48 protein-coding genes and 6 pseudogenes (1 of these 54 cut by a window edge) are annotated in these 56347 nt (G+C 70.9%); 33 read left to right on the top strand and 21 right to left on the bottom strand.

What is annotated here, in order from left to right; genetic code table 11:
* The 3 genes and pseudogenes from AB0L75_RS29605 to AB0L75_RS29595 all read left to right on the top strand — a co-directional run.
* Positions 1–457 carry the 3' portion of an amidohydrolase family protein gene (locus tag AB0L75_RS29605; RefSeq protein WP_365186825.1) on the top strand. The gene continues 335 nt to the left of window position 1, outside the view, so 457 of the gene's 792 nt are visible here — the last part of the coding sequence; its start codon lies beyond the left edge, outside the window; the stop codon is at positions 455–457.
* A gap of 53 nt (positions 458–510) precedes the next feature.
* Positions 511–899: pseudogene (locus tag AB0L75_RS29600) on the top strand (hypothetical protein); the annotation flags it as partial.
* Between the two features lie 434 nt (positions 900–1333).
* Complete coding sequence (locus AB0L75_RS29595) at positions 1334–2335, top strand: DUF2993 domain-containing protein (RefSeq protein ID WP_365186823.1); 1002 nt, start codon at positions 1334–1336, stop codon at positions 2333–2335.
* A gap of 49 nt (positions 2336–2384) precedes the next feature.
* Here AB0L75_RS29595 and AB0L75_RS29590 read toward each other — a convergent pair whose 3' ends face one another.
* A complete protein-coding gene (locus AB0L75_RS29590; RefSeq protein WP_365186820.1) occupies positions 2385–3362 on the bottom strand; it encodes an asparaginase in 978 nt (325 codons plus the stop codon).
* A 161-nt stretch (positions 3363–3523) separates the two neighbouring features.
* Here AB0L75_RS29590 and AB0L75_RS29585 point away from each other — a divergent pair, with 161 nt between their 5' ends.
* Positions 3524–3946, top strand: a complete 423-nt coding sequence (locus AB0L75_RS29585; RefSeq protein WP_365186818.1) for a hypothetical protein — start codon at positions 3524–3526, stop codon at positions 3944–3946.
* 74 nt (positions 3947–4020) lie between these two features.
* On the opposite strand, the gene AB0L75_RS29580 is transcribed toward AB0L75_RS29585, so the two are convergent.
* Both AB0L75_RS29580 and AB0L75_RS29575 read right to left on the bottom strand, forming a co-directional pair.
* Positions 4021–5223, bottom strand: a complete 1203-nt coding sequence (locus AB0L75_RS29580) for a winged helix DNA-binding domain-containing protein (protein WP_365186815.1) — start codon at positions 5221–5223, stop codon at positions 4021–4023.
* An 82-nt stretch (positions 5224–5305) separates the two neighbouring features.
* A complete protein-coding gene (locus tag AB0L75_RS29575; protein ID WP_365186812.1) occupies positions 5306–6025 on the bottom strand; it encodes an NAD(P)-binding domain-containing protein in 720 nt (239 codons plus the stop codon).
* 93 nt (positions 6026–6118) lie between these two features.
* Between AB0L75_RS29575 and AB0L75_RS29570 the strand changes: the two genes are divergently transcribed.
* Positions 6119–7081, top strand: a complete 963-nt coding sequence (locus AB0L75_RS29570) for a YafY family protein (protein ID WP_365186810.1) — start codon at positions 6119–6121, stop codon at positions 7079–7081.
* Between the two features lie 97 nt (positions 7082–7178).
* Here AB0L75_RS29570 and AB0L75_RS29565 read toward each other — a convergent pair whose 3' ends face one another.
* Positions 7179–8546 (bottom strand): C1 family peptidase, encoded by a 1368-nt coding sequence (locus AB0L75_RS29565; RefSeq protein WP_365186809.1) that lies wholly within the window; start codon positions 8544–8546, stop codon positions 7179–7181.
* Between the two features lie 217 nt (positions 8547–8763).
* On the opposite strand from AB0L75_RS29565, the gene AB0L75_RS29560 reads away from it, so the two are divergent.
* The gene (locus AB0L75_RS29560) at positions 8764–9606 is read left to right on the top strand and encodes a lipocalin-like domain-containing protein (protein WP_365186807.1); all 843 of its coding nucleotides are present in this window, start codon (positions 8764–8766) and stop codon (positions 9604–9606) included.
* Positions 9607–9742: 136 nt separating this feature from the next.
* Here the strand turns inward: AB0L75_RS29560 and AB0L75_RS29555 are convergent, their stop codons facing one another.
* Positions 9743–10912, bottom strand: coding sequence for a glutamate--cysteine ligase (locus tag AB0L75_RS29555; protein ID WP_365186804.1), 1170 nt, complete (start codon positions 10910–10912; stop codon positions 9743–9745).
* 389 nt (positions 10913–11301) lie between these two features.
* On the opposite strand from AB0L75_RS29555, the gene AB0L75_RS29550 reads away from it, so the two are divergent.
* The 4 genes from AB0L75_RS29550 to AB0L75_RS29535 all read left to right on the top strand — a co-directional run bounded on the left by AB0L75_RS29550 (position 11302) and on the right by AB0L75_RS29535 (position 17905).
* Positions 11302–12354, top strand: coding sequence for an alpha/beta hydrolase (locus AB0L75_RS29550; protein WP_365186801.1), 1053 nt, complete (start codon positions 11302–11304; stop codon positions 12352–12354).
* An 87-nt stretch (positions 12355–12441) separates the two neighbouring features.
* The gene (locus AB0L75_RS29545; protein WP_365186798.1) at positions 12442–13002 is read left to right on the top strand and encodes a CGNR zinc finger domain-containing protein; all 561 of its coding nucleotides are present in this window, start codon (positions 12442–12444) and stop codon (positions 13000–13002) included.
* A gap of 216 nt (positions 13003–13218) precedes the next feature.
* On the top strand, positions 13219–15345 hold the full coding sequence (locus AB0L75_RS29540; RefSeq protein ID WP_365186795.1) for a glycosyltransferase family 39 protein: 2127 nt from the start codon (positions 13219–13221) through the stop codon (positions 15343–15345).
* 124 nt (positions 15346–15469) lie between these two features.
* Positions 15470–17905, top strand: coding sequence for a SpoIIE family protein phosphatase (locus AB0L75_RS29535; RefSeq protein ID WP_365186792.1), 2436 nt, complete (start codon positions 15470–15472; stop codon positions 17903–17905).
* A 17-nt stretch (positions 17906–17922) separates the two neighbouring features.
* Here the strand turns inward: AB0L75_RS29535 and AB0L75_RS29530 are convergent, their stop codons facing one another.
* The 6 genes from AB0L75_RS29530 to AB0L75_RS29505 all read right to left on the bottom strand — a co-directional run bounded on the left by AB0L75_RS29530 (position 17923) and on the right by AB0L75_RS29505 (position 22416).
* Positions 17923–18270, bottom strand: coding sequence for a DUF1330 domain-containing protein (locus tag AB0L75_RS29530; protein ID WP_365186789.1), 348 nt, complete (start codon positions 18268–18270; stop codon positions 17923–17925).
* A 114-nt stretch (positions 18271–18384) separates the two neighbouring features.
* Complete coding sequence (locus AB0L75_RS29525) at positions 18385–19272, bottom strand: alpha/beta hydrolase (protein WP_365186786.1); 888 nt, start codon at positions 19270–19272, stop codon at positions 18385–18387.
* Entirely contained in the window at positions 19272–20006 is a 735-nt protein-coding gene (locus tag AB0L75_RS29520; RefSeq protein WP_365186783.1) for a TetR/AcrR family transcriptional regulator, read from the bottom strand. The genes AB0L75_RS29525 and AB0L75_RS29520 overlap by 1 nt, the downstream gene beginning before the upstream one ends.
* Before the next feature lie 210 nt (positions 20007–20216).
* Positions 20217–20837 (bottom strand): TOPRIM nucleotidyl transferase/hydrolase domain-containing protein, encoded by a 621-nt coding sequence (locus AB0L75_RS29515; RefSeq protein WP_365186781.1) that lies wholly within the window; start codon positions 20835–20837, stop codon positions 20217–20219.
* Positions 20838–20986: 149 nt separating this feature from the next.
* On the bottom strand, positions 20987–21730 hold the full coding sequence (locus AB0L75_RS29510) for an SDR family NAD(P)-dependent oxidoreductase (protein ID WP_365186778.1): 744 nt from the start codon (positions 21728–21730) through the stop codon (positions 20987–20989).
* 32 nt (positions 21731–21762) lie between these two features.
* A complete protein-coding gene (locus tag AB0L75_RS29505; RefSeq protein ID WP_365186776.1) occupies positions 21763–22416 on the bottom strand; it encodes a VC0807 family protein in 654 nt (217 codons plus the stop codon).
* 242 nt (positions 22417–22658) lie between these two features.
* On the opposite strand from AB0L75_RS29505, the gene AB0L75_RS29500 reads away from it, so the two are divergent.
* Both AB0L75_RS29500 and AB0L75_RS29495 read left to right on the top strand, forming a co-directional pair.
* Positions 22659–23975 carry a sensor histidine kinase gene (locus tag AB0L75_RS29500; RefSeq protein WP_365186773.1) on the top strand — a complete coding sequence of 439 codons (1317 nt, stop codon included), beginning with the start codon at positions 22659–22661 and terminating at the stop codon, positions 23973–23975.
* The gene (locus AB0L75_RS29495; protein ID WP_365186770.1) at positions 23915–24571 is read left to right on the top strand and encodes a response regulator transcription factor; all 657 of its coding nucleotides are present in this window, start codon (positions 23915–23917) and stop codon (positions 24569–24571) included. Before AB0L75_RS29500 ends, AB0L75_RS29495 begins: the two co-directional genes overlap by 61 nt.
* Here AB0L75_RS29495 and AB0L75_RS29490 read toward each other — a convergent pair.
* Positions 24498–25277 carry a methyltransferase domain-containing protein gene (locus tag AB0L75_RS29490; protein WP_365186768.1) on the bottom strand — a complete coding sequence of 260 codons (780 nt, stop codon included), beginning with the start codon at positions 25275–25277 and terminating at the stop codon, positions 24498–24500. The genes AB0L75_RS29495 and AB0L75_RS29490 overlap by 74 nt on opposite strands.
* A 61-nt stretch (positions 25278–25338) precedes the next feature.
* On the opposite strand from AB0L75_RS29490, the gene AB0L75_RS29485 reads away from it, so the two are divergent.
* From AB0L75_RS29485 to AB0L75_RS29460, 6 genes and pseudogenes are all read left to right on the top strand, one after another.
* Entirely contained in the window at positions 25339–25551 is a 213-nt protein-coding gene (locus tag AB0L75_RS29485; RefSeq protein ID WP_365186766.1) for a hypothetical protein, read from the top strand.
* 131 nt (positions 25552–25682) lie between these two features.
* Positions 25683–27176: a hypothetical protein gene (locus tag AB0L75_RS29480; RefSeq protein WP_365186763.1), complete on the top strand. Its 1494-nt coding sequence runs from the start codon at positions 25683–25685 to the stop codon at positions 27174–27176.
* Between the two features lie 137 nt (positions 27177–27313).
* Positions 27314–28434, top strand: a pseudogene (locus AB0L75_RS29475) (ROK family protein).
* A 383-nt stretch (positions 28435–28817) separates the two neighbouring features.
* Positions 28818–30539, top strand: a pseudogene (locus AB0L75_RS29470) (carbohydrate-binding protein).
* A 37-nt stretch (positions 30540–30576) separates the two neighbouring features.
* A pseudogene (locus tag AB0L75_RS29465) lies at positions 30577–32468 on the top strand (glycoside hydrolase N-terminal domain-containing protein).
* Positions 32469–32511: 43 nt separating this feature from the next.
* A complete protein-coding gene (locus AB0L75_RS29460) occupies positions 32512–33795 on the top strand; it encodes an SGNH/GDSL hydrolase family protein (RefSeq protein ID WP_365186760.1) in 1284 nt (427 codons plus the stop codon).
* A 254-nt stretch (positions 33796–34049) separates the two neighbouring features.
* On the opposite strand, the gene AB0L75_RS29455 is transcribed toward AB0L75_RS29460, so the two are convergent.
* Positions 34050–35291, bottom strand: coding sequence for a methyltransferase domain-containing protein (locus tag AB0L75_RS29455; RefSeq protein WP_365186758.1), 1242 nt, complete (start codon positions 35289–35291; stop codon positions 34050–34052).
* Positions 35292–35427: 136 nt separating this feature from the next.
* Positions 35428–36420, bottom strand: a complete 993-nt coding sequence (locus AB0L75_RS29450) for an XdhC family protein (protein ID WP_365186755.1) — start codon at positions 36418–36420, stop codon at positions 35428–35430.
* Positions 36421–36698: 278 nt separating this feature from the next.
* On the opposite strand from AB0L75_RS29450, the pseudogene AB0L75_RS29445 reads away from it, so the two are divergent.
* Positions 36699–36795 (top strand): annotated as a pseudogene (locus AB0L75_RS29445).
* 114 nt (positions 36796–36909) lie between these two features.
* Here AB0L75_RS29445 and AB0L75_RS29440 read toward each other — a convergent pair.
* A pseudogene (locus AB0L75_RS29440) lies at positions 36910–37083 on the bottom strand (LysR family transcriptional regulator); the annotation flags it as partial.
* 119 nt (positions 37084–37202) lie between these two features.
* Between AB0L75_RS29440 and AB0L75_RS29435 the strand changes: the two are divergent.
* The 3 genes from AB0L75_RS29435 to AB0L75_RS29425 are packed head-to-tail and all read left to right on the top strand — an operon-like array spanning position 37203 to position 41354.
* Positions 37203–38375 (top strand): FAD-binding oxidoreductase, encoded by a 1173-nt coding sequence (locus AB0L75_RS29435; protein ID WP_365186752.1) that lies wholly within the window; start codon positions 37203–37205, stop codon positions 38373–38375.
* Between the two features lie 28 nt (positions 38376–38403).
* On the top strand, positions 38404–39798 hold the full coding sequence (locus AB0L75_RS29430; RefSeq protein ID WP_365187057.1) for a VOC family protein: 1395 nt from the start codon (positions 38404–38406) through the stop codon (positions 39796–39798).
* Positions 39799–39824: 26 nt separating this feature from the next.
* On the top strand, positions 39825–41354 hold the full coding sequence (locus tag AB0L75_RS29425; protein ID WP_365186749.1) for an aldehyde dehydrogenase family protein: 1530 nt from the start codon (positions 39825–39827) through the stop codon (positions 41352–41354).
* 61 nt (positions 41355–41415) lie between these two features.
* Here the strand turns inward: AB0L75_RS29425 and AB0L75_RS29420 are convergent, their stop codons facing one another.
* A complete protein-coding gene (locus AB0L75_RS29420) occupies positions 41416–42750 on the bottom strand; it encodes an alpha/beta hydrolase (protein ID WP_365186746.1) in 1335 nt (444 codons plus the stop codon).
* A gap of 80 nt (positions 42751–42830) precedes the next feature.
* On the opposite strand from AB0L75_RS29420, the gene AB0L75_RS29415 reads away from it, so the two are divergent.
* The 3 genes from AB0L75_RS29415 to AB0L75_RS29405 all read left to right on the top strand — a co-directional run bounded on the left by AB0L75_RS29415 (position 42831) and on the right by AB0L75_RS29405 (position 47121).
* Positions 42831–43448, top strand: a complete 618-nt coding sequence (locus AB0L75_RS29415; RefSeq protein WP_365186743.1) for a TetR-like C-terminal domain-containing protein — start codon at positions 42831–42833, stop codon at positions 43446–43448.
* A gap of 434 nt (positions 43449–43882) precedes the next feature.
* Positions 43883–45649 (top strand): ABC transporter permease subunit, encoded by a 1767-nt coding sequence (locus AB0L75_RS29410; protein WP_365186740.1) that lies wholly within the window; start codon positions 43883–43885, stop codon positions 45647–45649.
* Between the two features lie 44 nt (positions 45650–45693).
* A complete protein-coding gene (locus AB0L75_RS29405; protein WP_365186737.1) occupies positions 45694–47121 on the top strand; it encodes a nitrate/sulfonate/bicarbonate ABC transporter ATP-binding protein in 1428 nt (475 codons plus the stop codon).
* Between the two features lie 10 nt (positions 47122–47131).
* On the opposite strand, the gene AB0L75_RS29400 is transcribed toward AB0L75_RS29405, so the two are convergent.
* Complete coding sequence (locus AB0L75_RS29400) at positions 47132–47545, bottom strand: metalloregulator ArsR/SmtB family transcription factor (RefSeq protein WP_365186734.1); 414 nt, start codon at positions 47543–47545, stop codon at positions 47132–47134.
* A gap of 287 nt (positions 47546–47832) precedes the next feature.
* Between AB0L75_RS29400 and AB0L75_RS29395 the strand changes: the two genes are divergently transcribed.
* Together AB0L75_RS29395 and AB0L75_RS29390 are read left to right on the top strand one after the other, a co-directional pair.
* The gene (locus tag AB0L75_RS29395; protein WP_365186732.1) at positions 47833–48561 is read left to right on the top strand and encodes an MgtC/SapB family protein; all 729 of its coding nucleotides are present in this window, start codon (positions 47833–47835) and stop codon (positions 48559–48561) included.
* The gene (locus tag AB0L75_RS29390; protein ID WP_365186730.1) at positions 48558–48836 is read left to right on the top strand and encodes a hypothetical protein; all 279 of its coding nucleotides are present in this window, start codon (positions 48558–48560) and stop codon (positions 48834–48836) included. The genes AB0L75_RS29395 and AB0L75_RS29390 overlap by 4 nt, the downstream gene beginning before the upstream one ends.
* A gap of 15 nt (positions 48837–48851) precedes the next feature.
* Here AB0L75_RS29390 and AB0L75_RS29385 read toward each other — a convergent pair whose 3' ends face one another.
* Positions 48852–49373 (bottom strand): N-acetyltransferase family protein, encoded by a 522-nt coding sequence (locus AB0L75_RS29385; protein WP_365186727.1) that lies wholly within the window; start codon positions 49371–49373, stop codon positions 48852–48854.
* Here AB0L75_RS29385 and AB0L75_RS29380 point away from each other — a divergent pair.
* From AB0L75_RS29380 to pyrF, 4 genes are all read left to right on the top strand, one after another.
* The gene (locus AB0L75_RS29380; protein WP_365186724.1) at positions 49372–49962 is read left to right on the top strand and encodes an XRE family transcriptional regulator; all 591 of its coding nucleotides are present in this window, start codon (positions 49372–49374) and stop codon (positions 49960–49962) included. The genes AB0L75_RS29385 and AB0L75_RS29380 overlap by 2 nt on opposite strands.
* Complete coding sequence (locus AB0L75_RS29375) at positions 49959–51128, top strand: MFS transporter (protein ID WP_365186721.1); 1170 nt, start codon at positions 49959–49961, stop codon at positions 51126–51128. Before AB0L75_RS29380 ends, AB0L75_RS29375 begins: the two co-directional genes overlap by 4 nt.
* A 337-nt stretch (positions 51129–51465) precedes the next feature.
* Positions 51466–51684 carry a hypothetical protein gene (locus AB0L75_RS29370; RefSeq protein ID WP_365186719.1) on the top strand — a complete coding sequence of 73 codons (219 nt, stop codon included), beginning with the start codon at positions 51466–51468 and terminating at the stop codon, positions 51682–51684.
* A gap of 108 nt (positions 51685–51792) precedes the next feature.
* The gene (gene pyrF / locus AB0L75_RS29365; RefSeq protein ID WP_365186716.1) at positions 51793–52488 is read left to right on the top strand and encodes an orotidine-5'-phosphate decarboxylase; all 696 of its coding nucleotides are present in this window, start codon (positions 51793–51795) and stop codon (positions 52486–52488) included.
* A 40-nt stretch (positions 52489–52528) separates the two neighbouring features.
* On the opposite strand, the gene AB0L75_RS29360 is transcribed toward pyrF, so the two are convergent.
* Positions 52529–53746 (bottom strand): alginate lyase family protein, encoded by a 1218-nt coding sequence (locus AB0L75_RS29360; protein ID WP_365186714.1) that lies wholly within the window; start codon positions 53744–53746, stop codon positions 52529–52531.
* A gap of 215 nt (positions 53747–53961) precedes the next feature.
* Between AB0L75_RS29360 and AB0L75_RS29355 the strand changes: the two genes are divergently transcribed.
* Positions 53962–54474, top strand: a complete 513-nt coding sequence (locus AB0L75_RS29355) for a DUF2231 domain-containing protein (RefSeq protein ID WP_365186712.1) — start codon at positions 53962–53964, stop codon at positions 54472–54474.
* A 64-nt stretch (positions 54475–54538) separates the two neighbouring features.
* Here the strand turns inward: AB0L75_RS29355 and AB0L75_RS29350 are convergent, their stop codons facing one another.
* The gene (locus tag AB0L75_RS29350) at positions 54539–54961 is read right to left on the bottom strand and encodes a CBS domain-containing protein (protein WP_365186709.1); all 423 of its coding nucleotides are present in this window, start codon (positions 54959–54961) and stop codon (positions 54539–54541) included.
* 233 nt (positions 54962–55194) lie between these two features.
* Between AB0L75_RS29350 and AB0L75_RS29345 the strand changes: the two genes are divergently transcribed.
* Positions 55195–55854 carry an alpha/beta family hydrolase gene (locus AB0L75_RS29345; RefSeq protein ID WP_365186707.1) on the top strand — a complete coding sequence of 220 codons (660 nt, stop codon included), beginning with the start codon at positions 55195–55197 and terminating at the stop codon, positions 55852–55854.
* 68 nt (positions 55855–55922) lie between these two features.
* On the opposite strand, the gene AB0L75_RS29340 is transcribed toward AB0L75_RS29345, so the two are convergent.
* Positions 55923–56240, bottom strand: a complete 318-nt coding sequence (locus AB0L75_RS29340; protein ID WP_365186704.1) for a hypothetical protein — start codon at positions 56238–56240, stop codon at positions 55923–55925.
* Positions 56241–56347 lie beyond the last annotated feature (107 nt).

Below are 56347 nucleotides of genomic sequence, written 5' to 3'. Positions count from 1 at the left end.
GTGGCAACTGCCGCCCACCGACCGGCTGTACTACCCGCTGTACGCCGCCTGCGTCGACCTCGGCATCCCCTTCTGCACCCAGGTCGGCCACACCGGCCCGCTCCGCCCCTCAGAAACCGGCCGCCCCATCCCCTATATCGACCAAGTCGCACTCGACTTTCCCGAACTGACCATCGTCTGCGGGCACATCGGCTATCCCTGGACCACCGAGATGATCGCCGTGGCCGACAAACACGCCAACGTCTACATCGACACCAGCGCCTACACCGTCCGCCGCTACCCACGAGAGCTGGTTGACTATCTGCGTGGCCGTGGCCGCAGGAAGGTGCTGTTCGGAACCAACTACCCCATGATCACCCCAGCCCAGGCACTGGAACACCTCGGCGATCTCGATCTGGACGAAGAAGCCACCGAACTCTTCCTGTCCGGGAACGCCCGCCGGATCTTCAGCCTCTGATCGCTGAGGTCGGTCGCTCCGACCGCCTCAGACTCGGAACGCCGTCGTCACCCGAGGGCATCGGCGGGCAGATCGGCGACGCCATGCTCACCATCGGGCTCGGCGCGAGGGTCGGCAGGGTGAGGGGGGATTCCGGCGCCGCCCAGCGGATCGCCAGCAGGCTGCTCGACCTGTGCGGACCGCCGTGGGTCGGGCTGCCGATGTCGATCGCCCTGTCCACCATGCACAGCTTCCTGCCGCCGCACCCCATACCCACCGGCCTGGTCAGTGACCGCGTCTTCACCGACGAGGAGAGCCGGGCATGGGCTGGTCCCTGTCGCCGATCATCCTGGCCTGGCTCACCGCCATCCTCCGCATGGCTCTCGGCTCGGCGACCGTCACCGTCGTCACCGCTTCGGGCGTGGCACTGCTCCTGCTCGCCGGCAGCGGAGTCCACCTGGAGTGCGGCCCCATGACGCCACCCAGTTGGCCATCGGCAGCAAGGTGCTCGGCTCCGACCGGTCCCCCTGGGCGACATTGCACGGTGCCGGTCTCCTTCTCCGACGCCTCGTGCCGGACGCGAAGTGACTTATTTCGCCCCTTACTTCAGGTAGGACTTGCAGACCTGGTGCGACTATGTGATGAAATCAGCCGATGCGTACCCCCCACATACAGACGCATCAAACTGCTCAGTCGGACGGGCCTCCCGCTGATCCGGTTCCACCCAGCCGTAATCCATACGACGAACTGGCGGCACTGGCAGACCATCCGCTGGACGACTTCCTGACCGAGGACGGCGCGTCGGCCCAGAAGGGCAACGAAGAGGAAGAGCCCTGGGCGCCGCCCAATCACAGGCGTGGCAGCCGCCGTCGTAATCGCGCCACCGGCCTGCCCACCATGGCCAGATTCCTCATCTGGGTGCTGACGCTCGTCTGCCTCCTCGTCCTCGCCGACCGCTGGGCGCTGCTCTACGCAGAGCACAAGGCCGCAGAACGGCTCAAGGACACGATGCATCTCGCCGCCGCCCCGGAGGTCACGATCGGCGGGTTTCCCTTCCTCACCCAGCTGGCCGCACGACGCCTGGACTCGGTCCGGGTCACCGTCCCCGACGTCCCGGCCCACCGAGTCACCCTCACCCAAGTCACCGCAACCGCCGACGACATACGCATCGACGGCGACGGACCCACCACGGTGAGCGGCGCACTCGTTCGACAGGTGCACGGCCAGGTCCTGCTGTCCTTCGCCGACATGAACCGCGAACTCGGCGCGTCGCAGGTGTCCTTCACGGCCCATGGGCCCGACAGCGTCCAAGCCCACGGCACCCTGCGCATCGCGGGCCGCGACCTGAGCGTACAGGCCGACGCCCGCATCCGGCGCGAGGGAGACCGCGGCATCGCGACCTCCGTGGACGGCATACGGCTCGACATCGACGACCTCGCGACGTACCGGCCCGGCACCGCGCCCACCGAGGGTCTCCACCTGACGCGCGCCGCCGCGAGCCGTCTCACCCGGGAGGCCGAACAGATCAAGTCCCTGCTGACCGTGCCGGAGGTCGTACACCGCCTGGGCGTCCCCGACAGTGCGGTGAGCGCCGCGCTCCACGACGAAAACAAACTCCATCAACTCACCGGCGCACCGCGCTTCCTGCACGATCTGACCACGATCAACCTCGTGGACGTGGCACTCGCCCACCCGAGCCTCCTCAAGCGGCTGGGCCTCGATCCGTCCTTGCTCACCACACTGACCAAGCTCACCCGCCCCCAGATCGCCGACCGTTTCTCCTTCGCCTTCCAGCTCCCGAAACCGCCTGGAGGGGCGCTGCACCTGCAACGCGTGGCCGTGGGCAAGGACGGCATCCACGTCGACGTGTCGGGGGCGGGGCTGCTTCTGGGCCACTGAGTCCGCCCCTCATGCCAGCCGGCACCTCATCCGCACCGGAGGACCAGGCTCAGCCCCGCAGGGCGAACGCTTCCTCGATGTCGCCGCGTCCGGCGCCTGCCGCCAGCAGCAGCCGGAGCAGCACCCTGGCCTTGTACGGATCGAGGAATCCGCCGTCGATCAGCCCGCGCTGCCTCAGGTCCTTCTCCGAGCCGGGTGCGCCGTAGGTGTGCCGCAGGACCGAACCGCTGCCGGTGCGCGAGGTCAGCACCACCGGGATGTGCTCGGCCAGGGTGCCGAGCCGTGGCGCGAGTACGCCCGGTACGTGACCGACGCCGAAGCCGGCCACGACGAGGCCCCCGTGCGTGGTCTCAAGCCCCTGAAGCTGCGCACCGTCGTCATCCAGGGTGACCACGTGCAGGGCGACGCGGGCGGTCTCCAGCCGCTCAGCGTCGAACCGGGCCGGCAACGGCTCGTGCCGGGGCGCGGCGAGGAGCATCCGTACCCGGCCCTCGACGACGTGACCGAGCGGACCGGTGCTCGGCGAGGCGAAGGTCGCGGTGCTCGTGCTGTGCGTCTTGCGCACCCATCGCGCAGCGTGCACCTCGTCGTTGAGGACGACCAGCGCACCGGCGCCGCGTGCCTCCCGCGCCATGGCGACGCGCACAGCGGCGAGCACGTTGGCCGGTCCGTCCGCCCCCGCCATGGCCGGCTGCCGCATGGCACCTGTCAGCACCAACGGCGCCTCGTGCGGCCACACCAGGTCGGCCAGGAAGGCCGTCTCCTCCAGGGTGTCGGTGCCCTGCGTGACGACGACGCCGTCCGCGCCCTCGGCCACGGCCCGCGAGGCGATCGCGACGACGTCGAGGACCTGGGCGAAGGTGAGACTTCCGCTGGGCACGGCCTGTACGTCCCGCACATCCAGGGGGATCGCCAGCTCCGCCAGGCCCGGTACCGCCGCGGTGATCTCGGCACCGCTCAGCCGCGCTCCCCGTGCGCCGCCGGGCACCGATATCGTTCCGCCCAGTGCCAACAGTACGACGCCCAACGCCCGCTCCCTCGCCTCGTGTTCCGCCGGGCGGAGACCCGCCGGGCGCCCCAACCTACAGTCCGGCCGGCGGGGGATATCGGGGCGGGCCATCGCCCGTGGACCGTACGGCGTCAGCGGCCGGTGCCGCCGGATTCCCGGCGCCGTCTATGATCAAGGGCATGTCAGCCCTCCGCGAACGCTCCGCCCACAATCAACTGGCTCCTGGCGAGCAACTCTTGGGGTACGCCTCCGTCGTGCCCGCGAAGAGTGCCAAGGGCGTAGGTGTCGGCGCGTCCATCGGGAACTACCTGGTGAACACCGTCGGTGCCGAGTCCGCCGGAGCCGGCAGCATCGCCGCGGGGATGCCGAGCACCTCTGGCGCGCTGCTGCTGCGCGTGACCGACCAGCGCGTCGGACTGGTCAAGCCGCTGGACGGGACCCCGGTGTGGGAGGTGCCGCGAACCTGGGTCGTCCGGGTCGAACGCCGGCCCCGCACGCAGTTGATGGCCCGCTTCCGGCTGCACTTCTCCGACGGCTCCTGGCTCGCCTTCCTGACCATGCGGCGCCGTACGATCGAGCAGTTCCACTCGCTCATCGGCTGACCCCGGCCCCGGGCCTGCCCTGTTCTGCGGACCCGTCAGGTCCCGTCCCGGCGTCGCCGGGCGACTTGTGGGTGTCAGGCGGCGAGGCGGCGTTCGAGAGGGGTGCGGTAGCAGGGGGTGACGCGGGTGCCGTCGAGGAACGCGAGGGTGCGTCGGATCTCGGCTTCGACGGCGGTGCGGGCTTCGCTGCCGGGGTCGGTCAGCAGGCGGTGGTTGATGTGCCCGTCCTTGTGCTGGGCCCAGGTGCCGATGATGCGGCCGTTCCACCAGATGGTGGGCCCGATGTTGCCGTTGCGGTCGAAGAGGGCCTTGGTGTGTTCCGGGTCGAGGTACCAGTGGCGGTGGCGCCAGCCCATGGGGGTGGGGTCCAGGCTGGGCAGCAGGACTGCTGCGGGCTCATGGTCCTCAGCGCGTTCGAGGTCCTGGAGGCTTTGCAGGTGCGGGAGGTCCTCGGGCAGGACGTACCCGGTTCCTTCGTCGAGTTCCACGGCTTGGGGGCCCGTGGCGGCGAGGGCTCTGCGGGTGTCGGTGACGGTCCATCCCGTCCACCACTTCAGGTCATCGAGTGTCACCGGGCCGAACGCTGCGAGGTAGTGACGGGCGAGCGCGGTCTTCGCCTCCGTTTCGGGGATACGCGGCAGGGGGTGGGCGAGGGTCCACCGGAACTGGGCGGAGGTCCATGATCCGGTCGGCCGGGCCCGGCGGATACGTCCCTCCGCCGCCAGCAGACCGAGCAGGGGTGCGCTGGCCCGCTGCCGGGACTCGTACGGCTTTCCGGGGGACATGACGATCTGCTCGCGCAAGTCGGGTATGTCGCCTGCGAGTTGGGCGGCAGTGGCTCCGCCGCGCACGACCAGGGCCTCCAGCACAGCCTGCTCCACCCGGGCACAGCGGCGCTCGGACCAGCCGAGGGCCTCGCGCAACCGGGCTGTGGCGTGGGTGCGGTGATGGCCGGCGTCGCGTGTGGTGGCGGACTGGATCGCGGGGGCGAGGTGCGCGGGGACGACGAACATGGTGCGGCGCATGCAGCGGATGCGCTCCAGTCCGGGCAGGCCGTCGGGGGCGTGGTAGAGGGAGTGGTCGATGGCGGCCGCGGTCGGGGCACGCATGCGGGCCGCGACGGCGAGGTAGACGGTTGCGGGGTCGGTGGCGTGCAGACCGACCAGTGCTTCGGCGACGCCTCCGGCCGTGTCCTTGCGCACGCCGGGTGCGAGGAGATGACGAACGACGAGGCGAGCGCGGCGCTGCGCGGCGGTGATACGAGGCAGAGCGGTCATTCCAGCGGCCTTTCAGCGCTCTTTCAGCGCTCTTTCAGCGGTTTTCCATCAGTTCTTCAGCGGTCGTTCCAGCAGTGCCGGGTCAGCGGACGACCTTGATGCCGAAGTGGCCGCCGAACTGCTGGCCCAGGCCGAAGCCGATGGCGGAGTGCATGTGCGCGTACATCTCCATGCCGCGCGCGCAGACGAGTTGGCCAAGATCGAGGATGTCCGTCCAGCCGTAGGACTTGAGGAGGTCGATGGCTTGCTGCTTGGCATCCATGTGATCACCGGCGACGAACATGGTGTGCTCCCCGTCGCCGACGCTCGCCGGGTTGACGACGGTGCTCTGCTCCTGGGTGACGAAGGACTTCACGACCTTCGTCCGGGGCAGGGCACGCTGGATCTGCTCACCGAGACTGTCGGTGTCCACCGGCTCCAGCTTGGGCATGATCCCCCACGGGGTCGGCCACGGGTGCTCCGGCTCGTGCTGGTAGATGAACGGCACGGCGTAGTCGATCAGGGTCTTGCCGGCGAGCCGGTCGGCGATGGCGGAGAGCGCGTTGACGGCGCTGTGGCCGTCGATGCCGCTGATGACCAGGCCGTCGGAGGCGGCCGCCGCGTCACCGAAGGTACGCAGGTCGGCCGCCGGGTGCTCGGCGAGGAACCGGCCGAAGGGCGGGGTGCCCATCATGTCGGGCTCGGTGCGGCTCAGTGTGGCCCTGGGGTCGCGGGTACCGACCACGACCTCGTGGCCGAGTTCCAGCAGCTTGGCGATGTGGCAGCGGGCACCGCCGCCGGTACCGAGAACAGCGATCTTCATGGGGAAACCTCCCGTTTTGCTCCGTGCGGACAGGTCCACCGTAGGGTCCTTTCAGGACAAGCTATGTCCTTTAATCGCGGCATCATGGGATCCATGACGAGCGACATGACCGCCCGGATGCTGCGGCTGCTGTCCCTGCTGCAGGCCCGCCGGGAGTGGTCCGGCGTCGGTCTCGCCGAACGGCTCGACGTGACCGTCCGCACCGTTCGCCGCGACATCGACCGGCTGCGGGAGCTGGGCTACCCCGTGGCCAGCGCCCGCGGGCACGCCGGGGGCTATCGCCTGACCTCGGGCAGCGATCTGCCGCCGCTTCTCCTGGACGACGAGGAGGCCGTCGCCATCACCGTCGCCCTGCGCACCACAGCCGGCGGCCTGGCCAGGATCGAGGAGAGCGCCCTGCGGGCCCTGGCCAAACTCGAGCAGGTCCTCCCCCAGCGGCTGCGCGGGCAGGTAGCCGCCCTGCAGACGTCACTCACCGGCATCAGCTGGGAGGAGCGGGGGCCGCGCGTCGACCCGGCCCTCCTCGGCGCGCTCGCCGTCGCCTGCCGCGACCACGAGATCGTCACCTTCGACTACACCACCCGCCACGGCACCAGCAGCACACGCCGGGCCGAACCCTGTCACCTGGTCGAGTCCGGTGGCTTGTGGTACCTCCTGGCGCACGCGACCGACAAGGACGACTGGCGTCTCTTCCGCCTCGACCGGATCACCGACGTCAGGCCCACCGGCCGCCGCGTCGCGCCCCGTCCTGTGCCCGGCGACGACCCCGCCGCCTTCGTCGCCGCCCGCCTCTCGGCTGCCCCCACCCGCTACCGCGCCGTCGCCACGGTCCACGCCCCCGCCGACCATGTCCGTGCCCGCAGCCGCGGCCTGGCCACCCGTCTTCAGCCCATCGACGACCGGACCTGCCGCGTCGACGCCTCCGACGACTACCTGCCGCGCATCGCCCAGACCCTCGCCGGCCTCGACACCGACTACACCCTCGACGCCGACCCGGACGTCCTCGCCCACCTCCGCACCACCGCGCACCGCGCTCTGCACGCCATGGACCCCTGACCCCGGCAGCGAGCCGGGCCGGTCAGTTCACCTGCCGGGTTCTGTCCGGGGTCGAACGCGCCGACCGCAGGATTACGGCCCAGCCTGGACGCCTTCCTCAGTCGGCGAGGGCGCCCATGGGGTCCCAGGCGGGGAGGACGATCGGCGGTTGGTCGAAGGCGGCGGCCAGCTCCGGCGGCAGCGCGGAGCGGCGGACCGCGATCTCGAAGACATGCTCCCCGAACCACGAGTCGTTCATGGTCCAGAAGCCGTGGTCGGCCTTCTCCTCGCCCCAGCTGTTCTCCACCCGCCAGCGGCGCGGGCTGCCGTCCACCACGTCGACGCCGGTGAAGAGCATCGCGTGGGTCATCTGTGTGTCGTGGTACAGCAGCCGGCCGGCCTTGTCCATCGTGAAGGGGGCGTCGTAGACGGCCGCGTAGTCGAACAGCTCCGCGTCCCAGACGCCGGCGTCGGAGCGCATCATCTTGGTCACGTCGCAGCCGAACCACACCGGCTCGCCGCCGACGATCGCGTCCATCGCCAGCTGCTTCAGCAGCTCCATCCGCACATTGAGATAGACCACCGGCGGGGCGTCCACGATATTGCCCAGGTACTCGACCGTGAAGGTACGGCCGACCGGGCTCGACTCCCGGGGGTCGTGCACCAGGCAGACGTAGTCGTCCAGGGGCAGTTGCACATAGGAGGCGGCGAACTCCGCGGGGGTGAGCCAGCCGTCGCGGTGGAACTTCTTGTCCCTGTCCTCCCACTGCCACAGGAACCGCTGCGGTGGCGTGCCGAGGTGAATGCTGAGCACCCGGTGGACGGCGGCCAGCACCTCCCGCTTGCGCTCCCGCTGCGCCTCGACTCCCTCGGCGGCCAGCTCACGCAGGTCCCGCGCACCCTGGCGGAGCAGGGTCTTCAGGGCGCGGTTCATCGCCCGGGTCGCGGAGGAGCTGTCGGTCTCCGGCATGGCCGACTTGGGTACCAGACCGTGCTTGGCGACCAGCGCCACGAACATGTTCCACTGCCCGCCGTCACCGATCGGGTCCGCCAGCAGGTGCGCCACCGTGCGGTCGTCCACATCGCGGTCCGAGGTCTCGATGATCGCCTCGAGGACATGGTTCGCCCGCTCGAACTTGTCCCACCAGAGCAGGTAGTTCTGGGAGAACTCGAAGTCCTTCACACCCAGCTTTCGCGCGGCGCCGACCCGGAGCAGGTTGAGCCCGGCGAACATCCAGCAGCGCCCGCTCTGCTTCTGGTTGGTGGCCTTCCAGTCATCCAGGTGGTGGGAGACCGAGTGGTCGATGCCGGTGAGGACCCGGCGGTCCAGAGCCACATCGTCCACCGGTGTCTGGGTGACGGCGTTCTGCATGAGCCGGTTCACCGGCCGGGCGGCGAACGCCTTCTCGAAGACTTCGAGCTGATCTGGAGTCAGACTGCGCTCCATTGCCTGGCCCTGACGGGGGTCGTCGTTTCCGAAGGTCACAGCGTTCAGCCTCCAGTGCCCAGTGATTCTCGACAGAGCGCGTTCTCACCGTTGCACGGCCGTTCAGCCGGAGTCAACGGAGTTTTGCAGGCGAGCAGTCATCGCCACGAAATGCCGCCCATGGGGGCTTCCGCCGCCTCCTCGGCCAACTGAACAGTCGTGTCACTTTGATTCAATGAGACCGGGCAGCAACAGCCGCCCGATGAAAGGAGATTCGATGACCACGACCCGTCCCACGTTGATCGACGCCGCCGAGGGTCTCACCCCGACCTCCCCCGACAACACGGACTCCTGGTGGTTCTGCGCCAAGCTGCAGGAGGAGGACAGGGTCTTCTGGGTGAAGATCCACACGATGACGATGCAGGGTGTCTGTCACAGCACCGTCGCCCTACTGGAAGAAGGAGACGGCCACCACAGCGGCAAGTACAGTGCCGAAGCCGTTGCCGATGTGAAAGTGTCCGCGGATTCCCTCCATGTACAGACATCACTCCTGACGGTGAGCGGAGATCTGGACCAGCTCGAGCTATCGGGCGCGACGGACGCCGCGTCGATCCGCCTCACCCTGCGCCGTGAGGCACCCGTCCTCTACAACGGCGGCGGTGGAGTGTTTCCCTTCTTCGGCGGGACCACGGGGCAGTACGCGCTGCCCGGACTGACCGCGTCGGGAACCGTCACCATCGAGGGCACCACCCATCACGTCAGCGGACGCACATGGCTGGACCGCCAGTGGGTCTCCGGCATCACCCAGCCGCCGCGCTTCACATGGCTCGGACTCGACCTCGGCGCGGGCCGGTATCTGAGCGTCTGGGACTCCGTGGGCGACGGTACGTCCTGGCTCACACAGCTCACGGACGACGGCTCCCACCTGATCGCCCCCGCCCGGCGAACCGACCACGACGGGCGCTGGACCCTGACCGTCCCCGCCCTCGACGCATCCCTTGAAGTCTCCCATCAGGCGCTCTCCAGCGCTGAAGGTGCCTACACGGGCGCATGTCACGTGACCGGCACGCTCGCGGGCGAGGACATCACCGGGCACGGCTTCACGGACATCATCGGCTGACACTTCCTCGGACAGCTGAATCGATCGACCGGACCGAGGCGATCCACAGCCCGCGCGGGCTCCGTACCCGGAGCACGCATCGCCGACATCGGATGCGGACCGGGCACGGTGCCCATGCGCTTCGGCGGCGACGGAGCTACGGAAGCGGGACGGCGAGGTCGTCCACCACAGCCCGCAGGTCGCCCTCGCGCTGTTGCGCGACCCGCCTCTGTCGCGCGGAGCCGGGCCCTGTGAGCTGGACATCGCTCAGCCAGTCGCCGACGCGCCGGTCGTCGCCGTGCCGGCTGAGATACGGCTCGACCCGCTTCCACAGTTCCTCGATCAGCCGGACGACGCCCAAGGGGGCGCAGTCGCGGGTGTGGGTGCTGGGCAGGGTGCCGACCGGCCCGTGCCGGGCGGCCTGCCAGCACGCCGCCCTCAGCAGCAGATCGGGGACCTCGGGCGCGCGTTCGCCGGCCCGTACCGCCTCGACGGCGTGTCCGACGAGGGCCCGGACGAGCAGGGCGTACGCGGTGGTGGTCCCGGCATCGGGCAGCACGTCCGCGATGCGTACCTCGATGGTGGGGAGGTGAGCCGAGGGCCGGACGTGCCAGTAGAGCATGGCCTGATCCATCGCCGCCCCGGTACCCACGAGTTGGTCGACGACCCACGCGTAGTGGGCCGCGCCCCGCAGATAGGGAGGAGGCCCGGCCGAGGGCCACCGGCTCCAGACCATCGAGCGCCAGCTCGCGTATCCGGTGTCCGCCCCGTCGTTGTACGGGGAGTTGGCGGTGAGGGCCAGCAGCAGGGGCATCCAGCCCCGTAGATGGTTGACCGCCTGTATGGCTTCCTCCCGGTCGGCCACGCCCACGTGCACGTGGCAGGAGTTCACGCCCTGCCCGTCGACCACGGGCCCGAAGCGGCCCGCAAGGGCGTGGTAACGCGCCTGGCCGAGGACGGGCGGTGGCCCGGACCGGCCCAGGACGGCCATGCCGCTGGGCACCAGAAGGCAGTCGTGCTCCGCCGCGGCGACCGCCGCGCCCGTGCGTAATCGCACGACTTCCGCCTCCAGCTCGGCGGCGGTACGGCACACCGCACTGACGGTCTCCACCTGCGACGGCGAGAGTTCGGGAGTGGCATGCGGTCCGCCGAGGCGGGCGCGGGCGGCACCCACGACGGAAATCGACCTGTAGACCGCCGACCCGCTGTGCCGGTCGGCCAGGACGAACTCCTCCTCCACACCTACCGTCGGCGGTGCGGTGGCCTCCGGTGGAAACCCGGGGCCGCCGGCGACGGCAGGAGTCATGGCATCAAACGGCTCTGGCACGTCCAGCCCCTTCCGGAGACACACGGGACACCGGCCTCCACCCGTCTCGGGCCCTGCCGAGCAACAGGTGGGGAAGGTCATGTTGAGGGTTCGACGCAGACGCTGCAAGCAGTTACCCGGCCAGCATCAAGGCTGCTCAGGCCATCCGTGATCCCACCTGGAGGGAGCCGCACGGTCGCGCTACCCATGCGACCGATCATCACCTGTCAATACGGTGACATCGACTAGAGGGAACGACTGGGTCTGAGGCGAATTTGGCCGAGTTGCACGCATGATTGCCGGGGCTTGAAATGTGCACTCAGGATGCGTCACCCCTTTGACTGGTGACGCAGCTTGTGCAACAGTCAGCCATCGCACCAGCCGGCGCACCGGGAAACGCGGAGGGAAGCATGATCAACAGGCGTAGCTTCAGCAAGGCCCTGGGGCTGGGCACGGGCGTTGCCGCCGCGGTCCTGGCCGGCCCGGGCACACGAGCGGCATCCGCCCGCACACGGGACGAGTCCGCGACCGTGCCCGCGGTCAGCCCCGGCACGCACACCGGCTTCCCGCAGCTGAAGCAGGTCAAGGCCGGACTGCTGAACGTCGGGTACGCCGAACTCGGCCCCGCCCACGGCCCCGCGGTCATCTGCCTGCACGGCTGGCCGTACGACATCCACAGCTACGTCGACGTCGCCCCGCTGCTGGCCGAAGAGGGCTACCGGGTGATCGTCCCGTATCTGCGCGGCCACGGCACGACGCGCTTCCTCTCCGACCGGACGTTCCGGAACGCCCAGCAGTCCGCCATCGCCCTCGACATCATCGCCCTGATGGATGCGTTGAAGATCGAGAGAGCCGTGCTGGCCGGCTTCGACTGGGGCTCACGCACCGCCGACATCATCGCCGCCCTGTGGCCCGAACGCTGCAAGGCCCTCGTGTCGGTGAGCGGATACCTCGTCACCAACCTCGAAGCCAACCTGAAGCCGCTGGCACCCAAGGCCGAACACACCTGGTGGTACCAGTACTACTTCTCCACCGAGCGCGGCCGGCTCGCCATGGAGGACAGGACCCTGCGCCACGACCTGACCAGGCTCGTCTGGGAAACCGTCTCCCCGACATGGGACTTCGACGACGCCACGTTCGAACGCACCGCGGCCGCCTTCGACAACCCCGACTACGCGGCCATCGTCATCCACAACTACCGCTGGCGGCTGAGCCTCGCCGACGGCGAGCGCCGCTACGACGGGCTGGAGAAGCGGCTCGCAGCGCGGCCGGTCATCGCGGTCCCCGCCATCACCCTCGACCCCGAGCGCGACCCCTTCACCGCTCCGGGCAACGGCGCCTCGTACCGGGACAGGTTCACCTGTGCGTACGAGCACCGCACCCTGGTAGGGATCGGCCACAACCTGCCCCAGGAGGCACCCACCGCCTTCGCCCAGGCCGTCATCGACGTGGACCATTTCTGACGGATCATCCAAGTCACCTTCTTGACAGGTGATGACTGACCTCAAGGGTTCTTGTCCACCGTCATCATCACCTGCCAGAATGGTGATGTGAACCTCGACCATGTCTTCGTGTGCGGAAACCCGGCGCTCGACTTCGCCGCGACGCTCAGAGCGCGCCGTTCGGTGCGTTTCGAGATGTTCGCGACGCCGGACAGGCTGAACGCATGGTACGTGGAGTCCGGCATCGTCGACGCGGTCTCCCCCAGCCGGGAAGCCGACGTCGAGCAGGCGACGACCGTACGGGAAGCCATCTACCAGCTGGTCACCGCCCGCCGGCTCGAGGAGGAGTACGACAGGTCGGCGCTGACCGTGGTGAACAACGCGGCACGCAAGCCGCCGGCGGTACCGCAGCTCACCCCGTCGGGGCGGTGGACACAGTCAACGCCGGAAGAAGCCCTCTCCCTGGTCGCGCGCCACGCCGTCGAGCTGCTCAGCGGGCCGGACGTGCCTCTCCTGAAGGAGTGCGGCAACCCAGAATGCACCCGGACCTACATCGACCGCTCGCGGGGTACGCGTCGGCAGTGGTGCGGGATGGATTCCTGCGGCAACAAGATCAAGGCAGCCGCGTACCGCGCCCGGAAGAAGACCGCACCCACGGCGGCCCACTGACCCGCCCGCGTGCACCTTCTCAGGAATCTGTGTACCACCTGTTGAATTTCTGTACACGGCGCAATTGTGTGGCAGGCAATGCGCAGGACTTCCCGGATTCGACCGGTTTTAAGGCCAGGCAAGGGCAGTAAAGGATCCCCCTGGATCTGACAAGAGTTTCCTTGAAAGCCGCCGCTTCTGGAGGATGGGCTCGGGCGGTACCGAAGAATGCCGGGCATGGGTAAGACAGTTCACGTGCGTCCGGCGCTGCTGGTCATCATCGTGCTCGCGGCCGTGCTGTACACATGGGGTATCGAGCACAGCCAATACCACACGTTTTACGCGACTGCCGCACGCAGTATGACGGAGAGCTGGAAGGCTTTCCTGTACGGCTCCTTCGACCCCGGAAACTCCATCACCCTGGACAAGTTGCCGGGATTTCTCTGGCCGCAGGCCCTTTCGGCCCGTGTGTTCGGATTTCATCCGTGGGCGCTGGTCCTGCCCCAGGTCCTTGAGGGAGTGGCCAGCCTGCTGGTCCTGCACCGAATCGTGAACCGCTGGGCCGGTCCTCACGCGGCCCTGGTCGCCGACACGGCGTTCCTCGTGACCCCGGTGGCCGTGGGGCTCTTCCGCACCGCCGTCGAGGACCCCGCCTTCACGCTCTGCGTGCTGCTGGCGGCCGAGGCCACCCAGCGCGCCGCCGTGAGCGGTCGGCTCCGCCCTCTGGTGGCCGCCGGTGTGTGGGTCGGCGTCGGCTTCCAGGCCAAGATGCTGGAGGCATGGGCGGTGCTGCCGGCGCTCGCCCTGGTCTATCTCGTCTCGGCGCCGATCGCCCTGCGGAAGCGACTGGCGCACCTTGCGCTGTCCGGCGTGGTGATGACCGCCGTATCGGCTTCCTGGATGCTCGTGGTGACGCTCGTCCCGGCCAAGAACCGGCCCTATGTGGATGGCACCACCAACAACTCCGCGTTCAGCATGGTGGTCGGCTACAACTTCCTGAACCGCTTCTCCTCGCTCGGTATCACCGCGGCCTCCACGGGCAGCGTGAGCGCCACGCAAGGCGGCGGAGGCGGCCGGCACGGTCAGGCGTCAGATCCGGTCGGCGGCCCGGCGGGTCCTGTCCTGGGGCGGGCGGCAGGAGCCGGGGCCGTGAGCGGGTTCCGCGCCGGCGGCGGACGGGGCGGTGACCAGAACGGCTGGTCGAAGATGTTCGGCGCCGCGCTGGCCTCGCAGACCGGCTGGCTGTATCCGATGGGTGCCTTCGCCTGCGTCTGCGGTCTGCTCTGGCGCCGCGGCAAGCCGCGCACCGACCGGTCGCGTGCCGGATTCCTGCTGTGGGGCACCTGGCTGGCCACGTATTTTCTGGTCTTCAGCGCGGGCAGCGTCGGCGGCCACACCTACTACATGGGCGTGATCGCGGTTCCTCTCGCCGCGCTCACCGGTGGCGGTGTGGCTGCGATGTGGCGCGCCTACCGGGCGGGCGGCCCACGCGCGTGGGTGCTGCCCGGTGCCGTGGCGGCGACGGCGGCGTGGAGCGCGTACCTCGCCGACCGGTTCCCGTCGTTCCTGCCGTGGCTCGCGCCCGTGGTGGGCCTGCTCGGTCTCGTCGCGGTCGCCCTGCTGGTGCTGGCCAGGCCCGGCCGTACCGCGTCCGGCGGCAGGGCGGCCCTGGTCGGTCTGGCCGTGTCTCTCGTGGCGATGCTCATCGCGCCGAGCGCCTGGGCGGCGCAGGTGCTCAGCCCCTCGTACCGGGACTCCGGCATGGGCGCGGTCGGCCCCTCCGGCGGCAACCTCGGCCACGGTTCCTGGATGTCGGCGAGCCGTCGTAGCGGACGGATGCCCTGGGCGGGCGGTATGCAGCGCGGTCGGGCGACAGGACCCGGCGGGGCACGCGGCTTCGGCGGTATCAGCGGATTCGAGCGCTCCGGCGGCATCGGCATGGAGGGCGAACTCACCGCCGATCAGCGCAAGTTGCTCGCCTACACGTCCGCGCATCGCGGATCGGCGAAGTACGTCTTCGCCACCGCGAGTTGGAGCAGCGCGGCGCCGTACATCCTCACCACCGGGGCCCATGTGCTGCCGCTCGGCGGGTTCAGCGGCAGGGTGCCCTTCCCGAGCACGGCGCAGTTCCGGCAACTGGTCGGCTCCGGCAGGCTGAAGTACGTGGTGCTCGGCGGCATGGAGGGCGGTTCGGGCGGTTTGTTCGGCGATGCCCACGGGACGACGGCCGGCGCTCGGATCACCGCATGGGTCGAGTCATCGTGCCGCCGGATCCCGGACGCTGCCTTCGAGGGCGCCTCCGGTTCCCAGGGCCGTAGCGATGGGGAGGGCACCGAACAGACGCTGTACCAGTGCCACAGGTGATGAGCTTTCCCCGGCTGGAGAAAGTGCTGAACGAGCGGTCTTCGCCCCTTCGGTCCGAGGACACTCCCGTGTCCATGTGAGACCGTGGTGTCAAGAAGCCCGCCTGCGGATACGGCCGAACACGATGGGTCTCAGGGATCTGGCCGCCAAGCACCGGGGCGATCCGTTCGGCATCACGTCTGCCGCCGTCGCCCTCGTGGACGTACACGGCCTGATCCGCTACTGGAGTCGGAGCGCGGAAGACCTTCTCGGGTATCCGGCGCCCAGTGTGCTGGGGAAGCCTGCTGCCTCCCTCCTCGCGAACGAGGACTCACGGGCGGCCGCGCTGTCCGCGGCGCAGCAGGTCGGGGAGGGCTGGGAGGGCCTGATCATCGCGCGTCACCGTGCGGGCCACCCGGTCGAGCTGGCCGTACGGGTGTGTCCGCTGCACGCGGAGCGGGGCTCCGTCTGGCTGGCCGTGGCGTGTGAGGTCTCCGAGTCGCGGCGGTGGGAACTCGATCAGGCAGTGCTGCGGGGCCTCCTGGACGAGTCACCGATCGGCATCGCCGTCCTCGACAGTGAGCTGCGCTTCCAGTGGGTGAACCAGGTGCTGGTCGCCATGGAGGGCCTGCCGGCCCCTCTCGGGGCCCACCCCGCAGGCGGGCCCCCTGGACTGGGACAGGTGCCGTCGGCCGTGGACTGGCAGGCGCGCCAGGCTCTGCTGTCGGGGCGCGTCACGCCGGCCGTGGAGCATGTGCCGCCGCCGCAGGGCAGGTACCGCCGGAACTCTCAGGGGCACCTCAGGCTCCGCTCGTCGTTCCCGCTCAGGGATGTCGACGGCAAGACGCTCGGGGTGTGTCACACAGCCGTCGACTTCACCGCGCAGGACCGGGCGCGCGAGCGGCTCGCCCTGGTCAACGAGGCGGCGCAGCGCATCGGCACCACCCTGGACCTCGACCGCACGGTGCAGGAACTGGCCGAGGTCCTCGTGCCGCAGCTCGCCGACTTCGTGGCGATCGACCTCTTCCAGGGTGTCCTCGCGGCCGGGGATCTCACCCCGGGGCCGGTCACCGGTGGCGCGCTGCAGCGGGCGGCGCATGCGTCGATCCATGAGGAGCGGCCGGAGGCGATCGTTCCCATCGGGGAGCCCACCGGTTACCCGTCCAAGTCTCCGCAACGACGTTGCCTGACCACGGGCCGGCCGATCCTCGATCCGGTACTGGATCCGACGACATGGTGGCTGACCGACGATCCGCAGCGTCTGTCCAAGCTCGTCGGCCTCGGTGTGCACACCCATATGGTGGTGCCGCTGCGGGCGCGGGGCACGACCATGGGCGTGGTCAGCCTGCTGCGCTGGGAGAACCCCAACCCGTTCGACGAGGACGATCTGCTGCTCGTGGAGGAGCTGGTGGCGCAAGCCGCGGTGTGCGTGGACAACGCCCGGCGTTTCGTCCGTGAGCACAACGCGGCCCTGGCCCTCCAGACCAGTCTTCTCCCCCCTGACCTGCCCGATCACTGCGCTGTCGAGGCGGCCTACCGCTATCTGCCGACGGACGCCGAGGCCGGCGTCGGCGGCGACTGGTTCGACGTCATCCCGCTGTCCGGCGCGCGTGTCGCCCTGGTCGTGGGGGACGTCGTCGGCCATGGCATCCACGCCGCGGCCAGCATGGGCCGGCTGCGTGCGGCCGTACAGACACTGGCCGACATGGACCTGCCCCCGGACGAGCTTCTCGCCCATGTCGACGACCTCGTGCTGCGCCTGGCGGACGAGGCGGAAGCGGCCGCGGACGGACCGGTGGTGATCGGAGCGACCTGTGTCTACGCGGTCTACGACCCGATCTCGCGGAAGCTCAACGTGGCGCGTGCCGGACACCCCGCTCCCGCCATCGCCCACCTCAGCGAGCCGGTGGAACTGCCCGACATCCCCGCCGGGCCCCCGCTGGGACTGGGCGGTCTGCCCTTCGAGTCGGCCGAGATCGAGCTGGAGGAGGGCAGTGTCGTCGCCCTCTACACCGACGGCCTGATCGAGGCCTCCGACCGCGATGTCGATGTCGGGTTCGAGCGTCTCTGCTTCGCCCTGGCCCACCCCGACCGGCCGCTGGAGGAGATCTGCGACACGATGGTCCGCATTCTGCTGCCGGACCACCCGCACGACGACGTCGCGTTCCTGATCGCCCGGACGCGGGCCCTGCCCCCGGACCGTGTCGCCTCCTGGGAGGTGCCCGCGGATCCGCGTGCGGTGCACGAGGCGCGGGACAACACCGACCGGCAATTGGCCGCGTGGGGTCTGGAGGACATCGCCTTCACCACTGAGCTGATCGTGAGCGAGCTGATCACCAACGCCATCACGCATGCCGGCGGACCGATCGGTCTGCGTCTGATCCACGAGCGGACCCTCATCTGCGAGGTGTCGGACGCCAGCAACACCTCGCCCCATATGCGCCGTGCCCGCAGCACCGACGAGGGCGGGCGAGGTCTCTTCCTGGTCGCGCAGGTCGCCCAGCGCTGGGGCACGCGGTACACCGAGACGGGCAAGACCATCTGGGCGGAGCAGCAGCTGCCGGCCCATCCCCGGGGCTGACGGCCGGTCGCCGTTCGTCAGCAGGCGGCGAGGGCTTCCCGCATGGTCTCGGCGGTGGCGGTCGCGTCGTAGTCCTCGTGCACACCCGGGACCAGGATGATGTCGCCGTCGATGTGCCGCGCACGCAGGTGGGCGATGGCCCGGTAGGCGTCGCAGTCCCACCAGGCGCGTGCCTGGGCGATCGACGGGAAGCCGATCACGACGACGTGCCCGGGCCACGCGCCCTCCTTCACCTCGTGCGCACTGCCGTGGACGAGGAAGCGGCCGCCGTACGGTTCGAAGGTGGCGGTGATCCGTGCGATGCACTCGACGATCTCGGGGTGCGGGGCGGCTTCCTGCAGGTGGGCTATGGCGTATGCGGTCATGGCGGCTTCCTTCCGGCTGGTCGGCTGCTGGTGTGCACGATCCTGCCGCCGGGGCGAGCCGTGGTCGATGACCTGCCGGGTAATGACGCGCAAGGCGCGGGGAGCGGAGCGGCGTCACCAGCTGCCGAGGAAGCGGACGAGGTGTGCGGCGACCTCGTCCGGGGCCTCCACCTGGGGATAGTGGCCGGCGGCGGGCGGTCCGGCGAGTTCGGTCACGGTGGCGGAGGGCATGCGCTGCCTAATGCGGGCCAGTACGTGGGCGCCGCTGATCGGGTCGGCGGGTCCCCACAGGAACAGGGTGGGACCCGCGTAGCCCTCCAGCGCGGGGACCCAGCGGGCCTGGTGTGCGCGCCGGTCGTCGATGTAGCGCAGCAGCCGCGGAGCCAGCAGGCGGCCGCCGTCCCGGCTGACGCTCTCCCACATGGTGTGCAGATCCTCGTCGGGGACGGGCCTGCCCAGGACCCGGCGCATCGTCGCGCGGAAACCGCGTTCGGTGACGGCGTGCGCGAGCAGGGGGCCGAGCGGGCCGTGGAGCAGCCGCTGCACGCGCACGGGGCGGTGCAGGTCCGGGTAGAGGCCGCCGTTCAGCCAGGCCATGCGGGTGATCCGGTCGGGGCCGCGGGCGAGCAGTTCCTGGGCCACGCTGACGCCGTAGTCGTGGGCGACCAGGGCGGTGTCGCCGATGTCGAGGCGGCGCCAGATGTCCTCCACCAGGTCGGCCTGTTCCAGCACCGAGTAGGTGTGCCGTCGCGGTTTGTCGCTGTGCCCGAAGCCGAGGAGGTCGAAGGTGATGACCCGGTGCCCGTGTGCCGCCAGCCGGGGCACGATCAGGGACCAGTCGTGGGAGGAGGTGGGAAAGCCGTGTACGAGGGTCACGGGCGGACCGGCGACGGGCCCGTCCTCGCGGACGAACAGGGTGTGCCGCCCGGTACGCCCCTCGACGGTGATCCTGCTGCCTCCCGTGGCCCAGTGCGCGCTGGTGGGCATGGCGGTCCGGGGCATCAGCGGTCCTCCCGTGTCGCGGCGATGCCGTCCAGCAGGCAGCGCAGCCCGAAGTCGAACTCCCCCTCGCCGTCGAGGTCGTTGAGCACTGCCGAGTGGGCGGCGACCAGCGGATACGTCCGGGCCTGCAGCGAAGCGAACAGGCCGGTCATGGCCGCGCGTTCGCCGGGTGTGCGCGCCGCTCCCCCGGTGTCCAGGAGTACGGCGCCGACGACGTAGTGCGTGACCGTCAGGTAGATCCGTACCGCACTGTCTACGGGCCAGCCCGCCTCCGTGAGCAGCCGGAGGCCGTGTTCGCGGGCGCGCAGGGCGTTGGGGCCGAGCAGTTGCCCCCGTGTCAGCAGGGGCACCAGTGCGCGGTGGGCGAGCAGGACACGGCGGTACTCCCGTGCCCCGGCCTCGGTTCGGGCCCGCCAGCCGGGGCCCGGCGCGGGAAGGCTGATCTCGCCCAGCATGTGGTCGACCAGTTCCACGAGCAGTGCCTCGCGGCTCGCGATGTGCCGGTACAGGGAGGTGTGCCGCAGTTTCATCCGCTCGGCCACGGCGCGCATCGTCAGCGCGTCCAGGCCCCGTTCGTCGGCGATCCGGAGCGAGGCATCCATGATCAGGTCCAGGGTGAGGCCCCCCGGCCGAGGTCGTCGGCGTGCCCGGGCGGCATGGCGTGTGCTCCACCAGGCGGCCGAGCCGGGCATGGGGCTCTGCCCGTCAGGTGCCTCGTTCTCCGATGCGTCCACTGGACGCACTTTATGCGTCCAGTGGACGCCTCACAAGTGATGGCTCCATGTCAGTGCCGCCACCAATCCGCTGCGGGCTTCGGCTTGGCCCCCGGCCCCGCGGTCATCGGCGCGGTCGGGCTGAGCCGGGCGGTGTCCCGGGCGACCTCCTCGCCGGCCACCGACCGCGCACGTATGCCAACGGCCTGGAGTCTCCCCTGTCACAGCGCGTCAGAGGCTGTCGAGCAGGCCGTCGAGTGGGGCGGGTACGCGGTCGGAATCGAGGGCATCGACCAGGACGCGGCCGTAGCGGATCTTGCGCCCCTTCTTCGTGCCGAGGAAGCGCCGCAACTGCTGCTGAGAGGTGCGGCCTTGCTGCGCGGGCTGGTGCAGGAAGGTCTGCAGGGCGCGCAGGTCGCCCTCCGCCCGGACGAGTTCCTCCACCCGTGCCGTGCCCAGCGCACGGATCAGCTCGTCCTCCAGATCGGCCGCGCAGACGAAGAATCCCCCCGCCTCTGTCGCGCCGGCCCGCTCCAGGCCGCGGGCGTAGTAGCGACGCTCCCCCTCGTCGCACAGTCCCGTCAGGCGGAGCCCCAGGCCGTTGGGCCCGAGAAGGCCGGCGAAGCGTCCGACGTTCATCGCACCGCCCATCGGCAGGACGCAGACTCCTTCGGCCGCCAGGTTCCGGCCGCGGCGGGCGGCGAGCGCGTTGACCGCGGCGTCATCGCTGGGCCCTTCGAGCAGGACGACCGTCCGGACGGGCAGTCGCGCGGCCAGCTCATGCGCGGGATTGCCGGGTCCACCGGCCGCCCACACGGTGACCGCCTCCCGGAACGACCCCATGTCAGCCATGAGACGAGCCTCCGCCCTTCTCGGCCGCCACGCCAGGGGTTTTCTCACTGCCGGTGGTCCAGGTTTGCAGGGCGGGCAGTTGCTCGGGCGTGAGGCCGTCGGTGGGCATCGGCTCAACGGCGGCCCCGTACCGCTCTCGCGGGCGGCGGTCAGGTGTCGGTGCGCACCAGATCGAGCTGCGGGAAGGCCACCGGCTCGGGGGCGCTGCCCGCCTGCAGGACATACGCGCGCCCCGCTTCCTCGCTCGCCGCGATCTCGGCGACCGAGGCCGCGATCTCGGCGGGCTCCGCCAGGGCGCAGCCTTCGCCGAGGATGTAGTCGATCGCCTCCGGCGGCAGGATCGGCGTACGGACGAACCCCGGGCAGATCGCGTTGATCCGCACCCCCTTCTCCTGCCACGTGGGGGCCAGCGAGCGGACCAACCCGATCACGCCGTACTTGCTCGCCGCGTACACCGGGTCGAAGGGCGCCGCCCCGACCCCGGCCATGCTGGAGGTCACCACCAGTGAGCCCCCGCCGTGCGCGGCCAGCGCCGGCAGCGCCGCGTGCAGCCCGAACATCACTCCGTGCAGGTTCACCGCCAGCACCCGGTGCTGCCGCCGCGCGTCGTAGTCGTCCTCGCCGAACCCGCCGCCGTCACCGATCCCGGCGTTCAGGTGCACGAAGTCCAGCCCGCCGTAAGCCTCCACGGCCGCGGCGATCAGGGCCGCGTTGTCCTCCTCCCGCGTGGTGTCGGTGCGGACGAACAGCCCGTTCACCTCCTCGGCCACGGCCGCACCGCCCGTCTCGTCGATGTCACCGACGACGACCTGTGCACCAAGCCTGCCGAAGTGCCGCGCCACCGCCGCACCGATCCCGCTCGCCGCCCCCGTGACCACTACAACCTGCGCCATGACGCTGTTCCTCCGTATGTCCGATGGCCTTGTCAGGCCGCCGTTGCCGCCGCGGCGGCCTCGTTGTGGATGACGGCGATACGGGCCGGCTTGCGCCCGTAGCGACGGCTGAAGATCTCCAGGGCCACGAACAGCGCCACGTACTGGAGCGTGGTCACCAGCATCACCGAGTCGATGGGCAGCGTGTACGCGAGCACCACCCGCACCACCGAGTCCAGCAGCAGGCCCACGCCCCAGACCGCCGTCAGCAGCCGCATCAGATGGCGGAAGGCCGGCGACGCCTGCCAGTTGTGTTCCAGCTCGGCGCGCTTCTCGCCCTTCGCCAGCGACGACACGATCCGGTAGATGACCGGCTGTCCGCGCAACGTGGACAGGAACACCACCCCGACGATGCCCGTCATCCAGCCGTCCTTGGCGAACATGAACCGCGGGCTTCCGGTCAGCGCCGACATCGCCGCGCCCAGGGCCACCATGCTGAGCACCAGGATGCCCAGCATCCCGACGCGCCGCTCCCGCACCACGGTCAGCAGCGCCTCCCCCATCAGCGGGACGGCGCTCGCCAGCACCGCCCACCACAGGCTGACCCCGGCTGCCCGCAGGCCGTAGAACACGGCCAGCGGGGCGACGACGTTCAGCGCAAGGCTCTGCAACAGCGGCCCGTTCAACGACCCTTCGTGCTTGTTCATGCTCCGCATCCCCGTCATGTCCATCACCCTGGTCCGTGGTCCGTGATCCCTGTCCGCTTCCTGACGCCTTCGACGCTACGGACCCGCGCGAGCGCGCACATTGGGCCCAGGCGCCGAGTGGGGGTGGGGCTGGGCCCACCCCCATGTGGGGTCCGGACACACCCTGCGCGGCCTACGGTCGCGTCACACTGGTGAAGCGGCGCGGGCGACGAACCGCGAGACCCTTTCGGGAGGCAGGCCCCATGACCACGACCGCCGGACGCGCCGCCGGCACCGCTCTGCGCCGCTTCGGGCGGCGCCACCGAGGACTCGGCTACTGCTGGACGATCGGCTGGTGCAGCCCGGCGGCCCTGGCAATGCTGCTCTTCTGCCTGCCGGCCAGGCTCTTCGCCGAAGGCGACCCCGACCAGGGCTGGCTGCGCGCGATGCGCAAGCTGACCGACACCTACCGTGGGGTGTCCGGGCGCTGGGACGGTACCCCCGTCCTGAGCCCCTATCTCCGCGACCGGCCGCCTCGCGAGGATCCGGCCCTCCGCCGCGATCTGTGCTTCCTCGCGCTGGAGCCACTCATCGCGCCGGTGCTGCTGCTCGGGCCCGGCGCGCTGGCGTGGTACGGCCTCTTCGGCCTGCTCGCCTCGGGTATCACCGCGCTCTTCGACAGCAGCCAGGGCGGCCTGCCCCACGCCGCCGTGTTCCATTCACCGGCCGTGGCACTGCCCGCCGGTCTCGTCCTCTACTACGTCGGGCTGCGGCTGGCCGGCCCCGCCGCCCGGCTGCACGCCCGCCGCTGGCTGCCGCGGCTGCTCGGCCCGGCCCCCTCCGTCGCCGCCGAGGTGGAACGCCGCCGGCTGGCCGAACGGGTCGAGGAGCTGACCGAGACCCGCGCCGCGGCCGTGGACAGCCGCGAGGCCGAACTGCGCCGCATCGAACGGGACCTGCACGACGGTGCGCAGGCCCGGCTGGTGGCCATGGGCCTCGCCCTCGGCGCCCTCGAAACGCTGATGGACACGGACCCGGACCGGGCGCGCGAGCTGGTGCGGCAGACACGCGAGAGTTCGGCGCGTGCCCTGACGGAGCTGCGCGCCCTGGTGCGCGGCATCCACCCGCCGGTGCTGGCCGAGCGCGGGCTCGTCGACGCGCTGCGCGCGCTCGCCCTGGACGCCCCGCTCGAGGCCGAGGTCGCCGCCGACGGGCTGAGGGGCCGTCCGGAGGGGCCGATCGAGGCGGCTCTGTACTTCGCCGTAGCCGAGTTGCTCACCAACGCCGCCCGGCACGGGGACGCGGCACATGCCCGGATCGAGCTGAGCCACACCGGTCAAGTGCTGCGCTGCACGGTGTGGGACGACGGGTGCGGAGGCGCGCACGAGGAGCAAGGGCCCATGCGCGGAGCGGGCGGCAGCGGTCTCGTCGGCATCCGCCGCCGACTGTCGGCGTTCGACGGTAGCATCGCGGTCCGGAGCCCGGCCGGAGGGCCGACCCTGGTGACGATGGAGCTGCCTTGCGTGTTGTCCTCGCCGAAGACCTCTTCCTCCTCAGGGAAGGGCTCTGCACCCTCCTGAGCGCGCACGGCTTCACCGTCGCCGCCGCCGTGGCCAGCGGGTCCGAGCTGCGCCGAGCGCTCGCCGAGGAGGAACTGGACGTCGCCGTGGTGGACGTACGGCTGCCTCCCACCTTCACCGACGAGGGGCTGCAGGCGGCGCTGGAGGCCCGCCGCAGCCGGCCCGGGCTGCCCGTGCTCGTACTCTCGCAGCACGTCGAGCAGTTGTACGCGCGCGAGCTGCTGGCCGACGGCACCGGAGGCGTCGGCTACCTGCTCAAGGACCGGGTGCTCGGTGCCGCGGAGTTCGTCGAAGCCGTACGGCGCGTGGCTGACGGCGGCACCGCAATGGACCCGGAGGTCGTGGCCAGGCTGCTCGGCGGCCGCCATCGCGACGACCCCCTCGCCACGCTCACACCGCGCGAGCGGGAGGTGCTGGCACTCATGGCCGAGGGCTACTCCAACACCGCCGTCGCCGCCCGGCTGTTCGTCAGCGAGAGCGCCGTCGGCAAGCATTCGGCGAGCATCTTCAGCAAGCTCGGCATCACCGCCTCCGAGGAGACCAACCGCCGGGTGCTGGCTGTGCTGGCGTACCTGAACGGGTCCGCCAACCCCTGACCCGCGCAGCCCGCGTGCCCTGTCGCCACCGCGTCCGCCGCCCCTGGACACAGGTGAGCCACGGCCGCACATCACCGCGGCCGCTCAGCTCGAAGCCGGCGTCCCCGACGAGCGTCTCCAGCAGATCCACCCGGTTGTGTGCCATGGCGTGAGCGAGCCCGCCGTGCACCAGACGCCGGCCGATCCAGCCCTTCGACGGCCGGAACTCCACCACCAGCAGCCGCCCACCGGGCCGCAGCACCCGGCGCATCTCCCGCAGGGCCGCGGGCCGCAGCTCCTGCGGCAGGTGATGCAGCATCAGGCTGGTGACGACGGTGTCGAAAGACGCGTCCGGGAAGTCGAGGGACTCGGCGATCCCCTCCCGATAGACACAAGGCGCGCTGCCCGGGCGCTTCTTCCGGCCATGGGCGTGCGCGAGGACCGGCGGCGAGGCATCCACGCCGGTCACCGCGGCGTCCGGGCCGATGCGGGCTGCCACGGCCCGGGTCAGGCAGCCGGTGCCGCAGTCCACGTCCAGGACGCGGTCGCCCGGAGCGGCGCCGCTCAGCTCCGCCAGGCCGGCGAAGGCACGGGCGCGGCGGCCGGCGAAGGCACGGGCGCGGCGGCCGGCGAAGCAGAGCGCGCCGAAGACTTCGTATGCGCGTGGGGTTGCGATGGTCACGCCGGGTGTGGCGGAGCGCCGCGCCTCGATCCTCGCCGCCGCCACCGAGGTCTTCTCCGAGACCGGCTAGCAGCGCGGCAAGTCTCGGACATCGCCCCCGGCCCACATGGACCGCTTCCACCGGCCCGGCTCCCATGGCCTTCTCTTCGCCGACGCCACCGACCCGGCCCACGACCCGGACCTCGGCACGGCCCTCCGCCAGGTCCACCAGCACCTCGCGGACACGCTCGCCGACCTGCTCAGCGTCGAAGCACAACTGGCGGTGCTGGCACTGCGCTCACTGCTGCCACAGCGGCCTGAAGTACCGGCCGACTTCTGAGCCACGCCTGGCGCCGGCGTTGTCGGAGACCGCCCTCGAACCGCAGCCCTCACGCTTTCCCCTGAAGGTCGAGAGCTGACTACGCTCAAAGCAAGGGAACTGTCCGGCCCGGCCCACACGTCGACAAGATCGTGACGAACATCGACGACGCCCCCTCCGTAGACGAGCTGTCGGCCACCTGGAGCGACATCCAGGAGGACGACAACGCCTACCGCGACGACTCGTACGACCGCGAGGTCCGCGACTGCGCCACCCGCCTCGCCGCCGACCCCGGCGCGGCCACCGCCTACGTCTGGACCCTGGGCCTCACGCTGATGGCGCCCTACGCGGCCTGGCTGCCGGGTGAGGGAGTCGCCGACGCCGCCCGGGAGGCGCTGCGAGCCACGGACCATGCCCTGCGCGACCGCCCCTGCGACCACGCCACGCACCCCTACCGCACCCACGACGCGGAGGAGGACGACTGGCGCCTGCCCGAACTGCTGCGGCTGCTCGCCGACGAGACGGCCGAGACTGCCGAGACAGCCGAGACGTCCGACTGGGACGAGGACCGGCCCCGCGACGAGTGGCTCTGCCCGCGCAACGTCGCCGGATACGCCCGCATCGCCCTCGACATCCTCGACCCGGGCTCGGTGCCGGACGTCCCGCCCCGGCTCCCGGCGGAGATCCGCGGCGACATCGAGAGTCTCTCCGCGACCCTGAACCTCTACCCCAACGGCGACCCCGACGACGACCTCGCCTCCCAGGCCTGGAACCTCTCCCTCGCCGCCGACGCGGACCGCCCCGGACGACTGCTGGTAGCCAGGGCCATCAGCTGGCACGTCGTCTCCGGCATGGTGCGCAGGAAGTCGGTCCTCGACGACCTGATCGAGGCCGTGGAGACCACGCTGCCGCACTACGCCGACGCGACCTGCGCCCATGAACGCCACCCGGAGCTGGAGGACAGCGGCCCGGAAGCCGCCGAGACCGGCCTCAGACTGAGCAGCCCCGCCGGGCGGGAGATATACGAACGCGACCGCGAGGACTGGGGCCACCCTCCCCTCGACGAACTCCTCTGCCCCGCCCACCTGGCGGAGATCGCCCGCGAGACGCTGACGACCGTGCGCGAGGGCCGTGACAAGCTCTTCGGCGACCGCCCCACCGGCCACCTCGACGCCGAGTACCTGCGCGCGGACGGACGGCTGGACATCGAGAAGATCGTCGACCGGCTCGACCACAAACACTGGAACGAGAAGCACGCCGACGACCTGGGCCTGTGGGCCGCACGCCGTTACGAGGGGGCCGACGCCCGGGAGCGCGTCGTCCTCTTCATCACCGTCCACCAGACGATGAAGATCTCCTATCCCGGCCCGCCGTACGCCGTGACGCGCGGCGTACTCGACATGATGCGCCCCCTCGCCGCCGCGCCCCGACCGGCCGACTGCGCCCATCCGGACGACCATCCGGCCACGCGCTACGTGGACTTCCGGCACGGCCTCCCGCAGGTCTACGCCCCCGACGACTTCCCTGCGACCGAGCACTCCCGGAGCCTGGAATCGTGGACGTGCCCGCGCTTCACCGCGATCCTCGCTCAGGGGTGCGTCAGCGGCCTGGAGCGCCTGGACGAGACGGAGGGCGAGGGCGGCTGAGAAGCCGGCGGCCTCCGGCCGTCCCCACTGAAGGCGCGGATCATATACGGCACTTCGCCTACCCCACCTTCGATAGCCTCCCAACTAGCCATCCGAGGCTCTGTTCGACGCCGGCCGCATCCCAGGTCTTCACCGCCCTGCTCTCCCACGGTCCGCTCACTCGGGCCGAGGTGGGGCGGCGGACCACGCTCTCCCCGGCCGCCGTCACCAAGGCGGTCCGTCCGCTGATGGAACTCGGCTATCTGGTCGAGGGTGCGGACGAACAGGCACGGCCCGCGGTGGGACGTCCGGCCAATCTGGTCCGGGTGGACGGAGGGAGGGCGCTGTTCATCGGGATCGAGGTGACCGGCGACGAGATCATCGCCGTACTGGCCGACCTGTGCTGCCGTATCCGGATCGCCCGGCGCGTACCACTCACGGGCCGGGAGCCGGAGGCGGTGCTGCCCGCCATCACCGCGCTGGTGCAGGAGTTGCTCACGGAGGCCGACGGCTTCGGTGTGCGGGTCCGTGGGCTCGGCATCGCGATCTCGGGGGACGTGGACCGCGCCGGCGGTGTGGTCCGCTACTCGGCGTTCCTGGACTGGCGGGGCGTTCCGCTCGCCGAGATCGCCGGAACCGCGACCGGGCTGCCGGTCACGGTCGACAACGACGTGCGGGCGCTCACGGTCGCCGAGTACTGGTTCGGCGCCGGTGTCGCTTGTCGGACTTCGCCCTGGTGACCGTGGGCGCCGGTATCGGTTGCGGCCTGGTGGTGCACGGGCGGGTGGTGTCGGGCGCGCACGGTGTGGCCGGCGAGATCGGGCACCTGTCACTCGACCCGCTCGGCCCGCTCTGCCACTGCGGCAACCGAGGGTGTGTGGAGGCGATCGCGTCCGATCCCGCGATACTCCGCGCGATGCGCGCGGCCACGGACAGGCAGGTGTCCGACGCAGCCGACGCGCTGGCCCTGGCCCACGCCGGAGACCCCGGTGTCAGAGCGGTCTAGGCACGGGCCGGTGAGGCAATCGGCCAGGCCATCGGCTTCCTGGTGAACATCCTCGGTCCCGAGCGGGTGATCATCTCCGGGGAGGGCCTGGCCGCCTCCGACCTGGTCGGCGAGGGCGTCCGGGACGCGTTCGCCACGTCCGCCTTCGGTACCTCCGCGCAGTGCGACGTGATGACCCGGCCCCTGCCCTTCGAGGAGTGGGCGCGAGGGGCCGCGGCCACCTCCATCCAGTCCTTCATGGAATCCGGTAAGTGGGAGGAGCAGCAGCGATGAAGGACATCGCGGAGCGGCAGCCCGCAGAACGCCGCAGGAGCCGGGCGCCCAACGGTGGGCCAGGGGCTGCCCGGTGTCGGGCCGCCCCCCTGAAGACGGTTCACCAGCGGGCTCACCGTCGTCCCGGGCCGCGCGACCGCTGAGCCGCCGGTCCGACGGGTCCGGCGCCCTGGCAGCGGCCACCCGCCCGTCTCTCCGTCCTCCTCTCCCCCCGGTGTCCTGCCGACCACCCCCGTTCTCTTCTTCTCGTGACAACGCCCGTCCCCGCCCGGGTGCCACCGCGCGATCCCGCTCACCTCACCCCTGGAGGCGACCCATGCGTTCATCCCCGTACAGAGCCCTGCGCGGAGCCCTCCCCGGCCTCCCGCCGCACCAGCAGAGCGATGCTGGTCCTGGCCGTCACGGCCGGACTCGCCACAGCGTTCCCGGCCGCCGCCGACCGGGCCATGGCCGCCGCCACCAACTCCGCGTCCACAGCCGTCACTTCGCTCGCGAGCACGGCCGACGCCGCCTCCGGAACAGCCGCCAAGCCCTACATGGGCTGGTCCAGCTGGAGCATGCAGTCTTCCTCGTACCCGGGTCTGAACCCGAACGGCAGCTACAGCTATCTGACCGAGGCGAACGTGCTGAAGCAGACGGACGCCCTCGCCACCACGCTGAAGAAGTACGGCTACGACTATGTCAACATCGACGCCGGCTGGTGGATGGACCACAACTGGACGTCCGAGTCCGACCAGTACGGCCGCCAGACACCCGACGCGGTCCGCTTCCCCCACGGCATGAAGTCGGTCGCCGACCACATCCACTCCAAGGGCCTCGAGGCCGGCATCTACCTGCCCGTGGGGCTGGAGAAGGGGGCGTACGGCGAGGGCAAGGTGCCGATCCGGAACGCGCCCGGCTGCACCACCGCGGACGTCGTCTACCCGGATCTGCGCACGACCAACGGCTGGGACAGCGCGTACAAGCTGAACTTCGACAACCCGTGCGCCCAGAAGTACATCGACTCACAGGCGCAGATGCTCGCGGGCTGGGGCTACGACTTCCTCAAGCTGGACGGCGTGGGCCCCGGCTCGTCCAAGTCCGGTGACAACTACGACGACGTCGCGGACGTCGCCGCCTGGCACCAGGCCATCGCCGCCGCCGGCCGCCCGTCCACCTGGAGATCTCCTGGTCGCTCGATATCGGTCACGCCGCCGACTGGAGGAGGTACTCCAACGGCTGGTGCATCGACACCGACGTCGAGTGCTACTGCAACACCCTGGTCACCTGGGAGAACTCGGTCGGCGACCGGTGGAACGACGCCCCCGCGTGGAGCCATGAGGCGGGCCCGGGCGGCCGGAACGACCTTGACGCCATCGACGTCGGCAACGGGGCGATGGACGGCCTCACCAACGCCGAATGGCAGAGCTACATGACTCTGGGGGCCATCAACAAGTCACCTCTGTTCACCGGCGACGACCTCACCAAGCTGGACGCCTATGGCCTGTCCCTCCTGACCAACGACGAAGTCATCGCCGTCGACCAGAACTCGTCACCCGTCGCGCGCCCCGTCACCCCGATGGGCGACCAGCAGGTCTGGGGCACCAGGAACTCCGACGGCACATACACCGTCGCCCTGTTCAACCACGTACAAGAAGAAGATCACCGCGACCCTGCCCGCGCACGGTTCACGGCTGTTCACCGTCAGGCCCGGCGGCGGCCGACCCGCGACCACCAGGTATGAGGCGGAGTCCGGGGACAACACCCTGACCGGCAACGCCTCCGTCACCGCCTCCGTCACCGCCTGCGGCTCCTGCTCCGGCGGCAAGAAGATCGGCAACCTCTACGTCGACAGCGAGCTGCAGTTCAACGACATCACGGTCAAGAAGGACGGCATCTACACCGTCAACGTCGCCTACGTCAGCGGCGACTCCCGCTCGGTGACCGTCTACTCCGACAGCGGCAACGGCACCAGCCTGAAGTTCCCCTCCACGGGCGACTGGAGCACGGTCGACACCGTCAGCGTCCAGCTGGCCCTGAAGGCGGGCTCCAACACCATCACGTTCGACAGCGGCTGGGACTACGCACCCGACATCGACAGGATCGACGTACCCAAGTCCCTCTGACCCGCCCGCGCTGTTCCCCGGACATGGAGTGCAACACGTGGACATCCAGCACACCGAATCGCGGGACAGCCGCCCGAGCCGCAGGGGCTTCCTCGACCTCGCCGCCACTGCCGGCACGGCCGCCGCTCTCGGCGGCCTGCCCGCCTTCACCGCCTCGGCGGCCCCCGCCCGGCCCACCTCCTCGCCCCTGCTGCCCCCGGCCGCCGCCGCGAGGAACCAGCTGTGGTGGCAGGCTCCCGCTTCCGCCGACTCGATGATCCGGCAGGGCCTGCCGGTCGGGAACGGGCGCCTGGGCGCGCTCGCGAGCAACGCCCCTGCCGGCGAACTACTGATGATCACCGACGCCACCCTGTGGACCGGTGGCCTCAACGACACCCTGCAGAGCGACGGCCAGTTCCCCTACGGCCGGGACGACTTCGGGTCCCTGACCCTGCTGGCCGAGCTCACCGTGGACATCCCCGGGCATGACCTGGGCTCCGTCGACAACTACCGCCGCACCCTGGATCTGGCCCAGGGCCTCGTGACCGCTTCGTACGACGTCTCCGGCGTCACCTATCAGCGGCAGATCTTCGCCAGCCGCCCCGACGACGTCATCGTCCTGCACTTCTCCCAGCAGGGCGGTGGCACCTACACCGCTACCGTCGCCGTCGCCGTCGCCCACGGCGAGTCCACCACCGCGAACGGCACACGGCACTGCGCCTCGTTCGGCGCCTCGCAGCGACCACCCTGCTCCACACCCATGTCGCCGACTTCCGGCCGGTGTTCGAACAGCTGGCCGTCGACCTCGGTACGTCGTCCGCCTCGCAACGCGGGCTGGACATCTGGCAACGAGTGCAGGCCCGCTACCGGGACAACGTCCCAGACCCCGAACTAGAGGCGGCCTACCTGCAGTTCGGTCGCTATCTGATGATCTCCGGATCGCGCGGCAGCCTGCCCATCGGCCTGCAGGGCACCTGGCTGGACGGCAACGACCCGGACTGGATGGGCGACTACCACACCCACATCAACATCCAGATGAACTACTGGCTGGCCGACCGCGCCGGCCTGTCCGACTGCTTCGACGCTTTCACGGACTACTGCCTCGCACAACTGCCGTCCTGGACGGACGTCACCCAGCGGCTGTTCAACAGCTCGGCCAACCGGTACCGCAACTCCACTGGAAAGATCGCCGGTTGGACCGTGGCCATCTCCACCAACCCCTACGGCGGAGGCGGCTGGTGGTGGCACCCGGCCGGCAATGCCTGGCTCTGCCACAACCTGTTCGAGCACCACGCGTACACCCAGAACCGCGCCCACCTCGGCAACTACCGCACCGCGACCCGGGTACTCGGCGAGACCACACACCGGCACCTCTCCTCGCTCTTCGGTCTCTTCCCCGGTGACCGGATCCGCCCCGCCGGCTCCACCCCGAAGGACTTCCTCACCGGCGCGACGGCCCTGCCGACCGCCCGCGGCATGAACAGCTACGGCTGGTCCAACGCCTGGCGCAGCCTGTGCTGGTCACGGCTGAAGAACGCGGAGAACGCCTACCAGCTCGTCGTCCACAACGTGAAGCCGTCGGTGAACGGCGGCAACGGCACCGCACCGAACCTCTTCGACATCATGGACATGGGGCAGGGCCGCGGCATCTTCCAGATCGACCCCAACTTCGGCACCCCTTCCGCGGTGATCGAGATGCTGGTCTATTCACGGCCGGGCCACGTCGAGTTGCTGCCCGCGCTGCCCGCCGCATGGGCGATATCCGGCTCGATATCGGGCGTCGGCGTCCGCGGAGGCTTCCTCGCCGACCTGAGGTGGAAGAACGGCAAGGTCACGCAGATGACGCTGAAGAGCGTCGGCGGCCGTGACACGACCGTGGTCGCGGGCGGCACCTCACGGAAGGTCAGTCTCACACCCGGCGAGTCCGTGACGCTGCGCAACTTCGGCTGAGATCAGGTCGGCAGACACCGCGAGGAGAGCGGAGAGATCGACGATGTCCCCAGAAGAGGGAAGAACGGCGGAGAGACGCCGCCCGCGCGGCAGGTCCTTGCTGTCCGTGCTCGGCGCGTTGACCGGCATGGCCCTGACGGTCGGTCCGTTGGGCGCCTCGCACGTGGCGAGCGCCGCCACGTCCGCGGCGCAGAGCAAGGTCAGACGGGTCAGCGCCTGGTCGCCCAGCATGACGACCGGCGGCCCGTCCTTCGACAACCGGACCATCCGGATGGTGGTGCACAGCAGCGTCGCGGGCTCGGGCGCCCGCATCACCCTGTCCAATCGGTACAGCGCCGCTCCGCTCGACGTCGGCGCGGTGGACGTGGCCGTCCAGGCGAGCGGTGGCGCGGCGACCCGCGGCACCACGCGGAACGTCACCTTCGGCAGGTCCGGCCATGTCACGATCCCCGCCGGCGCCGAGGCGGTCAGCGACGTCATCCCGATCCCGGTCGGCGCCGGGGAGAACCTGCTCGTCAGTCTCTATGTGCCGGGCAGCACAGGAAGGTCGACCTGGCACTCCGACGCGTTCGACACCGCCTACATCGCCTCCGGCAACCACACCGGTGACGACGCCGCCTCCGCGTTCGGCACCACGACGACCTCCTGGTACTACCTGGCAGGCCTGGACGTCGTACCGTCGACCGCGGAAGGCACCGTCGTCGCCTTCGGCGACTCCATCACGGACGGCTACCACTCCTCGACCGGCACCTACTCGCGGTGGCCCGACTTCCTCGGACGCCGGCTGGGCGCCGGGCCGGGCCCGCAGAGGCTGAGTGTCGTCGACGCCGGTATCGGCGGCAACCGGGTCCTCACCGACGCACCGAACCTGTCGCAGGGTGTCAGCGCCCTGAAGCGCTTCGGCCATGACGCGCTCGGCCAGCCCGGCGTCAAGGACGTGATCCTCTTCGAAGGCATCAACGACATCGGCAACAACGCCGGCCCCGACGGACAGCCGCTGACCGCCCAGGATCTCATCGACGGCTACCGCACGCTGATCGACGAGGCGCATGCCGCGCACGTCCGCGTCCTCGGCGCGACCCTGATGCCCGACGAGGGAAGCGGTTACTACACGCCAGTCGCCGAGGCGATCCGGGAAGACGTCAACCGATGGATCCGCACCGCCGGCGCCTTCGACGGCGTCATCGACTTCGACCGGACCACGCGCGACCCCGCGAACCCGGCCGCCCTCAACCCGGCCTACGACTCGGGCGACCACCTCCACCCCGACGACGAGGGAATGCAGGCCATGGCCGACGCGATAGCACTGCGGCTGTTGCGCACCTGAGGGAAATGCGACTGTCGGCCATCGCGCCCGCTGACACGATGGCCGGCGTGCGTACGGCCGAGCGACCGGACTGCCTGATCGTCACCGGGATGCCGGGCGCCGGGAAGTCGGCGGTGACCCGGCCTGCTCGTCGTCCTCGCACCGGGCATCGAGGTGTGCCGGTACCGCGACACCATCCGTGATTCTCGGGAGCGGTTCGACTTCGACGGCCACGACGATCTCGATGCCTGCCTGGAGGCAGCGCCAGGCCAGGGTCAGCCGCTCTGGCGGGCCGCGTGTGCCAGGAAGTGGTGCGCGGCGTCCTCGTAGTACGTCAGGTGCCAGCCGGCGGCCAGGAGTGCGGGCCGCAGGTTCTCCTCGGCCATCGGGTCGTCCGGGTCGAGCGGGCGTCCGTGACGGGCGGCGCGTTCGGCGCGGCCGGAGGGGTGGAACAGCAGCAGGACGCCGCCGGACGTGGTCACCCTGGCCCACTCGCGCAGCGCCGCCGCGGGGTCGGGAAGGTGGTTGATCAGTCCCGCGCTGAAGACGCCGTCCACCGCGCCGGCCGGCAGCGGCAGCCGGCAGGCGTCGGCCAGCAGCAACGAGCCGTCACCGGCTCGGCCTTCGCAGAGCGCGGCCGTGAGCATCGCCGGCGTGAGGTCGACTCCGACGACGATGCCCCCGTCGCCGACCTGGGCGCGCAGCGCGGGCAGCACCCGGCCGGTGCCGCAGCCCAGGTCCAGGACGCGCTGGCCGGGGCGCAGCGCCATCCGCTCGGCTGCGGCGGCGTACCGGGGGGCGTCGTCGGCGAAGCGTTCCTCCCAGGTGGCCGCCCGCCGGGTGAAGAACGCGCGGGTCGCCGTCTGTTCGGCTTGCTCCGCGACGAAGGCGGCGAAGCACTTGAGTACGGCGTCACGGTGCCGGGTCAGGGCCGCCAGTGCCAACGGCTCCATCGCCACTGCCATGTCCTGCTGCCCCTCCTCGTCCTCCTCCCAGTGGAAGTGGATTCCCCATGCCGAGGCACCGATCCGGAACGCCTGCGCCGGGTGGTGGTCGCAGGACGCCAGCACCGTCGCCCGCGCGGGAAGGTCCACCGAGCTGCCGTCGTGCCAGTGCGGCACCCGCAACCGCTCGGGCAGGGCAGCGAACAGCGGGTCGGAGTGCGCCGCGGCTGTCACCCGTACGTCACCCCAGCCGATCTGTGCGCCGGTACCGGGCCGGGCGACACCGCCCGCCGCGACCGCCAGCAGGTGAGCGCCGAGGCACACACCCAGCACGGGTACCTCGGCGTCCAGCGCGGCCCGCAACAGTGCCAGTTCCGCGCCGCTGCCGAGGACGTCCTCGGCAGCGGAGAGCGGCTCGCCCGTCACCACCAGGGCCACCATGTCGTCCACCGTGTCCGGTACCCGGTCGCCCGCCCAGGTCCGGCAGACCCGCGTCGGCAGCCCGGCCGCCCCGAGCGCGGCACCGACGGCGTACGGCCCTTCCTGCGGTGTGTGCTCCAAGACCTGGATCACCGGCCCACCACCTCCCGCTCGACCGTACCCGGAGAGCAGGAGCAGGCAAACGCAGATACGAGAGCAAATGCCGGACAGGGTTTGTATCTGCTGACGCGTCAGCCCGACTTACCACGCAAGTGCGCTCGGCGGCCGGTCAGGTGTTGATCGGGCCGGCCGCCTCGCGCAGCACGCGGGCCTCGCGTCCGTCGAGGGCGGCGAGCACCTCGGCGCAGATGGCGAGTGCCGTCTCGGCCGGGGTGCGGGCGCCCAGGTCGAGGCCGATGGGGCCGTGGATGCGCTTGAGGTGTGTCTCGTCGAGGCCGGCCTTGGCGAGATCCGCGGCGCGGCGGGCCTGGGTACGGCGTGAGCCCAGCGCGCCGACGTAGGGGATGCCGCTGGTCAGCGCGGCGGACAGGGCGGGCACGTCGACGTCCGGTTCATGGCTGAGGACGATCAGGCAGGCGGCGGCCGGACGTTCGGCGAGCCGCTGGACAGCGTCCCGAGCGGTGGACTCCACCGTGGCGTGCCAGCCCAGCAGGCGGGACTGGGCGGTGAGCAGGTCGGCGAGTTCGCCGCCTCCCACGATGACCAGATGAGGTACGGCCGGGAACGTCTCGATGAGGACGAGTCCGTCGTCCGTGTAGCGCGCGTCCCGACCGGCCCGGCGGCGGGTGAGCAGCTCGCGGGCGCGTTGGACGGCCTGGGCGGGCCCGTCGCCGCCTTCCGGCCCGGGCGTCGCCACGGTGCTGGCCACCTGGGTCTGCTGCTCGTCCAGCTGGGTGATCAGCGCTACGTCGGCGCCCTCGGCCAGCAGGTCCCACCAGCGGGCGGGCACGGTGTGCAGGGACTGCAGCAGCACCTCGGCCTGGCCGCCGCAGGTCATGCCCGCTCGCTTCACCTCGTCGTCGTGGACGGAGACCTCGCGCACGCAGGCGGTGTGGCCCGCGGGCAGGGCGGCGGCCTCCGCCACCAGGTAGGCGTCGAACACACCGTTGTACAGGGTGCCGTGGCACTGACCGTCCTGGCCGATCAGGATCGCGTCGGCGGGGTGCCGGGGGCCGAAGCCCTGCTCGGTGAGGGGGCGGGCGACAACGCCCGCACGCCCCTGAGCCGCCCACTGCCGTGCCGTCTCCGCCAGCTCACGCATGATCACGGTCCTCCTCGTTCCGGGCGTCGGCACCGGGAACCGCCTGGTCAGCGGCGGCACCGTTACGGGAATTCTAGTGAGGCCGGTACCGACTGCCGTCGTCGAGGCAGCCCAGCGCCATGTGAACAGGTCGACCTCTGCTCTGCGAGGAGAGCGTCGTCGTGCGGTGTCGGCCTTCGCCGCGCACAGCGCATCAGTGACACGTCAGTTCCCCGTCAGTCGGCCCTGCCAATCTGGTTCTCGTGAACGGCGCCGGACAACACCGGGGCCGGGAACGAGGAGAGGTGCCCGGAGCGGTTGATCGGGGACCAGCGAGCATGCCTCGAGGTCGGGCCCAACAGGCCCACGCAGGTTCGAATCCTGCCCTCTCCGCCACAGAGGAACGCCCCGCTCGGCAGGGTGCCGCTTCATGAGGCGCACGCTGGTGAGGACCAGCGCGGTGCGGTCCGCCACCGTGGGCCGGTGTTCGGCGAAGGAGCGGAAGACGACCACGATGCGCTCGGCGTGCACGGCCAGTGCGGCTCCGGTCTCGGTGAGTTCCACGCGGCGTCCCACCCGCCTCAGCAGCTGCGCGCCGGTGGTCTTCTCCAGTGCGGCGGTCTGCTGGGACACGCCGCCGGGCGTGAATCCGAGGGCCTCCGCGACACCGTTGATGGACGTCAACGGTCGGCGTGCTGCACGATGACGCGGTGACAGGTGATCGGCGTCACTCTGTCACTGACAGCCCCGCCGCCCGGACACGGCCCCGTGCGGCGCGGTGGCCTCCGGAAGGGAGTGGCCTGTTGTCCTCCTCCGCCTTCCGCACCGTTCCGGCCGCCGCCGACGTCGTGATCGTCGGTGGTGGTGTCATGGGTGCGAGCACCGCCTTCCATCTCGCCGAGGCCGGCGTGACGGACATCGTCGTCGTCGAGCGCGGGGACCTCGGCTGCGGCAGTTCGGGCAAGCCGATCGGCGGCATCCGCGCCCAGTTCTCCGATCCGCTCAACATCGAGCTGGGCAGCCGCAGTCTGCGTGCCTTCCGGGACTTCCCCGACCGGCCCGGCGCCGGCATCGGGCTCGACACCGTCGGCTATCTCTTCCTGCTCGACAGCGAACAGCAGGCGAGCGCCTTCGAGGCCGGAGTGCGGCTCCAGAACAGCCTCGGCGTGCCGAGTCGCATGATCAGCCCCGGCGAGGCCCGGCGCCTGTGCCCGTATCTCAGCACCGACGGCCTGGTGGCGGCCGCCTACTCCCCTGCCGACGGACACGCCCGGCCCGCCCTGGTCGTCCAGGGGTATGCGCGGGCCGCGGCCCGGGCCGGCGTCACCCTCGCCACCCACACCTCGGTGCTGGGCATCGACACGGCCGGAAACCGTGTCGTCGGCGTCCACACCAGCCACGGCCTCATCACATGCTCCACCGTCATCTGCACGGCAGGGGCCTGGTCGGCGCGGATCGGTGCCATGGCGGGCATCGACCTGCCCGTCCGGCCCGTGAAACGCCAGCTGGCGTTCACGGTGCCGCTCGCGCCGCCCGCGCCGCGTATCCCGTTCACCATCGACTTCTCCTCGACCGCCTACTTCCACAACAGCGACGACGGTCTGCTGTTCGGGCTGGCCGATCCCGATCAGGAGGAGGGCTTCGACACGACCTGGACCCCGGAGTGGCTCGACCTGTTCCGTGCCGTCGCCCGCCGCCGTGCCCCGACCCTGGCCGAGCTGCGCACCGGGGACGGCTGGGCGGGCCTGTACGAGGTCACACCGGACCACAACGCGCTGATCGGCCGCTCCGGCGAGCTGCCCGGCTTCCTGTACGCCGCCGGGTTCTCCGGTCACGGTTTCCTGCAGGCGCCCGCGGTCGGCGAAGTCGTACGCGACCTGTATCTGGAGCGCGAGCCGTTCACCGACGTCTCCCCGCTCAGCGTCGACCGGTTCCGCCCCGGCGCCGGCGCCCGCCCCGAAGCCCACGTGGTGTGAACCCCGACCGGAAGGCCGAACCATGTCGATGATCAGTCAGTGGCGGCTGCGGGCGGCGTTCGCGGAGCGGCTGTCCCGGATGTACGGGCGGGAGGTTCCCGCCTACACCACGCTCGTGGACGTCTCGCGCGGGGTCAACGAGGACGTCCTGCGCGCGCGGGGAGCCGACGCCGAACGCCTCGGGTCCATCGGCCGGGTGACCGCCGAACGGCACGGGGCCATCCGTGTCGGCACGCCACGGGAACTGGGGCAGGTGGCCCGTGTCTTCGGCGCGCTCGGCATGCACCCGGTGGGCTTCTACGACCTGCGGGAGGCCGCCGCCAGTGCCGTACCCGTCGTCTCCACCGCCTTCCGGCCGGTCGACGGCGAGGAACTGGCCCGCAACCCCTTCCGGGTGTTCACCTCCCTGCTCACCCCGGCCGACCCCCGCTTCTTCGACGCCGGGCTGCGCTCACGTCTGGAGGCCTTCCTCGCGGGCCGCGAACTCTTCCCGCCCGACCTGCTCGCGCTGGCCGACCGGGCCGCCGCCGAGCGGGAGCTGCCTGAGCAGCAGGCCGAGCGGTTCCTGCGGCTCGCCGTGGCGGCCTTCGAACTGTCCGCCGAGCCGGTCGACCAGGCCTGGTACGAGACCCTGGAGCGGGTCTCCGCCGTCGCCGCGGACATCGGCGGGGTGCGCAGCACGCACATCAACCACCTCACGCCACGCGTCCTGGACATCGACGAGCTGTACCGGCGGATGACCGAGCGCGGCATCGAGATGATCGACACCATTCAGGGCCCGCCGGCGTGGAAGGGCCCCGATGTCCTGCTGCGGCAGACGTCCTTCCGGGCTCTGGCCGAACCCCGCGCGATGCGCACCCCGGACGGCAGCGTCGTCAGCGGCGCGCTGCGGGTCCGCTTCGGCGAGGTCGAGGCCCGCGGCATCGCCCTCACTCGTCAGGGCCGCGCCCTGTACGACGAACTCCTCGGCCGCGTCGACGAGCAGGCGGCCCGGAACCCCTCGGCAGCAGCCCGCAGTGATATCGCGCGCGCCGTGTGGGAGCAACACATGCCCGGCAGCGAGCAGGAACTCGCCATCGGGGGACTGGCCTACTTCACCTACCGGATCAACCCCGGCCGGCCGCGCGACGGCAGCCGCCCGCCCGCCGGCCTCGGCGAGCTGGTGCGGCAGGGCTGGGTGCGCGCCGAGCCCATCGTCTACGAGGACTTCCTGCCCCGCTCCGCCGCCGGCATCTTCCAGTCCAACCTCAGCGGCGAGGGCACCCGCGACAACGGCCAGCAGGGTGCCGCGTACGACGCCGGCTGGCTCTCCGGCGCCATCGGCCGCGACGTCCTGGACCCCTTCGCCCTCTACGAGCGACAGCAGAACCGCTCCGTCGCAGAGGTCGCCCGTGCACTCGACCTGCCCGACACCCTCGGCTGACCCCTCACCCCCCCCCAAGGACCGCCATGACCAGCATCGCACTGCCCACCACGGACGAGCTGCGCACCCGCGCCCGTACCTCCCTGCGGAACATCGGCGTCACCGTGACCGAGGGCGACGACTTCCACGCCCGTACGCCGCTCACCGGCGAGCACCTGTTCGGGCTGGCGGCCGCCACCGACGCCGAGGCCGACGAAGCCGTTGCCGCCGCCCGTACGGCGTTCCTGATCTGGCGCAGGACGCCCGCGCCGCGACGCGGTGAACTCGTACGCCGCCTGGGCGAGTTGCTGCGCGAGCACCAGAGCGACCTGGCCGACCTCGTGACCGTCGAGGCGGGCAAGATCCGCTCCGAAGCGCTCGGCGAGGTCCAGGAGATGATCGACATCTGCGACTTCGCGGTCGGCCTGTCCCGGCAGCTGTACGGCCGCACGATCGCCTCCGAGCGGCCCGGCCACCGGCTGGCCGAGACCTGGCATCCGCTCGGCGTGGTCGGCGTCATCTCGGCCTTCAACTTCCCGGCGGCCGTGTGGTCCTGGAACACCGCCGTCGCCCTGGTCTGCGGCGACACCGTGGTCTGGAAGCCCTCGGAGCTGACGCCGCTGACCTCTCTGGCCTGCGCCCACCTGCTCGCCCGCGCCGCCGACGAGACCGGCGCGCCCCGCGACGTGCACCGCCTGCTGCTCGGTGACCGGACGGTCGGCGAGAAGCTCGTCGACGATCCCCGCGTCGCCCTCGTCAGCGCCACCGGCTCGACCCGCATGGGCCGTGAGGTCGGCCCGCGCGTCGCCGCCCGCTTCGGCCGCAGCCTGCTGGAACTCGGCGGCAACAACGCCGCGATCGTGGCCCCTTCCGCCGACCTGGACCTCGCCCTCCCTGCCATCGTGTTCGCCGCGGTCGGCACCGCGGGCCAGCGCTGTACGACACTGCGTCGTCTCATCGTCCACCGCGACATCGCCGACACGCTCATCGAGCGGCTGGCCGAGGCCTACACCAAGCTCCCCATCGGCGACCCGTTCGACGACACCACGCTCGTCGGCCCGCTGATCTCCACGGCGGCGCTCGACGCGATGCACAGCGCCCTCAGCCGTGTCCGGGCCCAGGGCGGGAAGATCCTCGCCGGCGGAAACCGGCGCTTCGCCGAGGCGGCGCCCGCGGCGGCCTACATCGAACCGGTCGTCGTCCGTGTCGACGAACAGACCGGCGTCGTACGGGAGGAGACGTTCGCACCGATCCTGTACGTCCTCACCTACGACACCCTCGACGAGGCCATCGCGCTGCACAACGACGTCCCGCAGGGCCTGTCGTCCAGCATCTTCACCCGCGACCAGCAGGAAGCCGAGATCTTCCTGTCCGCCGAAGGCTCCGACTGCGGCATCGCCAACGTCAACATCGGCACCTCCGGAGCCGAGATCGGCGGCGCCTTCGGGGGCGAGAAGGACACCGGCGGCGGCCGGGAGTCCGGCTCCGACGCCTGGAAGTCCTATATGCGCCCGGCCACCAACACCATCAACTACGCCAGCGAACTCGCCCTCGCCCAGGGGGTCAGCTTCCTCTGACTCAACCCCGCATCCCCGACCCCGTGTTGCGTCCCGGTTCCAGCGGCGGAAGCCGTCGGCGTCACTTGTGGTCGCGCAGGAACTCGGGGATCTCCTCACGGGTCGGGTAGTTCGGCAGGGGTGCCCGCTTGCCCTGGAGGAATGCGGTGATGACGGCGGCGGCCCGGTCGTTGTTGTGGTCCAGGCCGTTCCACAGGTGGTGCCCGACGCCCGGCATGTACTGCGTGCGCTCGATGGCGGGGTCGGCGCCGAGGACGGCGGTCTCCCACCGGCGTACCTGGGAGGAGCATTCGGCGATCATCAGCATGGCGGGCGTCTTCGAACGCCTCAGGTGCGGTGCGAGGGAGGGCGAGTCCTTGACCGTCTGCTGGATACGGAGGCTGGCCGCGGGGCTGAAGGAGAAGTTCCCCGTCGAGTCCTCGACCGGGATGCGGTGTGCGTCGCGCGCGCAGTAGGCGGACGCGGTGTCGCTGCCGAGGTCGGCGGCGGTGAAGGCGTTGTCGCCCTCGGCCTGTCCGATCAGGCCGGTGTCGGGGGTGAGCAGCCCGAATCGCATCAGCCCGAACGCCACGGCGTACCGCGGGAGATGAGTCGAGCGCGGTCCGGTCACGGCCGGCGCGAGACCGCGCGCGGAGGGACGCCCACGCTGCCCGGTGACCCTCGTCGTGGGGCCGTCCATCGGGCCGGGTTCGGCGATGACCGTCCGGTGCAGATGTACGGCGACGGAGGGGTCCGCCAGGGCTCGGGTGAGGACGACCGCGCCTGACGAGAAGCCGAGGACGTCCACCGGGCCCCGGTCCAGATGCTGGACGAATGCGCCGAGGTCACGGACCGACCTGGAGATCGTGTACTGATCCATGGGGAGCAGGTCGCTGCGGCCGCCGCCGGCCTGTTCATAGGTGTAGACGTCGTAGCCCTGGCGCGCCAGGAGTTGCAGGAACCGGTGGTCGAGCAGTGAGACGCCGCGGACCGGTCCGCCGTTGAGGTACACGAGGGGGACGCGGTGCCGGGTCCCGGGGCCCGCGGGTGGGTAGTGGTACACGGCGACCCGGCTGCCGGTGCCCAGGCTCCAGTGCTGCGTGGCCACGAACGGCAGGGCGGGCGGATACCGCCGGGCCGTGGGCGCGGTCGGTATGCAGACCGAGGCCGTCAGCGCCGCAGCGACGACCACGGGCACGAACGGCACGAGCCGCGCCGCGCCGGTGCGGCTCCGGCTCCGCCACAGCGCGGCGGCAGCGCCGACCGCCAGGGTTGCCAGCCATGCGGCGAGTCCCGAGCCGGCTCCGTCGGTGAGGACGATCAGCGCGAGGAAGACGACTGTCAGTGCCGCGGCGGCGGTCAGCGCCAGCAGCAGGCGTCCGGCGAGGCGGAGAGGGCGTAGGGCGGACGTGGGCACGGTGAACCTCCCGAGTTTCAGAACGTCATTTCAGAACAGCGTTTCAAAACGACGTTATCAAAGAAGGTAGGCTTCTCGTCATGGGTAGGCCCAGAACGAACGACGAGACCGTCAAAGAACGCCTGGTGGCGTGCGCGACCGAGATGCTCGCCACCCGTCCGCAGGAGTCGGTCACGCTGCGAGCCCTGGCCACTGCCGCCGGGACGTCGACGGCGGCGGTGTACTCCCTGTTCGGCGGCAAGGACGGCCTGATCCAGGCCGTACGCGACAGGGCGGTCTCCGGTCTGTTCGAGGAGCTGTCGGCCGTGCCGGCGTCCGGCGATCCCCTCGCCGACATCTACGCGCTGGCCGTCGCGTACCGGCGATGGGGGTGCGGACACAGCCACCTGTACACGGTGCTGTTCGGAGGGGTGCAGTCCTTCGAGCCGACGGGTGCGGTCGGCGGCCGTGACCCTGTCCGGCCGCTCATCGCGGCGATCGAGCGCGGCGTGACCGCAGGCGTCCTCGCCGGTGAGGCGACGTCGATCGCCCTGTCGTTCTGGGTGACCCTGCACGGACTGGTGACACTCGAACTGGCCGGGGCCCTCGACGCCCGCACGGCGGAAGCCGCGTTCCGGCCCACGATGCACGCCGCGCTGCGCGGCTGGACGACCCCCGACGTGTTCCGCGGACTTCGCCAATCCGAACCCGCGCCCTGACCGCATCCGGACGGCTATTTGCGTATCGACGCAACAAGGGGCACACTCTTGGAGTCGGGTCCTGTGCGCGCGCCGCGCGTGCTCGGGGCGGAGCCACATCACGGAACGGAGGCGGCCATGGGTGCAGACCCTCCCAGTCCGCGCTGCCTCCAGGGCATTCGCTGACTTTTACTTCCCGCGCCGGGCACGGCCATGAGCGTCGACGAGGTCCTTGCGCCTCGACGAGGTCCTTGCGCCTCGACGAAGGTCGCGTCTTGACGAAGGCGTGCCTCGACGAAGGTCGCGCCTCGCTGAGGTGGCCATGGCCGCCCGGGCGGGCCCATCTTGCTCACCTGTATTTCCCATGCTGCCTGGGTGACCCCTGTCCTGCCGTCGGTGCGTTGGCCGCGGCCGGGCACGCCGTCGTGCCCAGAGTGGGGACGGAGGTCTTCGTGATGTCGATCCGTACGGACAACAAACCCGCCGAGACGGTGGAGCGCACACCGCTGGTGGCGCGGCTGCCCGGGCGGCTGTCCCAGCTCTCCTGGGTGGACGCGGCGGTGGCCGCCGCGGTGCTGGTCCTGCTGTATGTGGTGCTGCGCGTGGGGCACGGCACCACCGTCGCCTTCAACACCCACCAGAACGTCCGCGTCGACACCGATCCGGCGCGGCTGCCGTACGACGCGGCCCGCTCACTCCTGCGGATGTTCGCCGCGCTCGCGGTGTCGATCGTGTTCACCTTCGGCTACGCCTGTGCCGCCGCCAAGAGCAGAAGGCTGGAGCGGATCCTCCTCCCGGCCCTGGACATCCTGCAGTCGGTGCCGGTGCTGGGCTTCCTGACGGTGGCGGTGACCGGATTCATCGCCCTGTTCCCGGGCTCGATGCTGGGCCTGGAGTGCGCGTCGATCTTCGCGATCTTCACCTCGCAGGCGTGGAACATGACGTTCGGTTTCTATGCCTCTCTCACCTCCCTGCCCCGTGAACTCGACGAGCTGTCACGGTCGTTCGGCTTCACCCGCTGGATGCGGTTCTGGAAGGTGGAGGTGCCGGCCGGGATGATCGGCCTGGTCTGGAACGGCATGATGAGCTTCGGCGGCGGATGGTTCTTCCTGGTCGCCTCCGAGGCGATCAGCGTCAACAACCAGCGGTACGCGCTGCCCGGCGTCGGCTCCTACGCCGGTACCGCGATCGCCGACGGCGACCTCGGCAAGGTCGGCTGGGCCATCCTCACCATGGCCTTGCTGGTCATCGGCGTGAACTTCCTGTTCTGGCGGCCGCTGACGGCATGGGCGGAGAAGTTCAAGAACGAGCAGTCCGAGGCGAGCGAGGTCCAGCGGTCCGTCGTCCTGGACTTCCTGCGCCGCTCGCACTGGCCGCGGCTGCTCGGGCGGGTACTGCGCCCGGCGGGACGCGCGTTGAGCACGGCGGGCCGGGTGTTCGGCCGTGACGACCGGCCGCTCGTCGTCGACCGCACACGGCAGCGCACCGGTGCCATCGTCTTCACCGTCGTCGCCGGCGGGCTGATCCTGTGGGGACTGACCGACCTCGGCCACTATCTCCACGACCGCACCGGACTCGGTGTGTTCGGCGAGCCGCTGCTGCTGGGCCTCGCCACCCTCGCCCGGGTGGTGGTGCTGGTCGCGCTGGCCACCGTGGTCTGGGTGCCGATCGGCGTGAAGATCGGTTTCTCGCCGCGGCTGACCCGGATCGCCCAGCCGGTGGTGCAGGTGCTGGCGTCCTTCCCGGCCAACTTCCTCTTCCCGCTAGCGGTGTGGTTCTTCCTGAGGACCGGACTGTCCATCAACATCGGCGGCACCCTGCTGATGGCGCTCGGCGCCCAGTGGTACATCCTCTTCAACACCATCGCCGGCGCCATGGCCATCCCGAGCGACCTGCGCGAGGCCATGGACGACCTGGGCGTGCGCGGCCGGCAGCGGTGGCGGCGGCTGATCATCCCGGGGATCTTCCCGTCGTACGTCACCGGCGGGATCACCGCCTCGGGCGGCGCCTGGAACGCTTCGATCGTCTCCGAGGTGGTCACCTTCGGCGGCACCACCCTCACGGCCACCGGCCTCGGCGCATACATCGCGGAGGCCACCGAGAGCGGCGACTACCCGCATCTGATCGCCGGGGTCGCGGTGATGAGCCTGTACGTCGTCGGGCTGAACCGCCTGCTGTGGCGGCGCCTGTACCGGATGGCAGAGACCCGCTATTCCCTCTGAGCCCCCCTGAACTTCCCTTCTCCGACGAGCATTTGGAGTACGTCATGGTGCTGAACGCGCTGCGCACCCTCCGCGCCGACCGCCAGGCCCGCGCCGGGCTCGCCCACCTGACCGCCGACCGGCCCCGCCGCGCCGCCGACGGCGAGCTGCTGCTGGAGACCGTCGGCCTGACCAAGTCGTACGCCGGCGCCGACGGCGAACTGCCCGTGCTGTCCGGCATCGACCTCCAGGTCCGCGCCGGTGAGGTCGTCGCCCTGCTCGGCAAGTCCGGCTCGGGCAAGTCCACGCTGCTGCGCTGCCTGGCTGGACTCGTGCCCGCCTGTTCCGGGACCGTCGCCTACAAGGGCGCGCCGCTCGCCGGCGCCAACCCGGGTACGGCCATGGTGTTCCAGACCTTCGCGCTGCTGCCCTGGCTGACCGTGCAGCAGAACGTCGAACTCGGCCTGGAGGCCAAGGGAGTTCCGGCCGCCGAGCGCGCGGACGCCGCCCGGCAGGCCATCGACCTGATCGGCCTCGACGGCTTCGAGTCCGCCTACCCCAAGGAGTTGTCCGGCGGTATGCGCCAGCGGGTCGGTTTCGCCCGCGCGCTCGTCGTGGAGCCTGATGTGCTGATGATGGACGAGCCGTTCTCCGCCCTCGACGTGCTGGCCGCCGAGAATCTGCGCGGCGAGCTGATGGAGCTGTGGGAGTCCGGCCAGTTCCCCACCCGCGCCATCGTCCTGGTCACCCACAACATCGAGGAGGCCGTGCTGATGGCCGACCGGATCGTCGTCCTGGGCGCCCGCCCGTACGGCACGATCCGCGAGGTCTTCGAGGTCGGCCTGGACCGTCCCCGCGACCGCGACTCGGCGGCCTTCGACGACCTGATCGACCGCGTCTACCGCACCATGACCGGCCGCCAGAAGGAGGGTCGTGTGCCGGGCCGGCACGAGGTGGTGGAACTGGAGAAGCGCACACCGGCGAACGCCCCGCTGCCCCCGGCCAGCGTGGACGGGCTGTCGGGGCTCGCCGAGATGGTGCTGCACCGCGGCGGACGGTGCGACCTGGCCGGCCTCGCCGACGAACTGGGCCTGGAGGTGGACGACTTGCTGCCCCAGGTCGATGCGCTCGACCTGCTCGGCTTCACCGCGCTCAGCGGGGACGACCTGCTGCTGACCGACACCGGTACCGCCTTCGCGGGTGCCGATGTGCAGGAGTCGAAGAAGATCTTCGCCGAGGCGGTGCAGCGCGCCCCGCTGGTCACCCTGATCACCAGGAGCCTGCGGACCAACCCCGGCGGGACCCTGCGCGCCGGTTTCTTCCGCGACCTGCTCGCCCACCACTTCACCGCCGAACAGGTCACGCGCCAGCTGGAGACGGCCACCGACTGGGGCCGCTACGCCGAGCTGTACTCCTACGACGCCGAGCCGCAGGAGTACCACCTCGACGAGAACGACGACCTGCGTCTGGCCGCCACCGGCGACAGGGTCTAGGGCGGGGGCGTCAGTGTCCCGTGGCCGGCCGCCGGGCCCTGGCCACCCGGGCGGGCGCGCTCCGCTCCTGCGGGGCGGTGGCCGCCACGGCCTCCGGCGCCCCTCCGTCCGCCGCGGCCCTGGCCTCGTCCGTGGCCAGCACCGCGCTCTCCAGCAGCGCCCGCACCCGCGGGCCGGCGGCCCGGTAGAAGATGCGCGTGCCCTCCCGCCGCGATATGACCAGTCCGGCCGCACGCAGCTTCGCCAGGTGCTGGGAGGTGGCCGCGACATGCGCGTCGATCAGCTCGGCAAGGCGGCTGACCGGCAGCTCTCGCTCGCTCAGCGCCCACAGCAGCCGGTAGCGCGACGGGTCCGCGACGGCCTTGAGCACCGCCACCGACCGCTCGGCCTGCTCCTCGTCCCATGACGCTACTTGCGCTTCCATGCAAATATGGTAGCCGGTGATGCACACGACATCTCGCGCGCAGTAGTTGCGTATCTGTGCAAACATAGACGGCAGACGAGGCCCCCGGTCGAGGAACACCAAGGAACACCGGGGATTCGAGGAGGAGGTGAGCGACATGGATCGCAGCAGTAGTCCGGGCCGCAATCGGCCCCACACCCCCGTGTCCCCCAACTCCTCGGGCATCCGGTAGCCCCCGGCTCCACAGCCGGCAGCTGGCCGCCATGCCCTCGACCCGTCCCGCTCCGGCGGGGCGAGGGGAGGTTCCCATGGCGAACCCGACCACCTTCGACTTCGCACTCCGTCTCGCCGTCGGCGTCACCTGCGGCGCCCTGATCGGCGTCGAGCGGCAGTGGCGCGCCCGCATGGCCGGGCTGCGCACCAACGCCCTGGTGGCCGTCGGCGCCACGCTCTTCGTCCTCTACAGCGAGGCCGTCGGCGACCCCGGCAGCCCCACCCGGGTCGCCTCCTACGTCGTCTCCGGCATCGGATTCCTCGGCGGCGGCGTCATCCTCCGCGAGGGCGGCGGCGTGCGCGGTCTCAACACCGCGGCCACGCTGTGGTGTTCGGCCGCGGTCGGCGTGCTCGCCGCCTCCGGCCGACTGGCGCTGTGCCTCATCGGCACCCTCACCGTGCTCGCCGTGCACATGGTGCTGCGCCCCGCGGGCCGGCTGATCGACCGCGTTCCGCAGCGCGACCCCGACAACGAGGACGTACGCGCCACCGTCCACCTGGTCTGCGAGCGCGGCGACGAGACACATGTCCGGGCGCTGCTGTCCCAGGCCCTCGCGGGCGACGGGCTCGCGCCCACCGGGTTCCGGGTACGGCGCGACGAGGAGGGGAGCACCAGCCTGCGGGCCGCGGTCGCGCTGAACGGTGACCCCGCCCGCGCCCTGGAGCAGCTCATCACCCGGCTGTCCCTGGAACCGGGCGTACGTGACCTGCACTGGCATGTGGACGACACGACCCTCGACACCGAGCGGGAGGCGGTGGCATGAACGGCCTCGACACCCGGACCGCCCGCCACGCCGTGCGCCAGGCCGCCCGGCAGCTGGCGGCAGACGCCCCGAGCCTCACCGCAGGCTCCGCGAGCGCCCTGCGGGCCGGGCTCGCCGTCCGCTCCGCCTGTCTCCGCCGAGCCGCGGTCGCCGCCTGGCTCAGTGGCGTACCCGAGCACGTGATCGCCGCCGACGGCCGCGTGCCCGTGACGGTCGTACGCCGCTGGATCGCGGCCGGAGACCCGCGACACCCCGAGGACCGGCAGACGAGCTGACACACGCGACCGCGCTCAGCTCAGGGGCAGGCGCAGCAGTGTCAGGTCGAGCCGGCGGCCGAACTTGGTGCCGACCTCGGGCAGGGTGCCTGCGTGCTGGAACCCGAAGCGCTCGTGCAGGCGGATCGAGGGCGCGTTCCCGGCTTCGATGCCGGCGATCATGACGTGGTGTCCGGCCTCGCGGGCGGCGGCGACGAGCGTTGCCAGCAGCGCGGATCCTATGCCGAGCCCGTGCCGGCCCTCGCGGACGTAGACCGAGTTCTCCACCGTGTGCCGGTATCCGTCCAGCTCCCGCCACGGTCCGTAGACGGCGAACCCGGCCACCTCGCCGTCGGCCTCGGCGACGAACGCCGAGCCGCGCTCCAGATGGGCGGCCAGCCAGCCGACCCCCTGGTCAGGGCTCTGCGGGGTCTCGGTCCACAGGGCCGTCGAGTGCTCGATCGCGTGGTTGCGGATGGCACGGACGGCCTCCACGTCCTCGGGGCGGGCGGGGCGCACCGTCACAGGCGCCGGATCTCTTGCGTATATTGAAGCCATGTCCAACATAGTAGATCCCCTGGTGGAGCAGATCGCCGCGCGCATCCGCACCGAACGGGAACGCCGCCGATGGACTCTGGCCCAGCTCGCCGACGCCTCCGGTGTGTCCCAGGCCATGATCAGCCGGATCGAGCGCGGCGAGAGCAACCCCACGGCCGTCGTCCTGGGCAAGCTGTCCGCCGCCTTCCAGCTCAGCGTCGTCTCCTTGCTCGCCCTCGCCGAGGGGACGCAGGACGGCATCGAGGCGGGGGCCGGAGTGCGTCGCGGCGCCGGTACGGCCGAGTGGCGCGACCCCGCGACGGGCTACCGGCGCCGCCAGATCACCGGCCCGCACTTTCCCGCGGAGATCGCCGAGATCCGGCTGCCCGCCGGCGCCCGTGTGCCGTATCCGGCCGCCGCCTTCGCCTTCGTACGGCAGGTCGTGTGGGTCCTCGACGGACGGCTGACCTTCCAGGACGGCGACTCCGTCCATGAACTCGGCGCGGGTGACACCATCGAACTGGGCGAGCCCGCCGAGCGCGTCTTCGCCAACACCACCGACACCGAGTGCCGTTACGCCGTTGTCCTCACCCGCGGCACCACACCGTGACCCGCCCGCTTCCCCGCGGCGGCACGCTGCTCCTGGCCTGCATAGCCGGAACGGCGATCGCGAACAACTACGCCATCCAGCCCGGACTCACGTCTGTCGCCACCGATCTGGGTGTCCCGCTCGCCGTGACCGCCCTCGTGCCGACCGCCGCCCTTCTCGGGTGCATGACCGGCTTCGCCCTGCTGCTGCCGCTCACCGATCATCTCGCCCCCAACCGCTTGGTCGGCGTTCAGCTCACCGCTCTGGCCGCCGCCCTCGCTCTCGCCGCGGCCGCGTCCGGTGCGGGCACGCTCCTTGCCGCGTACCTGCTCATCGGCGCGGCCGCCAGTGTCGCGGCCCAGGCCGGCAGCATCGCCGGCCGCCATGCCCCAACTGGACGCCGGGGAATGGGGGTTGCCACGGTGGCCGCCGGCATGTCGGCCGGCATCCTGCTCAGCCGCCTGGCGGGAGGAACGCTCACCGACCTCCTCGGGTGGCGGAGGATGCTCCTCGTCTTCGCCGTCCTCGCCCTGCTCGGTGCGATCGCCGCCGCCGCACTCCTGCCCCGGCAGCGGCCCCGCTCGGACGGCGGCTACCGCGCCGCCCTCGCCTCTCTCCCTCCCTTGCTGCGCCAGTTCCCGGAGCTGCGGCGCGCGGTGGCCGTCGGCGGGCTGTGGTACTTCGCCTTCAACGTCATCTGGGTCGCGCTCGTCCTCGCCCTGGCCCAGCCGCCCTACTCCCTCGGCCCGAGCGCCATCGGCCTGTACAGCCTGGCCGGGCTGCTCGGCTTCGCGGCGCTCCCGCTCACCGGGCGCCTCGCCGACCGGCACACCCCGGCCGCGGTGATCACCGCCGCCATACTCACCGCCGCGGCCGGCACGGCGCTGCTCGCCCTCGGCATCGGCAGCCCGCTCGTCACCGGCCTCGGACTCGCCCTCTTCGACGCCGGCTGCTTCGCCGCCCAGGCCGCCAACCAGAGCCGTGTCATCGCCCTCTCGCCCGAACGGTCCGGCAGTCTCAGCAGCGTCTACCTCGTGCTGTACTTCACCATCGGCGCGATCGCCACGGCCCTCGCCGCACCCCTGCTCGACACCCTCGGCTGGCAGGGCACCACCCTCACCGCGCTGGCCGCACTGCTCCTCGCCGCCGCCCTCGCGGGCCGCAGGCGATCCCTGGTCAACTGCTGATGACGGCGGTGCGGGCGGGTTCGTCTACGTGGAGGGCGAAGACGTCCGGGCGCGCGCAGTGACCGGTGGGGTCGAAGTCGAAGCGGGCGCGGGTGCCTGGACGACGGCGACACTATGGAGGACAGACCTGTGCGCACCCGAGACCGTCCAGGTCGGACCCGCGCGGGTGCCGGGTGGGCGCCGCCCCGATTGCGGGGTGAGCGGCGGGGCCATCAGGATGTTTTCAGATGGTGTCCACTGGATGCTCTGAGGTGATCTCTATCGGTCGGCGCGGGCCCGTTCCGGTCATGGTGGGCCGGGAGCGGCGCGCACCCTTACCTGCGACAAGGAGCACGGTATGCCGGCGGAAGACTCGGTCGGACGATTCATGGCGGCCCTGGGCCCGGATCACCGGGAGGCCGTCCGCGCCAAGCCGCCTCAGGAGCGGGAACGGCTCGCGGCGGCCTGGGAACGGGAACTGGAAACGGATGACGAGCTCGACACCCTCGACGAGCTGTCCCCACCGGCGGCAGAGGCCGAGGCGGCCCGCCGCGTCCTGGACCAGGGGGCCGGGTAGCACCCCGGGCGTCGCCCCGGGCTGGGGTCGCATCCCGGTCGCCGCTCACGCTCGCGGGCGGGTGGGCAGCCACATCGCCTGGTTCGTGGTGGCGGGCACAATGACCTCGTGCATCCGAACAGACAGATCATCGTCGCCTTGGACTGCGACAGCCGTCAGACCGCTGAGGACATCGTCGACCGACTCGGCGACGCGTGCCGTTTCTACAAGATCGGCCTGGAGCTTCTCACCTCGGCAGGACCTGACCTCGTCGAGCGCCTTGTCGCACAGGGCAAGGAGGTCTTCCTGGACCTCAAGCTCTTCGAGATCCCCCACTCGGTCGCCGGTGCCGTTCGCGCCGCGGGGGCTCTGGGCGTCTCGATGGTCACGGTGCACAGCATGGGGGGTACGGCCATCATGGCAGCCGCTGTCGATGCCGCCCGCGGCTTCCCCGGGCTACGGATCCTCGCGCTGACCGTGGTCACCAGCATGACCGATGCAGATCTCGCCGACATCGGCGTCAGCGGCTCGGCCGAGGAGCAGGTCGTCAGGCTGGCCCGCCTGGCCCGCAAGTCCGGCTGTCACGGCGTCATCGCCTCCCCGCAGGACGTCGCGGCCCTGCGCGGCGCGCTGGACGGCGACGCCCTGATCGTCACGCCCGGGGTCACCCTGCCCGGCGATTCGGCGGCCGAGCACGCCCGCCCCGGCACCCCGCACGCCGCCGTCGCCGCCGGGGCGTCACACATCGTCGTCGGGCGAACGGTCACACGAGCCGCCGACCCGTCAGCCGCGTTCCGCCTCGTCCACGCCGCCCTCGTTCCGTAGCGGGCGTTCTTCGGCGCCGCTTCGGCGAGTGGTGCGGCGGTCAGTCGGGGTTGTCGCCGTCGGTGAGGGTCTCCCAGGCCACGAAGAGGTTGTTGGTGCCGGCCGGGCGGTTCTGCTCGGTCAGTGTCCGGGTGTTGGTCATGGCGATGCCCAAGCGGTTGTGCAGGGCGTTGTAGCCGACCTCGGTGACCGGGCCGAGTCCGCGCTTGACGGATCCGCCGCACAGCCAGCTCGGGACCGCGGCCCCCAGCTCGTACTTGGACTGGAAGCCGAGCGCCTGCCGCAGCCGCTCGCCGACGTCGGTGCCGTAGAGGTCCTGCCCCTGGATCCGGCTGGTCTCGGCCACATGCGAGAGGGAGGACATGCCGTATCCGGTGTGCGTGAAGTCGCGGCAGGTCTCCTGGGTGAGTCCGGTCACGAAGGTGGACTGGCCCTGCCAGTACGAGACGATCTTGTCCCGGGTGTTCAGGTTCTGGCTCGGCACGGTCCTCGGCAGGTCGCCGTCGGAGGACAGATATACATAGGCGGCGGTGCGGGTGCGGAAGCGTGCCATGGCGGAGTCGTAGGAGGCCTTGTCCTCCAGGAAGACGGAGATGCCGACGGCCGCCTCCATCATCGTCAGTTCCCAGTTCCCGTTGGAGTTCGAGCCGTTGATGACCTTGGGCAGGTAGACGTTGCGGAGCAGGGTGGCAAACCGTGCGGCGTTCGGCCATGTGCCGGTGTACGTGTACTTGATGAGTTCGGCGGCCTTGGCCCAGGAGGATCCGGCCCAGGCGGTCTGCAGTGGCGCGTTGCTGCCGGTGTGGTCCATGAGCGTGGCGGACCAGGCGTCCATCAGCTCGATCGCCTTCTTCGCATAGCGATCGTCACGGGTGACGTACCAGGCGAGCGCGTCGGTGTACGCCGCGATGGCGTCCTCCCGCTCGTCCGTGCACCCGTGGTTGGGGTTGGAGTAGGGACCGCACTCGACGACGGCACGGGGCTTGGCGGTGCGGCTGAGGCTTGCGTACGGGCTCGCCGTCATCTGGTCGTACGCGCTCTTCCAGGGCTGGGCGCCGGCGAGCACCTGGGCGCGCGCGAAGTCGAGTTGAGCGCGTGAGACGGTGACACCGGGGTGCACGAAGGCGGTTGGTGCGGCCGCTGCCCGCTGCGTGCCGGGCCAGGAGAGAAGTCCGGTGGTCAGCATGGCGGCCGCGGCGGTGAGCGCGAGAGCGGATCGTGGGGACTTACGGCGACGTGGTGCGGGGATGTTCCGCATAAGACATGTCCTCATATATGAACGCTGTGCGACTCCTTGGACGTGGTGCTGACCGATGACCATAGGTACGGACCAATGGACCGTCAAGTGGCCCAGAAACATGGGTCGTTCACAGGGAAGAGGCGGCGGCACGGAACGAGGAAACCGCGACTGAGAGGCAACTGAGAGTTTGCCGTGACAGGCTGACGCGCCCCGTCCCCCTCAGGAGCGCTTGGATGACTCTGATCAACGGTCTGCCCGCCCATGTCCTGCTCGTCCATGTGGTCGTCGTGCTGATACCGCTCACGGCGCTGGCGCTCGTCGCGGCCGCGCTGTGGCCCCGCGCCGCCGAGCGGCTGGGCGTGCTGCTTCCGGTGCTCGCCTTTGTGGCGCTGGTCAGCGTGCCGTTGACCACGCACGCCGGTGAATGGCTCGAACGGCATGTACAGGACGACGCCCTGGTACGTCGGCACACCGAGCTGGGCGACGGTCTACTGCCGTGGGCGTTGGGCTTGTTCGTGCTGGCGGCGGTCGTGTGGTGGGCGGGGCGGCGCACTCCGGCGGAGCCCGGGCGGGGCGGCACCATGCGCTGGTCCGCCTTGCCGGTACGGATCGTCGTCGGCGTGCTCTCCCTGGCCGTCGCGACGGGAGCGGTCGTGGACGTGTACCGGATCGGCGACTCCGGAGCGAAGGCCGCCTGGCACGACGCCTATGCGAAGACGGCGACGGGATCGAGGGACGGCTCCTGATGCGTCACGGCATCTCCGGTCCCTCCCGTAGGAGGCACCGGAGATGCCGTGAAGGCGAGCGGGATCAGGTCGCGTACACGCGGTGGACGAACTCCGCGAGCTTGTCGTCGCTGAGGTTCCGGGCGATGTCGGCCTCGCTGATCATTCCGATCATGCGCTTGTTCTCGACGACCGGAAGCCGCTTGATCTGGTGGCCCTCCATCTCCTGCAGGGCCTCGGTGATGTCGGAGGCGGCGTCGATCCAGCGCGGGGTGCCCTCGCACAGGTCACCGCACGTCATCTGCGCGGGGTCGTGCCCGGCGGCGACACACTTCACCACGATGTCGCGGTCGGTGATGATGCCGCACATCCGGTCGCCGTTGTCGGGGTCGCTCACCGGGAGCGCGCCCACCCCGTGGTCCCGCATCATCTGCGCCGCACGGTCCAGCGTCTCGTTCCGGGGTACCCACTGTGCCCCCTCGTGCATGATGTCCTTCGCAGTCGTCATCGCTCGTCCCTCCATCCCGTCGGCAGACGTTCGCGATGGTGGAACCGATGCCGGGCACATGCACATAAGGTGCCTTCGGCACGGCCCTCAGCCATCGTGCGCCCGGCGCGGCGCGATGTCTTGTTGGGCGTTCAATCGTGGGCGACGCGAGTACCGGGGGCGGACGGGTGGTACGCGGTCAGTACGACTGAGACGACCGACGTCTTCGGAGTCCTTCGGGGAAGTTGATGGCCATGAAGTCCGAGACGGTTGTGGTGCCGGCCGACGGCGCCGCACTCCCAGGTGATCTCGTGGTGCCGGAGTCCGCACGTGCCGTGGTGCTGTTCGCGCACGGCAGCGGCAGTTCCCGGCACAGTCCGCGCAACCGGGCCGTCGCCGCGGCATTGCGGGAGGCTCAGCTGGGCACCTTGCTGATCGACCTGCTCACCGAGGAGGAGGAACGCCGTGACGTGATGACCGCCGAGCACCGCTTCGACATCGCGCTGCTGGGGCGTCGCCTGGTGGCGGCCATGCGGTGGCTGGGCGATCAGCCCGGCACGCGTGACCTGCCCGTCATCCTCTTCGGTGCCAGCACCGGTGCCGCCGCTGCCCTCCAGGCCGCAGCCGAGCGCCCCGACGGCGTCCTGACCGTCGTCTCCCGGGGCGGGCGGCCCGATCTGGCGGGCGACGCGCTGCCGGCCGTACGCGCACCCGTCCTGCTGGTCGTCGGCGGCCGGGACGCCGAGGTGCTGCGGCTCAACGAGGAGGCCGCGCGGCGGCTCCAGGTCCCCCACACCGTGCGGGTGATCCCGGGAGCCACTCACCTCTTCGAGGAACCGGGCGCCTTGGAGCGGGTCGCCGACACGGTACGGGCATGGTGCGAGGAGTGTCTGGGCGCGGCATCGGCGCCCTAGCCGAGCCCTGGCCGACCTTCCCCGGCCGTAGCTGACCTCCCGTCCGGCCGTGGCTGACCTCCCGATGGTCAGGCCTGTGCTCCCGGTCCTGCCGGTCCTGGCATCCCGCCGAGCGTGGTCGTGTCCCGCGTTCGGCGTGCCCGGGGAGTGCGAGGGCGGCGGTGACGATGGTGGTGGGTGGACCCCGCGGCCATCATCGTCAGGCCCAGGCAGAAGATCAGCGCCAGCGCGAGTCCGGAGCTGAACAGTGCCAGGCCGTTCATGGTGGCGATGTCGTGGCCGAGCACGGAAACGGTGTACTCGGGCCCGCCGGACAGATTGCCGACGATCGCCAGGGCGGTGAAGGCGCCCGTGCCCGCGAGAAGGAGCAGTCCGAGGAACAGCATCCGAGTCATCTCCTCAGAGGTCGTTTTCTCCCGATGTTTCATCCCGGGATGCGGATTTGATCCGGTGATGTCGGGTCGCGCCAGGAGATGGTGGCCTCGCCGGTCAG

The organism is Streptomyces sp. NPDC052101 (genome assembly GCF_040680235.1).
Lineage (GTDB): Bacteria > Actinomycetota > Actinomycetes > Streptomycetales > Streptomycetaceae > Streptomyces.
This window is presented reverse-complemented; position numbering and strand designations above follow the sequence as displayed.

What these genes read in the sequence shown, in the direction of transcription:
- AB0L75_RS29595 (WP_365186823.1), top strand. Translation starts at nt 1,334, where the DNA reads ATGGCCAGATTCCTCATCTGGGTGCTGACGCTCGTCTGCCTCCTCGTC.
- AB0L75_RS29585 (WP_365186818.1), top strand. Translation starts at nt 3,524, where the DNA reads ATGTCAGCCCTCCGCGAACGCTCCGCCCACAATCAACTGGCTCCTGGC.
- AB0L75_RS29580 (WP_365186815.1), bottom strand. Translation starts at nt 5,223, where the DNA reads ATGACCGCTCTGCCTCGTATCACCGCCGCGCAGCGCCGCGCTCGCCTC.
- AB0L75_RS29575 (WP_365186812.1), bottom strand. Translation starts at nt 6,025, where the DNA reads ATGAAGATCGCTGTTCTCGGTACCGGCGGCGGTGCCCGCTGCCACATC.
- AB0L75_RS29570 (WP_365186810.1), top strand. Translation starts at nt 6,119, where the DNA reads ATGACGAGCGACATGACCGCCCGGATGCTGCGGCTGCTGTCCCTGCTG.
- AB0L75_RS29560 (WP_365186807.1), top strand. Translation starts at nt 8,764, where the DNA reads ATGACCACGACCCGTCCCACGTTGATCGACGCCGCCGAGGGTCTCACC.
- AB0L75_RS29550 (WP_365186801.1), top strand. Translation starts at nt 11,302, where the DNA reads ATGATCAACAGGCGTAGCTTCAGCAAGGCCCTGGGGCTGGGCACGGGC.
- AB0L75_RS29540 (WP_365186795.1), top strand. Translation starts at nt 13,219, where the DNA reads ATGGGTAAGACAGTTCACGTGCGTCCGGCGCTGCTGGTCATCATCGTG.
- AB0L75_RS29535 (WP_365186792.1), top strand. Translation starts at nt 15,470, where the DNA reads ATGGGTCTCAGGGATCTGGCCGCCAAGCACCGGGGCGATCCGTTCGGC.
- AB0L75_RS29530 (WP_365186789.1), bottom strand. Translation starts at nt 18,270, where the DNA reads ATGACCGCATACGCCATAGCCCACCTGCAGGAAGCCGCCCCGCACCCC.
- AB0L75_RS29525 (WP_365186786.1), bottom strand. Translation starts at nt 19,272, where the DNA reads ATGCCCCGGACCGCCATGCCCACCAGCGCGCACTGGGCCACGGGAGGC.
- AB0L75_RS29515 (WP_365186781.1), bottom strand. Translation starts at nt 20,837, where the DNA reads ATGGCTGACATGGGGTCGTTCCGGGAGGCGGTCACCGTGTGGGCGGCC.
- AB0L75_RS29510 (WP_365186778.1), bottom strand. Translation starts at nt 21,730, where the DNA reads ATGGCGCAGGTTGTAGTGGTCACGGGGGCGGCGAGCGGGATCGGTGCG.
- AB0L75_RS29505 (WP_365186776.1), bottom strand. Translation starts at nt 22,416, where the DNA reads ATGAACAAGCACGAAGGGTCGTTGAACGGGCCGCTGTTGCAGAGCCTT.
- AB0L75_RS29500 (WP_365186773.1), top strand. Translation starts at nt 22,659, where the DNA reads ATGACCACGACCGCCGGACGCGCCGCCGGCACCGCTCTGCGCCGCTTC.
- AB0L75_RS29485 (WP_365186766.1), top strand. Translation starts at nt 25,339, where the DNA reads ATGGACCGCTTCCACCGGCCCGGCTCCCATGGCCTTCTCTTCGCCGAC.
- AB0L75_RS29460 (WP_365186760.1), top strand. Translation starts at nt 32,512, where the DNA reads ATGTCCCCAGAAGAGGGAAGAACGGCGGAGAGACGCCGCCCGCGCGGC.
- AB0L75_RS29450 (WP_365186755.1), bottom strand. Translation starts at nt 36,420, where the DNA reads ATGCGTGAGCTGGCGGAGACGGCACGGCAGTGGGCGGCTCAGGGGCGT.
- AB0L75_RS29430 (WP_365187057.1), top strand. Translation starts at nt 38,404, where the DNA reads ATGATCAGTCAGTGGCGGCTGCGGGCGGCGTTCGCGGAGCGGCTGTCC.
- AB0L75_RS29425 (WP_365186749.1), top strand. Translation starts at nt 39,825, where the DNA reads ATGACCAGCATCGCACTGCCCACCACGGACGAGCTGCGCACCCGCGCC.
- AB0L75_RS29415 (WP_365186743.1), top strand. Translation starts at nt 42,831, where the DNA reads ATGGGTAGGCCCAGAACGAACGACGAGACCGTCAAAGAACGCCTGGTG.
- AB0L75_RS29410 (WP_365186740.1), top strand. Translation starts at nt 43,883, where the DNA reads ATGTCGATCCGTACGGACAACAAACCCGCCGAGACGGTGGAGCGCACA.
- AB0L75_RS29405 (WP_365186737.1), top strand. Translation starts at nt 45,694, where the DNA reads ATGGTGCTGAACGCGCTGCGCACCCTCCGCGCCGACCGCCAGGCCCGC.
- AB0L75_RS29400 (WP_365186734.1), bottom strand. Translation starts at nt 47,545, where the DNA reads ATGGAAGCGCAAGTAGCGTCATGGGACGAGGAGCAGGCCGAGCGGTCG.
- AB0L75_RS29395 (WP_365186732.1), top strand. Translation starts at nt 47,833, where the DNA reads ATGGCGAACCCGACCACCTTCGACTTCGCACTCCGTCTCGCCGTCGGC.
- AB0L75_RS29390 (WP_365186730.1), top strand. Translation starts at nt 48,558, where the DNA reads ATGAACGGCCTCGACACCCGGACCGCCCGCCACGCCGTGCGCCAGGCC.
- AB0L75_RS29380 (WP_365186724.1), top strand. Translation starts at nt 49,372, where the DNA reads ATGTCCAACATAGTAGATCCCCTGGTGGAGCAGATCGCCGCGCGCATC.
- AB0L75_RS29385 (WP_365186727.1), bottom strand. Translation starts at nt 49,373, where the DNA reads ATGGCTTCAATATACGCAAGAGATCCGGCGCCTGTGACGGTGCGCCCC.
- AB0L75_RS29370 (WP_365186719.1), top strand. Translation starts at nt 51,466, where the DNA reads ATGCCGGCGGAAGACTCGGTCGGACGATTCATGGCGGCCCTGGGCCCG.
- AB0L75_RS29360 (WP_365186714.1), bottom strand. Translation starts at nt 53,746, where the DNA reads ATGCGGAACATCCCCGCACCACGTCGCCGTAAGTCCCCACGATCCGCT.
- AB0L75_RS29355 (WP_365186712.1), top strand. Translation starts at nt 53,962, where the DNA reads ATGACTCTGATCAACGGTCTGCCCGCCCATGTCCTGCTCGTCCATGTG.
- AB0L75_RS29350 (WP_365186709.1), bottom strand. Translation starts at nt 54,961, where the DNA reads ATGACGACTGCGAAGGACATCATGCACGAGGGGGCACAGTGGGTACCC.
- AB0L75_RS29345 (WP_365186707.1), top strand. Translation starts at nt 55,195, where the DNA reads ATGAAGTCCGAGACGGTTGTGGTGCCGGCCGACGGCGCCGCACTCCCA.
- AB0L75_RS29340 (WP_365186704.1), bottom strand. Translation starts at nt 56,240, where the DNA reads ATGCTGTTCCTCGGACTGCTCCTTCTCGCGGGCACGGGCGCCTTCACC.